This window comes from Hymenobacter telluris (assembly GCF_017313265.1).
In the GTDB taxonomy this organism is placed as follows: Bacteria; Bacteroidota; Bacteroidia; order Cytophagales; family Hymenobacteraceae; genus Hymenobacter; species Hymenobacter telluris.
The window spans coordinates 460109-515871 of the sequence record NZ_JAFLQZ010000002.1; the positions used below are offsets into that span (position 1 = coordinate 460109).

Genomic DNA, 55763 nt, shown 5'->3' on the forward strand with positions numbered 1-55763 from the left:
TCGGTAACTCCTCACCAGAAGTTCAAGGCTGAAGTGTACGTCCTCTCGAAAGAGGAAGGTGGCCGTCACACCCCGTTCTTCAACAACTACCGTCCGCAGTTCTATCTGCGTACCACCGACGTTACTGGCATCATCACCTTGGGTGAAGGTGTAGAAATGGTAATGCCTGGTGACAACGTTACTATCACTGTTGAATTGATCAACAAAGTGGCAATGGAAAAAGGCCTGCGTTTCGCTATCCGCGAGGGTGGTCGCACGGTAGGTGCTGGTCAGGTTACTGAAATCCTCGACTAGTTTTCCTTTAAAACAATACAATCCGCCTCCGATTTTTTCGGGGGCGGATTTGTTTTATCTAACTAGTTCAGTACATTTGCAGTCCCAATCCCACAGACGGTGGTACAGGGAGAAATACACGAGTGTAGTTCAAGGGTAGAATAGAGGTCTCCAAAACCTTTGATGGGAGTTCGAATCTCTCCACTCGTGCTCTAAACGAAGCAGGTCAAACCTAGCTTCACGTAATTAAAGCCAGCCCATAGGCGACGCATAATGAGCAAGCTAACTAAGTACTTCCGCGATACAACTGAAGAGATGCGTTACAAGGTAACGTGGCCTTCTTTTGAGGAGCTGCAGAAAAGCGCCGGTTTGGTGCTGATCGGTTCATTAGTTTTTGCTGCTGTTGTAGGCCTAATGGATGTAATTTTCAAAACCGGTCTGGAGGCGTTCTACAATTCCTTCCGTTAATCGGTCAGCAGATGGGAGAGTTGAAATGGTACGTAGTTCGCTCAGTGAGTGGACAGGAGAAAAAGGCCAAGACCTATCTCGAAACTGAAATAGGTCGTCATGGTCTTTCAGATCTAATGCCTCAAGTGCTGATTCCAGCGGAGAAGGTGTACGAGATGCGGAACGGCAAGAAGCGGGTGCGCGAGCGTAACTTCTTTCCAGGCTACATTTTGATTCATGCTGATCTTTCACACGGTGAGGTAGACCACATCATTACAAGTACTCCTGGTATCCTAGGGTTCTTGAGTGACAAAGAAGGTAAGTCAGCTAACACAAAGCCTGTGCCGTTGCGAATGGCTGAAGTGAATCGCATCCTTGGTATCGTAGACGAGACGGAAGAAGAAACTGCAACACTGGAAACTCCTTTCGTTGTTGGTGAACTTGTGAAGGTGGTAGATGGTGCTTTTAGTGGCTTCTCTGGTAACGTATCAGAAGTGTTTGAAGAGCGTAAGAAGCTCAACGTAATTGTAAAAATATTTGGCCGTAGCACTCCTATGGAGTTGAGCTATACTCAGGTCGAAAAAGAGTCATAAGCGAGATTGTAGAAGTGAGAGCTTAGAACTTAGAGCCTTAAATATCTAAGTTCTAAGCTCTCACTTCTACAATCCCAAAAGAAAACGTCGTCGGTTATCAACTCCGGACCGGCGGAGCTTCCACTCGGAGTTATTATAAAACTGCGGATGATGCGGGTTACGTCGCAGAGTCCAAAGCCTTACAAACCAAATGGCCAAGGAAATTAGAGGTTATCTGAAGCTTCAGATAAAGGGAGGTGCCGCAAACCCTGCGCCGCCGGTTGGACCTGCACTTGGTAGCAAAGGCCTTAACATCATGGAGTTTTGCAAGCAGTTCAATGCTCGCACCCAAGATAAGGCCGGCCAAGTTTGTCCTGTACTCATCACCATGTACACCGACAAGTCTTTTGACTTTGTTGTGAAGACTCCTCCGGTGCCAGTTCTCCTTATGGAGGCTGCTAAGCTCCAGAGTGGTTCGAAAGAGCCTAACCGTAATAAGGTTGGTTCTGTGTCGTGGGACCAGGTGCGCACCATCGCTGAAACGAAGATGCCAGACCTGAACGCTTTTAAAGTGGAGTCTGCAATGTTGCAAGTAGCTGGTACGGCTCGCAGCATGGGCATCACTGTGTCAGGCACTTCTCCTTTTGCTGAATAATTAACGACGGAGAAGACATGGCACAAGTAAGCAAAAAGCGCAAGGAAGCCCTTGCAAAGCACGATCTGACGCAGGTTCGTAATCTGGTAGAAGCAGCTAAAGTGGTAAAGGACATTACCTATACCAAATTTGATGCTTCAGTGGATATCGACGTTCGGTTGGGTGTTGATCCTCGGAAAGCTGATCAAATGGTACGTGGCGTTGCTACGCTGCCCCATGGTACGGGCAAAACCGTTCGTGTATTGGCACTCGTGACTCCCGATAAGGAGGCCGAAGCTACTGCCGCCGGTGCTGACTACGTTGGTCTGGACGACTATATCTCGAAAATCGAGAAAGGCTGGACGGACATTGACGTAATCATCACTATGCCGTCTGTGATGGCCAAGGTTGGTCGTTTGGGCCGGGTACTGGGTCCTCGTGGCCTGATGCCAAACCCGAAGTCGGGTACGGTAACTACGGATGTAGCCAAAGCGGTGCAGGAAGTGAAAGCTGGTAAAATCGACTTCAAAGTCGATAAAACTGGTATCATTCACTGCTCGGTAGGTAAGGTGTCGTTCGATGAGCAGAAACTCGCCGAAAACGCTATTGAAGTGATTCAAACACTCACCCGTTTGAAGCCTTCTTCATCTAAGGGCACGTACATCAAGAGCATCACGCTTTCGAGCACGATGAGCCCAGCCGTTCCGGTTGACACGCAAGTAACTTCCGCTTAAGTAAAACCAACACGACGATATGAACCGGGAAGAAAAACAAGCCCTAGTCGACGAGTTGAGCGAGAAGTTTCAATCGCACAACGCGTTCTACATTGCCGATGCTTCGGGAATGTCGGTGGCAAAAATCAACGAATTCCGTCGCCTGTGCTTCAACCGTGGGTTGGAGTACAAGGTGTACAAAAACACTTTTATCCGTAAGGCGCTCGACACTTTAGGTGGCGACACTACCGAGATGGATGCTGCACTAGCTGGCCAGTCAGGTGTTCTTTTCTCGAAAGAGTCGGGTTCGGCACCAGCCAAGCTGTTGAAGGATTTCTACAAGTCGCAGAACTACGGTAAAAACGTAGAACCGAAACCTGCCTTGAAAGGCGCTTACATTGATGCAAGCATCTATGTGGGAGCTAATCAGTTGGAAACTCTTAGCACGATTAAAGGCAAGCAAGAACTCATCGGTGACATCATCGGTCTGTTGCAGTCGCCTGCCAAGAATGTTATTTCCGCTCTGTCGAGCGGCGGCAGCAAATTGGCTGGTATCCTCAAAACGCTTTCCGAAAAAGAAGAGGTTGCAGGCTAACCGCTGCTCATCTTTTTCATGCATACAATTCAAAAGTTCAACAACCCCTTTTTTAACAATCTACAGAAATGGCAGATTTGAAAGCATTCGCCGAGCAGCTCGTTAGCCTGACGGTAAAAGAAGTAAACGAGTTGGCCACTATCCTGAAGGATGAGTACGGCATTGAGCCAGCTGCTGCTGCTCCCTTAATGGTAGCTGGTGGTGGCGCTGCCGCTGCTGACGCTCCTGAAGAAAAGACTTCATTTGACGTAGTTCTGAAGTCGGCTGGTAGTGCTAAACTGGCTGTTGTGAAGCTGGTGAAAGACTTGACCGGTCTTGGCTTGAAAGAAGCTAAAGAACTAGTTGACGGTGCTCCTAAGCCTTTGAAAGAAGGTGTAACCAAAGACGAAGCTGAGTCGCTGAAGAAGCAGCTGGAAGAAGCTGGTGCTGAAGTAGAGGTTAAGTAATTACCCTGCAACGCCGCTTTTAACCAACAAATAAGGGGAGGCCTGGCAACTAAGCCAGGTCTTTTCCTGTTTGTAGGCAACAAACTATACTGAAGTTCGTTTGCACGCCGCTTTGCGGCTTTTTGTGCCTACGGACCTTGATGCGTGAAGTTCTGCTTCACGTTTCTGTCTATCGGCCAAGATAGGCTTTTGCTCTGCTTGCCGATAATTTGTCACCAAGTAACTTGGTGAGTCAGTGCTTTCCCAGTGTCATTTCTTAACCCCACATACATTGGCTACACCGAACGCACAAACTGCATTGCAGAAGCTGCAGGCCGCTGACGAGCGGATCAACTTTGCCAAGATTAAAAAGGTTATTGAGTATCCGGATTTCCTAGACGTGCAGGTTCGCTCGTTCATGGACTTCTTCCAATTGGAGACGGCTGCTGAAAACCGTACTGATGAAGGGCTTTTCAAGGTATTCGCTGAGAACTTTCCGATTTCGGACTCTCGCGAGAACTTTGTTCTGACCTTTATCGACTATCACGTAGATCCTCCGAAATATTCGGTGGATGAATGTATCGACCGTGGCTTGACGTATTCAGTGCCTTTGAAAGCTAAGTTGCGCCTAGTCTGCAATGACACGGACAACGAGGACTTCGAGACGATTGAGCAGGAAGTGTTTTTGGGCAACATCCCATACATGACTGAGAAAGGCTCATTCGTTATCAACGGTGCTGAGCGTGTTATTGTATCGCAGCTGCACCGTTCGCCGGGCGTGTTCTTTGCTCAAAGCAAGCACACTAACGGCACGAAACTGTACTCAGCTCGTATCATCCCGTTCAAAGGCTCGTGGATTGAGTTTGCCACGGACGTGAACAACGTAATGTACGCTTACATTGACCGGAAGAAGAAGTTTCCGGTTACTACGCTGCTCCGCGCTATCGGTTATGGCACCGACAAGGACATTCTCGATTTGTTCGGGTTGTCGGAAGAGGTAAAGGCTGACCGCAAGAACCTGAAGCGTGCTGTAGGCCGCAAACTGGCTGCCCGGGTACTGCGCACTTGGACGGAAGACTTCGTGGACGAGGATACCGGCGAAGTGGTATCTATCGACCGGAACGAAGTATTGCTGGAGCGCGACTCGACTATCCAGGAAGACGACATCGAAACGATTCTCAATGCAGGCCCGAAATCGGTGATTCTGCACAAGGAGAACGTGAATATTGCGGACTTCGCTATCATATACAACACGCTTCAGAAGGATAACTCCAACTCGGAGAAAGAAGCCGTCGAGCAGATCTATCGTCAACTCCGGAATACGGAGGCTCCCGACGAAGAAACTGCCCGCGACATTATCCAGAAGCTGTTCTTTTCGGACAAGCGCTACGATCTTGGTGACGTAGGCCGCTACCGTATCAATAAAAAGCTTGGCATTGACATGAGCCAAGAGGCTCGGGTATTGACCAACCAGGACATTGTGCTGATTGTGAAATACCTGATTGGTCTGATCAACTCGAAGGCCATTGTCGATGACATTGACCACTTGAGCAACCGTCGGGTGCGCACGGTAGGGGAGCAGTTGTACGCTCAGTTTGGCGTAGGTCTGGCCCGCATGGCGCGTACCATCAAGGAGCGCATGAACGTGCGCGACAACGAGGACTTCAAGCCGGTTGACCTGATCAATGCCCGTACCCTGTCGAGCGTTATTAACTCTTTCTTCGGCACCAACCAGTTGTCGCAGTTCATGGACCAAACCAACCCGCTGGCCGAAGTGACGCACAAGCGTCGCGTATCGGCACTCGGGCCAGGAGGTCTGTCGCGCGAACGGGCTGGTTTCGAAGTACGTGACGTTCACTACACGCATTACGGCCGCCTGTGCACTATCGAAACGCCGGAAGGACCAAACATCGGTCTGATTTCGTCGCTCTGCGTGCATGCCCGGGTTAACTCAATGGGCTTCATCGAGACGCCTTACCGCAACGTAGAAGGCGGCAAGGTGGACGTTAGTTCGAACGTGAAGTACCTGACGGCTGAGGAAGAAGACACCCACCACATTGCGCAGGCTAACGCTCGCATCGATGAAGAAGGCAACTTCACCAACGAACTAGTAAAAGGTCGTTTCGAAGGTGACTTCCCAGTGGTAGGTCCGTCGGAATACAGCTACATGGACGTAGCTCCTAACCAGATTGTATCGGTTGCTGCTTCGCTGATTCCGTTCTTGGAGCACGATGACGCCAACCGTGCCCTGATGGGTTCGAACATGCAGCGCCAGGCAGTTCCGCTGTTGAAAGCCGAGGCTCCAATTGTGGGCACCGGCTTGGAAGGCCGCGTAGCCAGCGACTCTCGTACGCTGGTAGTAGCGGAAGGCGACGGTGTTATCGACTACGTTGATGCTAACCGCATCGTGGTGCGCTACGACCTGACGGAAGACGATATTTTGGTAAGCTTCGATGCTGAGAAGATTTCGTACGACCTCATCAAGTTCCGCCGTACCAACCAGGATACCTGCATCAACCTAACGCCGCTGGTGAAAACCGGTGAGCGGGTGGTAAAAGGCCAAGTGCTTTGCGAAGGCTACGGCACCAATAAAGGTGAGTTGGCCCTCGGCCGTAACATGCAGGTGGCGTTCATGCCATGGCAGGGTTACAACTTCGAGGATGCCATTGTCATCTCGGAGAAAGTAGTACGCGACGACATCTTCACTTCGATTCACATCGAAGAGTTTGAGTTGGAAGTGCGTGAAACCAAGCGTGGCGAAGAAGAGCTGACTTCGGAAATTCCGAACGTGAGCGAAGAAGCTGTTCGTAACCTCGACGACAACGGTATCATTCGGTTGGGTGCTGAAGTGAAGGAAGGCGACATTCTGATTGGAAAAATCACGCCGAAAGGCGAGACGGACCCGACGCCGGAGGAGAAGCTGCTCCGTGCCATCTTTGGTGACAAAGCCGGCGACGTGAAGGATGCTTCGCTTAAGGCGCCGCCATCCTTGAACGGTGTGGTTATTGGTACCAAGCTGTTCTCGCGCCCTAAAAAAGACAAAAACCTCCGGGCCAAGTCGAAGAAGGAAGTGGAAGAGCTGAAGGATGCTTACGCTAAGGAGTTGCGCGCAGTGAAGGCCGTTATGGTCGACAAGCTGGTGCAGTTGCTGGAAGGCAAAACTTCGCAAGGTGTGAAGCACAAGTTCGGCGACGAAATCCTGGCGAAGGGTGCCAAGTTTGGGAAGAAGAACATTGCTGATGCCTTGTTCCCCGAGAAGAACCCTTACAAGGACGAGAGCAACTACGCCGTGCCTGAGGAGGTCAACATGTTCAAGGACCTTGTCCTTGAAGGTTGGACTGCCGACGCCCGCGTAAACACGATGGTGACACAATTGGTGAAAAACTACGCCAAGCGTCGTAACACCATCACGGCCCGTTTCAAGCGCGACCGGTTTACGCTGGAAGTAGGCGACGAACTGCCCGCTGGCATCGTACAACTGGCCAAAGTGTACATCGCCAAGAAGCGTAAGCTGAAGGTGGGTGATAAAATGGCTGGTCGTCACGGTAACAAAGGGGTAGTAGCCCGCATCGTGCGCGATGAGGACATGCCTTTCTTGCCTGACGGTACGCCAATGGATATCGTGCTCAACCCGCTTGGTGTACCAAGCCGGATGAACATCGGTCAGATTTACGAGACGGTATTGGGCTGGGCTGGCCTTAAGCTAGGCCGCACCTATGCTACCCCAATTTTCGATGGTGCTACCGAAGAGGAAGTATCGAAGGAATTGACAGAAGCTGGTCTGCCGCACTTTGGTCGTGCTTACCTACATGACGGCCTAACTGGTCAGCGTTTCGACCAGCCGGTAACCGTGGGCGTGATTTACATGCTCAAACTCGGTCACTTGGTTGACGACAAGATGCACGCCCGTTCCATCGGGCCGTACTCGCTCATCACGCAGCAGCCGCTGGGTGGTAAGGCGCAGTTCGGTGGTCAGCGCTTCGGCGAGATGGAAGTATGGGCGCTGGAGGCCTTCGGTGCTTCCAACGTGCTCCAAGAAATCCTGACTGTGAAGTCGGATGACGTGGTAGGCCGTGCCAAAGCGTACGAAGCCATTGTAAAAGGTGACGTACTGCCCAAGCCGAATATCCCCGAGTCATTCAACGTACTCATCCACGAGTTGCGCGGTCTGGCCCTAGAAATCACGCTTGACTAAGGTTTGAAAATAGTGGCTGCTGGTGCTTCGGTATCGGCAGCCACTTTTCAAGTCTATTAATATAGAGTGCCTGCGGTTCGGGAAACCGATAACAACCGCTGCCGGCGTCGTTCCGAGATAAGGTCAGAACGGCATCAACCTCCGGCGGCAGTTGGCTGCAACCCGATTCAGTTTACTGAATCACCCGATTACCAGACCTGGCGAAAAACTACTGCGCGGCGTACCTATCCGACCCGCAGAGCACTTTTCGCAGAGTCGAACTGTTATGTTCTTTCCGACCACTCTTAAGACTGGCGGAACCAACGAACAGAAAACAAGCCACCAGCTAACAACAGCTACCCTACATGGCGTTTGCAAAAAACAAGAAACTGGTACAGGACTTCTCGAAAGTCACTATTTCGCTGGCCTCGCCCGAATCCATTCTGGAGCGGTCGAACGGGGAAGTAGTGAAGCCCGAGACGATCAACTACCGGACGTACAAGCCCGAAATGGGCGGCCTGTTTTGCGAGCGGATTTTCGGTCCGGTGAAGGACTGGGAATGCCACTGCGGCAAATACAAGCGGATTCGTTATAAAGGCATCATCTGCGACCGTTGCGGCGTAGAAGTGACCGAGAAGAAAGTACGCCGGGAGCGGATGGGCCACATCGAACTGGTGGTGCCCGTTGCGCACATTTGGTACTTCAAGTCCCTGCCCAACAAAATCGGTTACTTGCTAGGCTTGCCTACCAAGAAACTCGACCAAATCATTTATTACGAGCGGTATGTAGTAGTACAGCCGGGCGTATTGGCTGAAGAAGGCGTACAGCAACTCGACTTCCTGACGGAGGACGAGTACCTCGACATCATCGATAAGCTTCCTCGGGAGAATCAGATGTTGCCAAATGAGGACCCCAATAAATTTATTGCCCGGATGGGTGCCGACGCGCTGCAACTCTTGCTGGAGCGTATCAACCTCGACGAACTATCGTACTCGCTGCGTGACTCTGCTGCGCACGAAACGTCGCAGCAGCGTAAAGCAGAAGCGTTGAAGCGTCTGCGCGTAGTGGAAGCTTTCCGCGACGCCGCTACTCGCATCGAGAATAAGCCAGAGTGGATGGTAATCCGCATGGTGCCGGTAATTCCACCGGAACTGCGCCCACTCGTACCGTTGGATGGTGGCCGTTTCGCTACTTCCGACTTGAACGACCTGTACCGCCGTGTTATCATCCGTAACAACCGCCTCAAGCGCCTGATCGAAATTAAGGCTCCTGAAGTAATTCTGCGGAACGAGAAGCGCATGCTACAGGAAGCTGTGGACTCGCTGTTCGACAACTCACGTAAGGTGAATGCCGTGCGTGCGGAAGGCAACCGTGCCCTGAAGTCGCTGTCTGATATGCTGAAAGGCAAGCAGGGCCGTTTCCGTCAGAACCTGCTCGGTAAGCGTGTCGACTACTCAGGCCGTTCGGTAATCGTTGTGGGTCCGGAGTTGAAGCTGCACGAGTGCGGTCTGCCCAAGAACATGGCGGCCGAGCTGTTCAAGCCGTTCATTATCCGTAAGCTCATTGAGCGCGGCATTGTGAAGACGGTAAAGTCGGCAAAGAAAATTGTTGACCGTAAGGACGCCGTCGTGTGGGACATCTTGGAGAACGTGCTGAAAGGCCACCCAGTGCTCCTAAACCGGGCTCCCACTTTGCACCGCTTGGGTATCCAGGCGTTCCAGCCGCGCCTCATCGAGGGTAAAGCTATTCAGCTGCACCCCTTGGTATGTACCGCTTTCAACGCTGACTTTGACGGTGACCAGATGGCTGTGCACGTTCCCCTCGGACCGGCCGCTATTCTGGAAGCCTCCATGCTCATGCTGGCGTCGCACAATATCCTTAACCCTGCCAACGGCGCACCTATTGCGGTACCGTCGCAAGACATGGTTCTGGGTTTGTACTACGTAACCAAAGGCAAGCGCAGCACCGACGACGAGCAGATTCAAGGCGAAGGCCGCATGTTCTACTCGGATGAGGAAGTGGTTATTGCCCTCAACGAAGGTCAGCTGTCTAAGCACGCCTACATCAAGGTGCGTACGCTAGTGCGCGACGAGAACGATGATCTTGTTACTAAGATCATTGAGACCGTAGCCGGCCGTGTGCTGTTCAACCAGCTTGTACCAACCGAAGTAGGTTTCGTAGATGAGTTGCTGACCAAGAAAAAGCTTCAGCAAATCATTTCGATGGTGTTCAAGCGGACCGGTATGGCCCGCACCGCGCAGTTCCTCGACGACATCAAGACGCTGGGTTTCCAGTCGGCTTACAAAGGTGGTTTGTCGATGGGTCTGGGGGACATCAACATCCCGAAAGAAAAGGATGCCCTCGTAGCTCAAGCTCAGGCCGACGTAGCTGCCGTAACGCAGAACTACCAGATGGGTCTGATTACGGACAACGAGCGTTACAACCAGGTTATCGACATCTGGACGCGCATCAACAACCAAATCACTGAAACCCTCATGGGTCGCCTCGAAAAGGAGAACCAGGGCTTCAACTCGATTTACATGATGATGCACTCCGGTGCCCGTGGTTCGCGTGAGCAGATTCGTCAGCTCGGCGGTATGCGGGGTCTGATGGCTAAGCCGCAGAAGTCGTTGCAGGGTTCGGTAGGGGAGATTATCGAAAACCCGATTCTATCTAACTTCAAAGAAGGCCTAGATGTAATCGAGTACTTCATTTCCACCCACGGTGCTCGTAAAGGACTTGCCGATACAGCGCTGAAAACGGCTGACGCCGGCTACCTGACCCGTCGTTTGGTGGACGTGTCGCAGGACGTAATCGTAAACGAAACGGACTGTGGTACCCTACGTGGCATCGAAACCTTCGCGTTGAAAGACAACGAAGATGTAGTAGAGCCACTGTCGGAGCGTATCCTGGGTCGTGTAGCAGTACATGATGTTGTTGACCCGGTAACGGATGAGGTGATCCTGCCAGCTGGTGAGGAAATCACCGAAGATATTACCCGTCGTATCGACAATGCTGGTATCGAGTCGGTGGAAATTCGTTCGGTACTGACCTGCGAATCGAAGCGTGGTATCTGCGCCAAGTGCTACGGCCGTAACCTGTCGTCGGGCCGCATGGTTCAGAAAGGCGAAGCGGTTGGTGTAATTGCTGCTCAGTCTATCGGTGAACCAGGTACTCAGCTTACCCTGCGTACCTTCCACGTAGGTGGTACAGCTTCTAACATTGCAGTAGAAGCTAGCTTGCGTGCCAAATTCGCTGGGGTGGTTGAGTTCGAAGACATCCGCACCGTGGAAACTGCCAACCCTGACGGGGAGCCGGTGAAAGTGGTAATGGGTCGTTCGGGTGAAATCCGCATCGTGGAGAAAGGCACCGGCAAGGTGTTTATTTCCAACCACGTGCCTTACGGCTCGTTCTTGCTGGTCGAGGAAGGTCAGGAAGTGGAGAAAGGCCAAGAACTGAACAACTGGGACCCGTACAACGCCGTTATTTTGGCCGAGTTTGATGGTACCGTTCAGTACGACGCCATTACCGAAGGCATTACCTATCGTGAGGAGTCGGACGAACAGACTGGTCACCGCGAGAAAGTAATTATCGAATCAAAGGCCAAGGACCAGAACCCAGCCATCATTGTTCGTCCTGGCAAAAAGGGCGAAGAAGAAGGCCAGCGGAGCTACAGCATCCCGGTAGGTTCGCACTTGAACGTGGAGAACGGCCAGAAAATCAAGGCTGGTTACATCCTAGCCAAGATTCCGCGTGCCGTGGGCAAAACCCGCGACATTACCGGTGGTCTGCCCCGTGTTACAGAACTCTTCGAAGCCCGTAACCCGTCGAACCCGGCCGTTGTGTCGGAAATCGACGGTGTGGTAACCTACGGTACCGTGAAGCGTGGTAACCGTGAAATCTTCGTGGAGTCGAAAGACGGCGTCAAGAAGAAGTACATGGTGCCGCTGTCCAAGCACATTCTGGTACAGGACAACGACTTCATCCGGGCTGGTATGCCACTCTCCGACGGCGCCATCACACCATCCGACATCCTGAGCATCCAGGGTCCGGGTGCAGTGCAGGAATACCTCGTGAACGAGATTCAGGAAGTATACCGCTTGCAGGGTGTGAAGATCAACGATAAGCACATCGAGGTGGTAGTTCGCCAGATGATGCAGAAAGTTGTGATTCTGGATGCCGGTGATACGTCGTTCCTCGAAAACCAGGTAATCGACAAGATTATCTTCATGGAGGAAAACGACACCATCATCGACATGAAGGTGGTAACCAACGCTGGCGATTCGCCGAACCTGAAGCCCGGCCAGATTGTGAGTGCCCGTCGCCTGCGCGACGAAAACTCCAGCCTGCGCCGCCGCGACCTGCAACTGGTAGAAGTACGCGACGCACAGCCGTCGGTATCTCGCCCAACCTTGCAAGGTATCACGCAGGCTTCGCTGGGCACTCAGTCGTTCATCTCGGCCGCATCCTTCCAGGAAACGACCAAGGTGCTGTCGGAAGCTGCCATCCGTGGCAAGGCCGACGAACTGCTGGGCCTGAAGGAGAACGTAATCGTTGGTCACCTCATTCCGGCCGGTACCGGTCTGCGCGAGTACACTCGTCAGGTTGTCGGTTCGAAAGAGGAAATGGAAGCCCAGCAGTCGGCCAAAGCCGACGACGCAGTGGCTCCAACCAAACGTCCGGCTCGCGCTTCACGTCGCGAATCGGTGCAGGATTAGTACTGAGTTAAGAGAATAGGAGAAGCCGACCGGAGCAATTCGGTCGGCTTTTTCTTTATTAGCGGTTTCAATAAAAACGGCCACCGCACCCACGGCCCTACATCTACACCACATGAACCAACCCCAGCAACCCGACCCGAACGCTCCGCAAGATCCGAATGCCATCAACATTGAGCTTTCGGAAGAAATAGCAGAAGGCGAATACGCCAACCTAGCTATGATTGCCCACAGCAATAGTGAGTTTGTAGTTGATTTCATTCGCCTGATGCCCGGCTTGCCAAAAGCCAAGGTGAAGGCACGCATTGTCATCACACCAGAGCACGCCAAACGGCTACATGCAGCTCTTGGCGAAAATATCGAGAGGTACGAACAAGCATTCGGCACTATCAAGGCGCAACAGGACACCCCTAACTATCCAATGGGATTTGGAGGGAAGATAGGGGAGGCGTAAGCCCATCGAAATAGTTCTACTGTAGAAGCGCTTCTGTCTATATACAGAAGCGTTTTTTCGTTTACCAGACCGCTGAATTTCAGGAAAGAGAGGTCGTGCAAGCAGTCAACTAGCGGTGGCGGCTTTTCTCTAAAATTATCTATTTCAACCCGTTTGCTATTCTAACCCAACTTCTATACCTTTGCAAGCCTAATTTTTTGGGAGAGAACCCTCCTTGACAAAACACACAATAAATGCCTACCATCAATCAGTTAGTACGGAAAGGCCGCGAGAAGCTGACGACGAAGTCGAAGTCGCCGGCTCTTGATTCGTGCCCGCAGCGCCGTGGCGTTTGCACCCGCGTATACACCACCACGCCTAAGAAGCCGAACTCGGCTATGCGTAAAGTAGCTCGTGTGCGCCTCACCAACGGTAAGGAAGTCAACGCCTATATCCCAGGCGAAGGCCACAACCTGCAGGAGCACAGCATCGTGCTGATTCGTGGTGGCCGCGTGAAAGACTTGCCCGGTGTACGTTACCACATCATCCGTGGTGCCTTGGATACTGCCGGTGTAAACGGTCGTACCCAGCGTCGCTCGAAGTACGGCGCTAAGCGTCCGAAGCCAGGTCAACCAGCCGCAGCAGCAGGCAAAGGCGGCAAACCAGGAGCTAAGAAGAAGTAATCGAAACCGAGTGAGGTAGTGCGAAGTGCTGGATAGCACATGGTTCTTATCCCACTTCCCGCTGTCTCAACTCATTTCTATACCCATGAGAAAGTCAAAACCAAAGAAGCGCATCCTCCTGCCCGACCCTAAGTACAAGGAGACGCTAGTAACCCGTTTCGTCAACTACATGATGTACGACGGGAAGAAAAACCTGGCTTACACCATTTTCTATGATGCCTGCGACCTAGTGGAGCAGCGCACCAAAGAAAGCGGCGTTGAAATGTGGCGCAAGGCCCTGAACAACGTAATGCCAACCGTAGAAGTAAAGAGCCGCCGTGTAGGTGGTGCTACTTTCCAAGTTCCAATCGAAGTACGTCCTGATCGTCGTATTTCGGTAGGTGCCAAGTGGTTGATTCAATATGCTCGTCGTCGTGGTGAGAAAACCATGAAAGACAAGCTGGCTGGCGAAATTATTGCTGCCGCAAAAGGTGAAGGTGCTGCTGTTAAGAAGAAAGACGACACGCACCGGATGGCTGAGGCCAACAAAGCCTTCTCGCACTTCCGCTTCTAAAAAAATGAGTGATTGAGTGAATGAGTGATTGAGTTTTATGGTTAACACCGCAAACTCGACAATCACTTATTCACTCATTCTCTCATTCACTCATATAAAGAGACATGGCTGTTAACAAAGACCTGCAATACCTCCGCAACATTGGGATTATGGCGCACATCGACGCCGGTAAGACCACAACCTCGGAGCGCATTCTTTACTATACTGGTAAGACCCACAAAATCGGGGAAGTGCACGAAGGTGCCGCCACGATGGACTGGATGGAGCAGGAGCAGGAGCGTGGTATCACCATCACGTCGGCTGCTACTACTACGTTCTGGAACTATCCTACCAACGAGCAAGGTGACCCAACTGCGGACACCAAGCAATATAAAATCAACCTGATTGACACTCCTGGCCACGTTGACTTCACGGTAGAAGTTGAACGCTCGCTGCGGGTTCTTGACGGTGCTGTTGCTCTGTTCTGCGCCGTATCGGGTGTTGAGCCGCAGTCGGAAACCGTATGGCGTCAGGCTGACAAGTACAAAGTGCCCCGCATCTGCTTCGTTAACAAGATGGACCGTGCTGGTGCTGACTTCTTCAAAGCCGTTAATGAAATCAAGGAGAAGCTAGGTGCCAACCCAGTTCCTCTGCAGATTCCAATCGGCGCTGAAGATACCTTCAAAGGTGTTGTTGACCTGCTGACCGGTAAGGCTATCGTATGGGATGATGCCACGCAAGGCAAATCCTATCACGAGATTCCAGTTCCCGAGGATCTGGTTGACACCGTTGCTGAATGGCGTCAGAAGCTGGTAGAAAGCGTTGCTGAATACGACGAAGTTCTGCTGGAGAAATTCTTTGATGATCCAGACAGCATCACGCGTGAGGAAATGATGGTCGTTATCCGCAAAGCGGTTATCGACATGAAGTTCTCGCCCGTAATGTGCGGTTCGGCTTTCAAAAATAAAGGTGTTCAGTCGATGCTCGACGGTGTAATGGCTTACTTGCCTTCGCCTCTCGACATGCCTGCCATCGTGGGTACCAACCCAGAAAGCGGTGAGGAAATCGAGCGTCACCCCGACAACGACGAGCCTTTCACGGCCTTGGCGTTCAAAATTGCTACCGACCCCTTCGTAGGCCGTCTGTGCTTCTTCCGTTGCTACAGCGGCGTGTTGGATGCTGGTTCGTATGTGTTCAACAACCGTACAAATAAGAAGGAGCGTATCTCGCGTTTGATGCAGATGCACTCCAACAAGCAGAACCCAATTGATAAAATCCAAGCCGGTGACATTGCTGCTGGTGTGGGTTTCAAAGACATCAAGACTGGTGATACGCTGACCGACGAGAAGTCGCGCATCGTACTTGAGTCGATGTCGTTCCCTGAGCCTGTTATCGGTTACGCCATTGAGCCTAAAACTCAGGCTGACGTTGACAAGATGGGTATGGCCATTGCCAAGCTGGTAGAAGAAGATCCTACCCTAGTAGTACAGACTGACCCCGAGACGGGCCAGACCGTACTGAAAGGTATGGGTGAGCTCCACCTTGAAATCATTATCGACCGTATGCGTCGTGAATTCAAAGTGGAAATCAACCAAGGTGCTCCTCAGGTTGCATACAAAGAGGTACTGACCAAAACCGTTGAACACCGCGAAACTTACAAGAAGCAGACTGGTGGTCGTGGTAAGTTCGGTGACATCGTATTCGAACTCGGCCCGAAACTGGTTGATCCAGAGAAGCCAGGTTTGGAGTTCGTGAATGACATCACGGGTGGGGTAATTCCTCGTGAATTCATCGCGCCAGTTCAGAAAGGTTTCGAAGAAGCTATGAAGAACGGTCCATTGGCAGGCTTCCCTATCGAGGGCATGCGTGTTCGCCTGTTCTTCGGTTCGTACCACGATGTTGACTCGGATGCTCTGTCGTTCGAACTCGCAGCCCGTGGTGGTTTCCGTGAAGCCGGTAAAAAAGCTGGTCCGAAATTGCTCGAGCCTATTATGGCTGTAGAAGTAGTTTCGCCAGATGAGTACACCGGTCCAGTAACGGGTGACTTGAACCGTCGTCGCGGTATCATGAAAGGCATGGACACCAAAGGCGGTGCTCAGGTTATCAAGGCTGATGTTCCGTTGTCAGAACTGTTCGGCTATGTGACTTCACTACGTACGATTTCTTCGGGTCGTGCTTCGGCTTCCTTGACTTTCTCGCACTACGATCAGGTGCCGCAAAACTTGGCCGACGCCATCATTGCTAAGCAAAAGGGTAACGCTATTCGCTAATCCGCTTTCACACACAAGACATGAACCAGAAAATTCGCATCAAACTCAAATCCTACGACCACAACTTGGTGGACAAATCGTCGGAGAAGATCGTGAAGGCGGTGAAGGCTACGGGCGCTATCGTAAGCGGCCCTATCCCATTGCCGACCGACAAAGAGAAATTCACTGTTCTCCGTTCCCCCCACGTGAACAAAAAGTCGCGTGAGCAATTTCAGCTTTGCACTTACAAGCGTCTTGTTGACATCTATTCCACTTCATCTAAGACGGTTGATGCACTGATGAAGCTTGAGTTGCCAAGCGGTGTTGACGTTGAAATCAAAGTCTGAGGACTGAGTTTGTCGACTAATTAGGTAATACCCTACTGACTCTCGAGTTGGTAGGGTATTTTCTTTTACGACGCAAGGATGATTACTTCTTAGGATTGGTTGGAAAAACCCAATTAGTTGGCACTGGCTAGCTCACAACAAGTATAAGTTGAGAGCTAAAGTCGTGACAGTGAAAATATTTGAGAATGACGTTGTTAATTCTCGTAACAATTTCCTAGCTTTGCACTCCCATTACGAAAACGCCACTCGGGCGTTTTCTTCTGCGTCTTTTACTAAACAAAAACAGAATGCCTGGCATCATCGGTAAAAAGATCGGTATGACAAGCCTCTTCACTCCGGACGGGAAAAACATCCCTTGCACGCTCATCGAAGCGGGTCCGTGCGTAGTGACGCAGGTTAAGACTACTGAGAAGGACGGCTACACAGCTATCCAGCTCGGGTACGGCGAGAAAAAAGCAAAGAATACCACCAAAGCTTTGGCTGGTCACTTCGCAAAAGCCGGTACTACCCCCAAGAAAAAATTGGTTGAATTCCGCCTCGACGCAGAGTCTACGTACGCTGCTGGTGCTGAAATCAACGCTTCCCTCTTCGAGGAAGGCGAATTTGTTGACGTAGTAGGCACTTCGAAAGGCAAAGGCTTTCAAGGCGTTGTGAAGCGTTACAACTTCGCTGGTGTAGGCGGCCAGACCCACGGTCAGCACAACCGTCTACGTCACCCTGGTTCTATCGGTGCCTGCTCGTGGCCTTCGCGCGTATTCAAAGGAATGCGCATGGGTGGCCGCATGGGTAACGACCGGGTGAAAGTGCAGAACCTGAAGGTGATGCGCGTGGTAGCCGACAAGAACCTCATCCTGGTGAGCGGTTCGATTCCCGGTGCCAAGAACTCTTTCGTGGTCCTGGAAAAATAACCTTGAAGATGGAACTGTCAGTATATAACATCAAGGGTGAAGACACCGGCCGCAAGGTAACGCTGCCGGAAGCCGTATTTGGCTTGGAGCCCAACGAGCACGTGATGTATCTCGACGTGAAGCAGTACTTGGCCAATCAGCGCCAAGGCACGCACAAGTCGAAGCAGCGCAATGAAGTGCACGGTACTACCAAGAAGCTGAAAAAGCAAAAAGGCACCGGTGGTGCTCGTGCCGGTAGCATGAAGTCGCCAGTGTTCATCGGTGGCGGCCGTGTATTCGGTCCTGAGCCCCGCGACTACGGCTTCAAGCTCAACAAAAAAACCAAGCGTCTTGCTCGTCTGTCGGCTCTTTCGAGCTTGGCTAAAGACGGCAAAGTGGCCCTCGTAGAGAACATCACGCTGTCGGCTCCTAAGACCAAAGACTTCCTCAGCATCCTGAACGGCCTCAAGCTGAACAACGGCAAGAAGACGTTGCTGGTAACTGGCGAAGTAGACAAGAACGTAGTTCTATCGGCTCGTAACATTCAGCGCGTAACCGTAGCCACGCCCGTTGCCCTGAACACCCACGACCTGTTGAACACGGACACGCTGCTGCTGTCAGAGGACGGCCTGAAGTCGTTGGAACAACTTTATACCGTCGCTGAGTAATGAGCACACTGAAGAAACCAATCGTGACCGAGAAGGCCACGGGCCTGAATGAAAAAGGCCAGTACGTTTTCGAAGTAGAGCGTACCGCGAATAAGGTTCAGATCAAGAAGGACATCGAGCAGTTCTATGGCGTAACGGTTGTTGGCATCAGCACCATGCGTACGAACGGTAAGATCAAATCTAAGTTCACGAAGGGTGGGTCCATCTCGGGCCGTCGCGCCCATGGCAAAAAAGCCGTCGTGACCGTGAAAGAAGGCGACGTTATCGACTTCTACAACGGCATCTAGCCTCGCGCCCTTTCTGCAAAAGAGCATAATCTAAGCAAGAGTAATGGCACTCAAACAACTAAGACCAACATCACCGGGTCAGCGCTTCCGTATCGCCCCGACGTTCGACGAAATCACGACGTCGACGCCAGAGAAGTCGCTGTTGGCACCCATGAAAAACTCCGGTGGCCGCAACAACTCTGGTAAAATGTCTAACCGCTACATCGGCGGTGGACACAAAGCCAAGTATCGTATCGTAGACTTCAAGCGTGACAAGGCTAGCGTGCCTGCCACGGTGAAGACCATCGAGTACGATCCAAACCGCACGGCTCGTATCGCCTTGCTTCAGTACGCCGATGGCGAAAAGCGCTATATCATTGCGCCCGCTGGCGTTGAAGTAGGCCGCACGGTTGTATCGGGTTCTGGTGTTGCGCCGGAAGTAGGCAACGCATTGCCGCTCCGCGAAATCCCACTGGGTACTATTGTTCACAACATCGAGCTGATGCCCGGTGCCGGTGCAGCAATGGCCCGCTCGGCTGGCACGTACGCCCAGCTCGTAGCCCGTGAAGACAAATACGCCACTCTGAAACTGCCTTCCGGTGAGATGCGCATGGTTCTCGTAACCTGCATGGCAACCGTTGGTACCGTATCGAATGGTGACCACATGAACGTACGTCTCGGCAAAGCCGGTCGTAACCGTTGGTTGGGTCGTCGTCCGCGCGTTCGTGGTGTTGCAATGAACCCTGTTGACCACCCAATGGGTGGTGGTGAAGGTAAATCGTCGGGTGGTCACCCACGTAGCCGTAACGGCATCTTTGCTAAAGGTCAGAAGACCCGCAACAAGAACAAGTACTCAGAGCAGCTCATCGTTAATCGCAAAGGCAAGAAATAACCAATGGCACGTTCACTAAAAAAAGGGCCGTACATTGACTTCCGGCTCGAGAAAAAAGTAACGACGATGGAAGAATCGGGCAAAAAGGCAGTCATCAAGACTTGGTCGCGCCGCTCGATGATTTCTCCAGACTTCGTTAGCCACACCTTCGCGGTGCACAATGGCAATAAATTCATCCCGGTATACGTGACCGAAAACATGGTCGGTCATAAGCTCGGCGAGTTCGCACCAACGCGCAACTTCCGTGGCCACGTAGCCAAGAAAGATAAAGGCAAACGCTAAGATGGAAGCAAGAGCTAAACTAAGTAATGTTCCTACCTCGCCGCGCAAAATGCGCTTGGTAGCCGACATGGTACGTGGTCAGAAAGTGACCCGCGCCTTGGGCTTGCTGAAATTCGAAGCCAATTCAGGTGCAGAGCGTATCGAGAAACTGTTGCTTTCGGCTTTGGCTAACTGGCAGCAGAAAAACGAAGACGAGCGCATCGAGGATGCCAACCTCTATATCAAGGAGATTTTCGTGGACGAAGGACGTCAGTTGAAGCGTCTGCGTCCTGCTCCTCAGGGTCGTGGTCACCGCATCCGCAAGCGTAGCAACCACGTCACTCTGGTAATTGACGCAAAAGTTGAGCGCATCGGGAGCAAAGCAGCTATTGAAGCTGTTGCTGCTACAACTACTGAAGGCAAAGCCACGAAAACTCGTCGTAGCTCAGCCAAGAAATCCACTGAAACTACGGCTCAAGCCTCCGCATAAGCACTATGGGACAGAAAGTAAATCCGGTTGGCTTCCGTCTAGGCGTCATCAAAGGATGGGACTCGAACTGGTACGGCGGCAAGGACTTTGCCGACAAGCTGGTTGAGGACGAAAAAATCCGCAAATATATCCTCGCTCGTATCCCGAAAGGTGGCATTAGCCGCATCGTTATCGAGCGTACACTCAAGCGCATCACCATTACCATCAACACGGCTCGTCCGGGTGTAGTAATCGGCAAGGGTGGCGCTGAAGTTGACAAGATCAAGGACGAACTAAAGCAGATTACCAGCAAAGACGTTCAGATCAACATCTTCGAAATTAAGCGTCCGGAACTCGATGCCAAACTGGTAGGTGAGAGCATTGCTCAGCAGTTGCAGGCTCGTATCTCGTTCCGTCGTGCCATGAAGATGTCCATCCAAGCTGCAATGCGTGTTGGTGCCGAAGGCATCAAGATCCAGTGTGGTGGCCGTTTGGGTGGTGCTGAAATTGCCCGTTCCGAGCAGTACAAGGAAGGTCGTACGCCGCTGCACACGCTGCGCGCTGACATCGACTACGCTTTGTCGGAAGCTCAGACCGTATATGGCAAGATCGGCATCAAGGTATGGGTGATGCGTGGAGAAGTGTTCGGCAAGCCCGACCTCTCCCCAAATCAGGTTCCTGCCAACCAAGGCAACGAGACGCGCGGTGGCAACGACCGTGGCCCACGCGGTGAGCGTGGTGACCGTGGCGGCGACCGTGGCCCACGTCGTGACCGGGGTGGCGACCGTGGCGGTGATAACCGCGGCGGCGCTGGTGATAACCGCGGTGGCAATGCTGGCCCACGTCGTAACGGTCCTGCTGGTGGTGGCAACCGTGGTGGCGGTGCTCCACGTCGCTAGTCCTTTTCCTTCTTCTGAATTTCAATTTTAATAACTCATGTTACAACCGAAAAGGACCAAGTATCGCAAGATGCAAAAGGGTCGCGTGACAGGTCTCGCCTTCCGCGGCAGCTCCATAGACTTCGGTTCCTTCGCTATCAAATCGTTGGAAGTGGCTTGGATTACGGCTCGCCAGATTGAGGCTGCTCGTATCGCCATGACCCGCGCTATGAAACGTGAAGGGCAAGTATGGATCCGTATTTTCCCAGACAAGCCCATTACCAAGAAGCCTGCTGAAGTGCGGATGGGTAAGGGTAAAGGTTCGCCCGAATATTGGGTAGCCTGCGTGAAGCCTGGTACCATTATGTTTGAATCGGACGGCGTATCGCTGGAAGTGGCTCAGGAGTCGCTCCGTCTGGCTGCTCAGAAGTTGCCAGTTCGGACTCAGTTTGTTGTTCGTCGCGACTACGTAGAAAGCAAGTAAGATGAAGAACACTGAAATCCTGGCTCTCTCGGATGAGGCCCTGAACGAACAAATTAAGACCGAAAAAGCCAATGGCCAGTCGTTGCGTTTCGCGCACGCCATTTCTCCATTGGAAAACCCAGGTCGTTTGAAAACTAGCCGCAAGAACGTCGCCCGTTTGCTGACTGAGCAGACCCGTCGGAAGAACGAGCAGGCTAATAAAACTGCTAACTAACGATGGCAAGCAACGAAGAGCAGCAGGCAACATCCGCCGTTGAGCGGAATCTGCGCAAAGAAATCATCGGGCGCGTTACCTCCGCCAAGATGGATAAGTCCATCACCGTGATGGTGGAGAGCAAAATGAAACACCCGATCTACGGTAAGTTCGTTACCAAGTCGACCAAGTTCATGGCTCACGACGAAAATAACGAATGTGGCGAAGGCGACACAGTTCGCATTATGGGCACTCGCCCATTGAGCAAGAACAAGCGCTGGAGATTGGTTGAAATTGTAGAACGCGCCAAGTAAGATGATACAGCAAGAATCCCGTCTGACCGTCGCTGATAACAGCGGCGCCAAAGAAGTTCTCTGCATTCGTGTCCTCGGTGGCACGGGCAAGAAATACGCCAGCGTAGGCGACAAGATTGTAGTTGCAATCAAATCGGCTATTCCTTCTGGTAACGCTAAAAAAGGCACTGTATCAAAAGCAGTTGTAGTTCGCACGAAGAAAGAGATTCGTCGTAAAGACGGCTCTTACATTCGTTTCGACGACAACGCTGCGGTACTGCTCAACAACAACGATGAGCCCCGCGGTACCCGCATCTTCGGCCCAGTAGCCCGCGAACTGCGTGAAAAGCAGTTTATGAAGATTGTTTCGCTCGCTCCTGAAGTTCTCTAAGCAATGGCAACGAAGACCAAAGACAAAAAGCCTGCGAAACTGCACGTGAAAACTGGTGATACCGTTTTGGTTATTGCTGGTGATGAAAAAGGCAAAACCGGCGTTATCAAGTCGGTGAACCGCACCACGGAGCGTGTTATCGTAGAAGGCCTGAACCTAGTAACTAAGCACAACAAACCAAGTGCAAAGAATCCTCAGGGCGGCATCACCAAGATCGAAGCTGGTATTCACGTGAGCAACGTGAAGGCCGTGGAAGCTCCCAAAGCCTAATTCGGTACTACGACAATGGCACGACTCAAAGAGAAATATCAAAAGGAAGTAATACCGGCGCTCCAGGAGAAATTCCAGTTCAAGAGCATTATGCAGGTACCACGCATCACCAAGATCTGCATTAACCGCGGTATTGGTGCTGCTGTAGCTGACAAGAAGCTGGTGGATAACGGTGTAGAAGAGCTATCAACCATCACTGGTCAGAAAGCTGTTCCAACCATTGCAAAGCGTTCGGTTTCGAACTTCAAACTGCGCGAAGGAATGCCGATTGGTGCCCGCGTGACGTTGCGTGGTGAGCGGATGTATGAGTTCATGGACCGCCTGTTGACGGTTGCTCTGCCCCGTGTACGTGACTTCAAAGGCATCAACGACAAAGGCTTCGACGGTCGGGGTAACTATACCTTGGGCGTAAAAGAGCAAATCATCTTCCCTGAAATTTCGATTGACAAAATCAAATCGATTTCGGGTATGGATATTACCTTCGTAACGAGCGCCGAAAACGACGAGCAGAGCTATGAGCTTCTTAAAGCTTTCGGTATGCCTTTCGCTAACGCCAAGAAACAAAACGACTAATGGCTAAGGAATCAGCAAAAGCAAGAGCGCGCAAGCGCATCGCTCTGGTTGCCCGCTACGCCGAAAAGCGCAAGGCGCTGAAGGCCGCTGGTGACTACGAAGGTTTAGACAAGTTGCCCCGTGACTCTTCGCCTGTGCGTCTGCACAACCGCGACCTGATCGACGGCCGTCCTCGTGGTTACATGCGTAAGTTTGGCATTAGCCGTGTACGCTTCCGCGAAATGGCGCTGGCAGGTAAGATACCCGGTGTAACAAAGTCCAGCTGGTAATTTGTTACCTATTGCTTCTTAGCTTTTGCTAAAAGCAATTATACTTGGCAGGTTGCCGAGAGAAACCATTGGCCGTTCCCGCAAAGACGAGCCAAGAAGTCTTAAACGAAAATTTCACTGCCGTCTTTCGGCGGCAGTGAAATTTTCATATCTTTGCGGCTCCCTAAAAAAGGGCGCCTCTTTTTTTACCCCAAAATGAACACAGATCCAATTGCCGATTACCTGACCCGGGTGCGCAATGCCATCAAGGCAAATCACCGGGTAGTAGAGATTCCGGCCAGCAACATCAAGAAGGAAATTACGAAGGTGCTCTACAAAAAGGGCTACATTCAGAGCTACCGTTTTGATGATGCTGCAGTACAAGGCACGATCAAAATCGCGCTGAAGTACAACCCTGCTACAAAGCAGCCTGCCATTACGAAGTTGGAGCGTGTCAGTTCACCTGGTTTGCGTACTTATGCAGCCGTTGACAACATGCCCCGCGTACTGAGCGGTCTGGGTATTGCTATCCTCTCTACTTCGAAAGGGGTGATGACGGAAAAAGAAGCTAAAGCCGAGAACGTGGGCGGCGAAGTGCTGTGCTACGTTTACTAATCGACAAGAACTAGATATGTCACGCATTGGTAAACTGCCCATCAGCCTGCCCTCCGGTGTTCAGGTTGAAGTGAGCAAAGAAAACGAAGTAACTGTAAAGGGTCCTAAGGGTACTCTGTCGGTTCCGGTTGACCGCGACATTACGGTTACGCAAGCCGATGGTCAGTTGGTAGTTGAACGTCCTACCGAGCAGAAGCGCCACAAGGCGATGCACGGTCTCTATCGTTCGCTACTAAATAATTCCATTCAAGGAGTTAGCACTGGCTACGAGCACAAACTGGAATTAGTAGGTGTAGGTTACAAAGCTGCAATGGCTGGTACTACGCTCGAACTTTCTCTAGGTTACTCACACAACATCTTCTTGGCGTTGCCAAAGGAGGTCACTGCTACTGCAGTAACTGAGAAAGGTAAAAACCCCATCGTTACTTTGAGTAGCATCGATAAGCAACTGCTCGGCCAGGTGGCCGCTAAGATTCGTTCGTTGCGCAAAGTGGAGCCTTACAAAGGCAAAGGTGTGCGCTTCGTGGGTGAGCAGATTCGTCGTAAGGCTGGTAAAACGGCTTCGAAATAATAACACATCATGGCTTTCGATAAAGCAACTAGAAGAAAACGGATCCAGCGCATCATCCGCACTAAGGTGGCTGGCACGTCCGAGCGTCCACGCTTATCGGTGTTTCGTAGCAACACGGGCATTTATGCTCAGATTATCGACGACACTACCGGTCATACGTTGGCGTCTGCTTCCTCGAAGCACGTTTCGGTGGAAGGGGGCAACGGAGTCGCCCTCGCTGCCGCAGTCGGCAGAGAAATTGCCGCCCGTGCTACAGGAAAAGGAATTTCGAAAGTGGTATTTGACCGTTCCGGTTATCTCTACCACGGCCGCGTAAAATCATTGGCAGAAGGAGCCCGCGAAGGCGGCCTCAATTTCTAAATCATCATGGCAGAATTTAACAACGGCCCTCGTGGTGGCAACGCCGACAACCGTGGCGGTGGCAATGACCGTCGTGGTGGTGGCAATGACCGTCGCGGCAATGACCGTAACGCCGAACAGTCGCGTACTGGTGACTCGGATTTGAAAGAGAAAGTAGTTGCTATCAACCGCGTAGCTAAAGTAGTGAAAGGCGGTCGTCGCTTCAGCTTCTCGGCCATCGTAGTAGTAGGTGACGGTAACGGAACCGTAGGTTACGGCCTCGGTAAAGCAAACGAAGTAACCGACGCCATTGCTAAAGGCATTGACGACGCAAAGAAAAACCTCGTGCGCGTTCCTCTTTACAAGCACACTGTGCCTCACGTAATGGAAGGCAAATATTCTGGTGGCTTCGTGCTGGTACAGCCAGCAGCTGCTGGTACTGGAGTAATTGCGGGTGGTGCTATGCGTGCAGTATTTGAAAGCGCTGGTATCAAGGATGTACTGGCAAAGTCTAAAGGATCTTCAAACCCACATAACGTGGTTAAGGCTACTTTTGATGCTTTGCTGAAAATGCGGGACCCAATGCAAATTGCTCAGGCTCGCGGCATCACTCTCGCCCAAGTTTTTAACGGTTAATAAGCAATGGCGCAGATTCAAATTAAACTCGTCAAAAGCGTTATTGACCGCCCAGAGCGTCAGAAGCGCACAGTTAAGGCCTTAGGTCTTGGCAAAATTGGCAGCACCAAAGAGGTAGAATACACTCCTCAGGTAGCTGGAATGATAGCTGCAGTGCAGCACTTGTTGGAAGTAACCGCACTTTAGGATATCCCGACCATGAATCTCAGCAATCTCCAACCTGCCGAAGGCTCAACGCGCAACAACAAGCGCCTTGGCCGCGGAACGGGTTCCGGCCGTGGCGGCACTTCGACGCGCGGTCACAAAGGCCAAAAGTCCCGTTCGGGCTATTCTAAAAAGTCAGGCTTCGAAGGTGGCCAGATGCCGTTGCAGCGCCGTGTGCCTAAATTCGGTTTCAAAAATATTAACCGGATCGAATACAAGGCAGTTAACTTAGACGTGTTGGCTGGGTTAACTGAAAACGGTACTGTTACCACGCTTGACAGCGCTTTCTTTGTGTCAGCAGGACTAGCTTCGAAGAGTGCCAAGATCAAAGTACTAGGCCGCGGTGAAATCACCAAAGCTTTGGAAGTTCACGCTCATGCTTTCTCAAAATCTGCTGTTGAAGCTATTGAGAAAGCAGGGGGTAAAGCTGTGACGCTGTAAAGCAAGATTGGCAATGAACAAGTTCATCACTACGATTAAGAACATTTTTGCGATTGAAGATCTGCGTATGCGGATCTTCAATACGCTTTTCTTCATTGCCATATACCGGTTAGGTTCTTTCGTGGTACTACCGGGCGTTGATGCAACTCGTCTGAAGACGGGTGGTGCGTCAGGGGTGTTTGGTATCCTGGATACTCTGCTTGGCGGTGCATTCAGCAATGCTTCCATCTTTGCCTTGGGTATTATGCCTTACATCTCGGCTTCTATTGTATTGCAACTGCTTACGATAGCTGTGCCATATTTCCAGAAGCTTCAAAAAGAGGGAGAGTCAGGCAGAAAGAAGATCAATCAGTATACACGTATTCTCACCATCCCTATTGTGATGGCGCAGTCGGTAGGATTCATTGCTACCATTAATGCTGACGCTATCATCAGCCCCGGCACATTTTTCACCATCACTACGATGTTGATTATCAGTGCTGGTACGCTGTTTTGTATGTGGTTAGGTGAAAAGATTACTGATAAAGGCATTGGCAACGGCATTTCTATGATCATAATGATCGGAATTGTATCCCGTCTGCCAGGTGCCATTATTGGTGAAGCGGCTGCTAAAGGCATGCGCGGTTCATTAATTTTCTTAATTGAACTAGTTGTCTTGTTTTTAGTAGTAATGGCAGTTATTGTGCTGACGCAAGCTGTACGCCGAATTCCAGTACAGTATGCAAAGCAAGTAGGGAGTACTGCTCAGCTAAACGCACAGCGTCAGTTTATCCCGATGAAGGTTAATGCTGCTGGTGTAATGCCAATTATCTTCGCTCAGTCGTTGATGTTTGTACCAGCTATTTTAGCTTCTGTTTGGCAAAATGATAGCGAGACTGCAAGCTATATTGGTGTGAAGTTTTCGGACTACACTTCGTGGCAGTACAACTTGGTTTTTGCCACACTTATCATTGTCTTCACGTACTTCTATACGGCTATCAGTGTCAATCCTAACCAGATTGCTGATGACTTGAAGCGGAGCGGTGGTTTTGTTCCCGGTGTTAAGCCAGGACGTGACACTTCAGAATATATTGATGAAGTGCTTACTCATATTACTCTGCCTGGTGCTGTTGCCCTAGCTTTGATAGCTATTTTCCCCTCGCTTGCTCTATTAGCTGGCGTGACTCGTCCTTTCTCAGCCTTCTATGGTGGTACTTCGCTCATCATAATGGTGGGTGTGGTATTGGATACTCTCAATCAAGTAGAAAGCTATTTGTTGATGCGCCATTATGATGGTATGATGAAAACGGGCAAGTTGCGTGGCCGTTCGCAGAACATAGCAATGGCTTCCTAATCAGTCATGATTGTTTACAAGACTGAAGAAGAGATAGAACTTATCCGGGCTAGTGCGAAAGTATTAGCTCAAGCTCACGGGGAAGTCGCGGGCATGATCAGAGAAGGAATTACAACGCGAGAGCTAGATCAGCGCGCTGAAGAATTCATTCGGGATCATGGCGGTCAACCTTCTTTCAAAGGCTACAACGATTTTCCGTATAGTCTCTGTATCTCACCTAACGCTGTTGTGGTTCATGGATTTCCAGGCGACCATACACTTAAAAACGGTGATATTATTTCGGTTGACTGCGGCGTGCTTTTAAACGGGTATCATTCAGACAGTGCTTACACTTACCCAGTCGGGGAAGTGTCACCAGAAGTGCTTCAGCTTCTAGATGAAACTAAAAAGTCGCTATATCTCGGTATCGAACAGGCAGTGGCTGGTAACCGAATGGGTGATGTTAGCTATGCCATCCAAAATCATGTTGAAAAACAAGGTTATGGAGTAGTTAGGGAACTTGTCGGCCACGGGATTGGTAAGAAACTGCATGAGCGGCCTGAAGTGCCGAATTACGGTAAACGTGGTTCGGGGCTAAAACTGCAAACCGGGTTAGTTCTTGCCATTGAGCCGATGGTGAATTTAGGAAAAAAGGATGTAGTACAGGAAAAGGATGGCTGGACCATTCGGACCAAAGACTACAAACCATCAGCGCACTTTGAGCATACCGTAGTCATACGAAAAGACAAAGCGGAGATTCTTACCTCTTTCGAATACATAGAAAAAGCCTTACAGTAGCCTTATGGCAAAACAAACTTCCATTGAGCAAGACGGAGTCATCCTGGAAGCCCTTTCCAACGCCATGTTTCGAGTGGAACTGGAAAATGGTCACCAACTGATTGCCCATATCTCGGGTAAGATGCGGATGCACTACATTAAGATTTTGCCGGGAGATAAGGTAAAACTGGAAATGTCACCCTACGATCTGTCGAAGGGACGAATTGTGTACCGTTACAAATAAACCGACGACATGAAAGTCAAAACGTCCGTCAAGAAGCGTAGCGTTGATTGTAAAATCATCCGCCGCAAAGGCAAACTCTACGTCATCAACAAAAAGAACCCGCGCTATAAGCAGCGTCAAGGGTAGTAGCACCAGACTTTTTAATAAAGCACATGGCTCGTATTGCAGGGGTAGATATCCCAGATAACAAGCGCGGTGAAATCGCGCTGACCTACATTTTCGGCATCGGCCGTCCTTCTGCCCAGCAGATCCTTACCAAAGCAGGTGTTGACCTGAACAAGAAGGTGAAAGATTGGACTGAAGCAGAGGCTGGTGAAATCCGCGGCGTAATTGCTGCTGAGTTTAAGACCGAAGGTGTACTGCGCTCAGAAGTGCAGTTAAACATTAAGCGCCTGATGGACATCGGTTGCTACCGCGGTCTGCGTCACCGCAAAGGTCTGCCTGTTCGTGGTCAGCGTACCAAGAACAACTCGCGTACCCGTAAGGGCAAGCGCAAGACCGTTGCTGGCAAGAAAAAAGCTACTAAATAAACTGTAGCGGAAATCGACTTCTGCATTGACATAGTTAAGGTAGGGGTCAACACCTTCCGCGTATTTTCGCGATAACCAAATGGCACAAAAGAGAAAAGACAAAGCCAAGAAGCGCGTTGTCGTTGTTGAGCCAGTAGGCCAAGTACACATCAAGGCTTCGTTCAACAACATCATCATTTCCATTACCAACAATAATGGCCAAGTTATTTCTTGGGCTTCTGCTGGTAAAATGGGCTTCCGTGGCTCTAAGAAGAACACGCCTTACGCTGCTCAGATGGCTGCTACCGATTGTGGTAAAGTAGCTCACGACTTGGGCATGCGCAAAGCCGAAGTGTTTGTTAAAGGTCCGGGTGCTGGCCGTGAGTCGGCTATCCGTACGCTGGGTAACGTGGGTATTGAGGTAACGACCATCAAGGACGTGACGCCGCTGCCCCACAATGGCTGCCGTCCTCCCAAACGTCGTCGCGTATAATTATCTGAACTGGTAAGCCCAGTGCTTACCTCCGGTGTCGGGTTTCTGGTGCGCCCTTTCTCTATAGTAAGGCGTATCTGAGAAGCCCGACACGCGCAGTTCAACCCCCTCAAAACTCAACAACCCCGAAATGGCACGTTATACCGGTCCAAAAACCAAGATTGCCCGTCGCTTTGGTGAGCCAATCTTTGGCCCAAGCAAGGCACTCACCAAAAAAGCGTATCCTCCTGGCCAGCATGGCCGTGGTCGTCGCAAAAAGCAAAGCGAGTATGCTGTCCAGCTGATGGAGAAGCAGAAAGTTAAATATATGTACGGTGTGCTTGAGAAGCAGTTCGAGAACCTGTTCCATAAAGCAGCCACGATGCCCGGTATCACCGGTGACAACCTGTTGGCTTTGTTGGAGTCTCGCCTTGATAACACCGTATACCGTTTGGGCATTGCTACGACGCGTCGGGCTGCCCGTCAGCTAGTGTTGCACAAACACGTTACTGTTAACGGCGAAATCGTAAATATTGCTTCTTACAAGCTCCGTGCTGGTGATGTTGTAGCAGTACGTGAAAAGTCAAAATCACTGGAGGCAATTACTACTAGCCTAAGTGCTCGTAACGCTCGTGCTTTCTCGTGGTTGGAATGGGACGGCAAGGAAATGGCTGGTAAGTTCATCAGCGCTCCTTCGCGTGAGTTGATTCCGGAGAAAATCACGGAGCAGCTTATCGTCGAGTTGTACTCGAAGTAATCAAAAGCTGGCCTGTTCACGCAGGTCAGTTTCTTGCTTCGACTTTCTTTAAATGGATTCAAGTATTGGGTAGTGGGTACTGAGGCACTTCTATAGGCTTCTATACTCAATACCCATTACTCAATACTAAAACCGCCCCAACTTATGTCAATCTTAGCTTTTCAAATGCCGGAGAAGGTAGTAATGGAGAAATCCGACGACTTCTACGGAACGTTTGAATTTAAACCGCTGGAGAAAGGCTACGGCGTCACGATCGGCAACGCATTACGCCGTATCCTGTTGTCGTCGCTGGAGGGCTACGCCATCACGTCGGTTCGCACCAGCAGCGTTCTGCACGAGTTCATGACCATTGAGGGGGTGATTGAGGACATGTCCGAAATCATCCTCAACCTGAAGCAAGTGCGCTTCAAGAAGGTTAGTGATGCAATAGAGGATAAAATCACTGTTCGCATCAAAGGCCAAGAGACATTCACTGCTGGTGATATCAACAAATTTACCAATGGATTTGAGGTCCTAAACACGGACCTCATTATCTGCCATGTTGATCCTTCGGTAGAATTAGAATTTGAATTCTCGATTCAGAAAGGTCGTGGTTACGTGCCTGCTGAAGAAAACAAGCCAGCCGACCAAGTATTTGGTCAGATTGCAATTGACGCCATCTTCACGCCAATTAAAAACGTGAAGTACAGCATCGAAAACACTCGGGTAGAACAAAAAACCGACTATGAGAAGCTCCTCATCGAGATTCACACGGACGGCTCCATTCACCCAGAGGAAGCACTGAAAGGTGCTGCCAACATCCTTATTCAACACTTCATGCTGTTCTCGGACAGCACCATGACCTTCGAAACGGCTAAGGCTGAAGAAGAAGAGACTGTGGATGAAGAAACCCTGCACATGCGTAAGGTTCTGAAGACGCCATTGGCAGATATGGACCTCAGCGTGCGCGCTTACAACTGTCTCAAAGCCGCTGATATCAAAACTCTCGGTGATTTGGTGCAGTTGGATATGTCAGACATGATGAAGTTCCGCAACTTCGGTAAGAAGTCGCTGACTGAGCTGGAAAACCTCGTGGAGGAAAAAGGCCTGAACTTCGGCATGGATTTGAGCAAATACAAGCTCGACGAAGAATAGAAATATTTAAGGTGCTCTTCCTAGCAAGGCTTTCGCCTATGGGATGAGCACCTTTTTTTGCCCATTCATTTTTTTCATTAGTGAGCCCAAGGGGCGGCGGTTCTAATGAGAAGGCAGCTTAACCCAGCCTGCTTTCCGCCGTGGTCGTCGTTCGCAAGCCCACGCTTTTTTCCTTTTTATGCGTCACGGTAAAACTATCAACCACCTCGGCCGCACGGCCTCGCACCGCAATGCTATGTTGGCTAACATGGCTTCGTCTTTGATCATGCATAAGCGTGTAACTACGACGGTTGCTAAAGCTAAAGCCCTACGTCAGTTTGTAGAACCTCTGCTCACCAAGTCGAAGAATGATACGACTCACTCACGTCGTACGGTGTTCTCGGTACTGGAAAACAAAGAGACTCTGAAAGAACTGTTCGGCGACGTAGCAGCTAAAATTGCTAATCGTCCTGGTGGATACACCCGTATTATCAAGCTAAGCCAGAGCCGCCTCGGTGACAACGCCGACATGTGCATTATTGAATTGGTTGACTACAACGAAACGTTGCTGGAAGCCAAAACAGCTGGTGAAGCCAAAACCACAACCACTCGTCGTTCGCGTGGCAAGAAGAAATCTATTACTGCTACGGCTGGTGAAGGCGAATCTTCAGCTGAAGTTGTAGCTGACGCTCCAGTTGCAGCTGCACCTACCACAGAGGTATCGGCTCCGGAAGATACCCCAACGGACACGTTGAAAGAAGGTGAAACGCGCGACGAGAAGAAAGACGAGGAGTCTGCTTCGTAGTCTTAGCGAAAAAATAGAAAGATGAAAAGGGACGTGCCGATTGGTACGTCCCTTTTTGTTTGGTTCTTGAATGGCATATTACAGGATTAAGGTAAAGGCTGCGAAACAGAGTAGGCTATTTTCTGAAATTCTTACCTTGTTGCCACAAACGACGTGTCTTTGTCGAGCCTTCTGAACGACTCGATGTGCGAGTACCAACTTTTCCAACCTCACTTTCTTCTATCATGAGCATCATCACTGCCATTCATGCCCGTCAGATTTTTGATTCACGCGGCAATCCAACCGTTGAAGTGGACGTAACCACTGACAGCGGTACCGTGGGCCGGGCGGCTGTGCCTTCGGGTGCCAGCACCGGCAAGCACGAGGCCGTAGAACTGCGCGACGACGATAAAAGCATGTACATGGGCAAAGGCGTGCTCAAAGCCGTTGAGAACGTGAACAGCCAGATTGCCGAGGAGCTAATCGGCTTTTCTGTATTCGAGCAAGGCCTGCTCGATAAGATTATGCTGGAGCTAGATGGCACTCCGAACAAGGCGAAACTAGGCGCCAATGCCATATTAGGTGCTTCGTTGGCTATTGCCCGGGCAGCAGCGCAAGAAGCCGGTATGCCGCTTTACCGCTACGTAGGTGGGGTAGGGGCTACTACGTTGCCCGTACCAATGATGAATATCCTAAACGGTGGTTCGCACGCCGACAATTCCATCGACTTCCAGGAGTTCATGATTATGCCGGTTGGTGCCTCTTCGTTTTCGGAAGCACTGCGTTGGGGTACTGAGATTTTTCACCACCTCAAGAACGTGCTCAAAAAGCAAGGTTTCAGCACCAACGTAGGCGACGAAGGTGGCTTTGCGCCTAACATTAAATCCAATGAAGACGCCATCAAGATTGTATTGCAAGCCATTGAAGTGGCTGGCTACAAACCCGGCGACGACGTGATGATTGCCATGGATGCGGCGGTATCTGAATTTTACGAAGATGGGCACTACCACTTCAAGAAAAGCACCGGCGACAAACTGACTTCTTCGGAGATGGTATCGTACTGGACCGACTGGACCAAGAAGTACCCGATTATCAGCATTGAGGACGGTATGGACGAGGACGACTGGACCGGCTGGAAAGCGCTGACCGAAAGCATCGGCTCTACTACACAGTTGGTAGGTGACGATTTGTTTGTAACCAACGTGAACCGCTTGCAGCGGGGTATAGATGAGAAGATTGCCAATGCTATTCTCATCAAGGTAAACCAGATTGGTACGCTCACCGAAACCATCGATGCCGTGAACCTGGGCCGCCGCAACGGCTATAAGAGCATCATGAGCCACCGCTCGGGCGAAACCGAGGACAATACCATTGCCGACTTGGCAGTAGCGCTGAACACTGGCCAGATTAAGACGGGTTCGGCTTCGCGCTCCGACCGGATGGCTAAGTACAACCAACTGCTCCGCATTGAGGAGGAACTAGGTGAAGTGGCTTATTTTCCTGGCCGCAAGATGTAATACGAAGCCTCAGCGTAAGCTCGGGTTTTAGTTGGAGAAGGCTCTGTTGCTGAATGAGGCAATAGAGCCTTTTTTGTTTGTAACAGAGGACCAGGTCGGCTCCGTTTGATCCGAGAAAGGATACTTCCTTTGTAGCTTTGTAGTAAATGCTTTTATATTTGAATGATGTCTTTCACCGCTATTCCAACAAGTATTCCCGCTTTCCTGCGCAGCTTCTACTTTTATGTGGGGGTCGGGTTTCTGGTGTGGATGCTAGTGTTCGACGCCAATGATTTTGTGAAGCAATATGATATGTATGCCAAGCTGCACGAATTGCAAGCTGAGCGGAAGTATTATTTGGATAATATTGAAACAGTAAAGAAGGAGCGTAGCGAGTTATTAAGCAGCCCAGAACTGCTGGAAAAATTTGCTCGCGAAAAATATATTATGAAACGCCCCGGTGAAGACGTATTTATTCTGGTGCCTAACCAGGAAAGCAATTAATACTTCGCGTTCTAGAACCAACGAACTACACATAGCCTAAGCCAGCCCTTACGCTCCGAATGGAAACGCAGGGACTGGCTTTTCTACTGGTAATGCATTGAGTATTAATGGTGTGTTGTTTGGTAGCACACTGGGTGGTAGTATGCCGGGCAACAACTATAGCTCCCGTTTCGGCGGTATTTCGGTGTACTCGGGCACTCACTGTGCAAAGCACCCGCGAAGAGTAACCAGCGGGTTTTATGCTGAGCGTATATCCTAACCCAGCGGTAATTGGAAAGCTTCTCACGGGGCCGCTAACGGGCGTGGGTAACTACAAAAAAGCCGATCTGAACCTATATGATGGCTTGGGCCGGCAAGTAGCGCGTGAGCAAGTAAGCCTCACGGGCTGAATAGCTCCCGTTACGTTCGATACCAAGGCGTTGAGTTCCGGCGTGCACATGCTGCGCCTAACCGGCGCTGGCCTGAATGCCACGCGGCGTATCATTATCGAATGGCGGAGTCTGGAACTGAGCATCAACTGGCTGTTCGGCTAGGTATCGGCGGTAGGTGGCTGGGTATTATGGAACCGGCTGTTTACTGCCGATTTGCGTTCAAGGAACCGAGGGCCAGTTGCTTAAGTTACACAGTGTCTACTCGCCCTGCTCATGAGGATAATACGCTGTTTAGTTGGTTTACGCGCAGCTACTGTGTGCCAGGTGCTTGTGGTGGTACTGGCCTTGAGCTTGCCGTTGGGAGCCACTACGCCGGCCGCCGTACCACCACCCACCCAGATTCAGGTGGCGCGGCGGTTTCTGTTGGCGGTGCTGCACGGTGAGTTTCAGGCGGCGCATGGTATGTTGGCACCCGAGGTAGGCAGGGCCCTTGCGCCAACCCAGTTTCGGGCAGCGGCTATGCCACTGTACCAGCAAGGCCAGCATTTCGGGCCAACTATTGATTTGTATAAGCTGGGGTTCCGGCTCCGCGACCAGCAGGCAACCCAGTCGTTTGTAGCCTTTACGTTTAAGGCTGATACGCTGGCGGCCCGACCCGAGGTACAACTGGATGTTACGTTCCGGGATTCTACGGCCCGGCAGATACTGAGCTTTGCACTAATACCCCTGCGTGTAGCAGGCCCGCCAACTAAATAAGCTTCGGTAGAAAAGTCCCGCCTTGTTTTCAGGATGGGACTTTTAGTATTGGTGGAGCAGCAACGGTTTACCCTGGCAACGAAATCTTACCCATCGTAACGGCTGGTACCCGCTGGCGACCTGCCCCAATGGATAGCGGCTCGCCAGCTACGGCCTCATTAGCCAGCACGGCAAACAAAACGGCTTCTTTGGCATCGGGCAGAATGCCGAGCTGCTCGGTGGTGGAAAGGCGGCAGTAGGGAAGATACCGTTGCAACGCGGCCTGTAGGCTGGGGTTGTGGGCCCCACCGCCACTGGCGTACACCGTTAAGCTGGGGTGGCGGCCGAATGCCTGCGTTACAGCTTGGGCAACGCTAGCGGCGCTTAACTCGGTAAGGGTAGCCAACAAATCTTGCAGCCCAAGCTGCTCTGTGCCGCTCTGCATTTGAGCTTGCCGCAAATACTCTGCATGGAAGAGTTCGGGGCCGGTGGTTTTGGGTGGTGCAGCCGTGAAGAACGGATGGGCGAGCAAAGCCTGCAGCAATCCGGTATGTACTTGGCCGGCCGCTGCCAGCTTCCCGTCTTCGTCGTACGCCAGGCTGGGGCGGTGCGCGCGCACGGTGGCATCGAGTAGGGTATTACCGGGGCCGGTATCGGTGCTGAAGGCGGTGCTGGTATCTTGCCCGATGCGTGGAAGGTAGGTGAAGTTGGCAATGCCGCCCAGGTTCAGGAGCAGGCGCTCTTCCTTGGGGCTGCTGAGCAGCAAATAGTCGCCGTAGGCAGCTAGGGGGGCCCCTTCGCCGCCGGCGGCAATGTGCTTTTGGCGAAAGTCGCTCAGCGTGATGATGCCGGTGCGTACGGCTACATGGTCACCGTCGCCGAGTTGCAGGGTGGCGTTGAGGGGAAAATCGGGGCGTTGGTGCTGATGTTGGGGGGCGTGGTACACGGTTTGGCCGTGGCTCGCCAGCAAGTCTACCTCAGTGGCGGGTATCTGCCACTCACGCAGGCACGCCAGCACCATATCGGCGTGCAGCAACCCCAGCCACGGATTCAGCAGCGTGAGGTACTCCAAATCCACTTGCCCGTTGGGGCCGCCCGCAAACACCTCCCGAATCCGGTGGCGCACGTCATCGGTGTACGGCACGGTGGCAAAGTGCTCCAGCGTGAGCTTGGTCGCCAGCCCGTGGCCTTCCAGCTTACACAGCGCCACATCCAGCCCATCGAGCGAAGTGCCCGACATCAAACCTATGATGCGCCGGCTGGGCTGCTGAGCGAGGAAGTGTAGGCGAGCCAGATGCTTGTTCATTGGTTTTGTGCCGTTTACTACTGATGCAGGCAAGCCGAAAGACAGTGAAACAAATTATGTACTCTTTATTGCTGTAAGATGGCCCTACGCTGCTTCCAGGCCGCATTACGGAATGCATAGATAGCAAAACGCCCAGCTAACCGCTTAGCCGGGCGTTTTCAAGAGCAGAAATTATTTCGTGTGAAACAGCCTGGTAGCTGCTTTACTCAATCTTCTTGCCGGCCATAGCCTGCTTGATGGAAATGTTCATCACCCGCTCGGCGTAGGGGCTGGTGAGGGCTTCCAGCTCATCCACGGCTTTCAGGATGGTATCCTTGTCTTTGGTTTCGAGGGCTTCGCGCAGGTTTTGGGTGGCAGCGGCTGTTAGCGTGATTTCATCCTCCGTGAGGTGCTGGTGGTTTTTTTCCACGAACCGTTCCACTTGGTAGAGCATCTGCTCGGCTACGGTACGGGCCTCAATCACCATGCGGGCGGCCACGTCCTCGCGGGCAAACGTGAGCGAGTCCATCAGCATCTTCTCCACCTGGTCGTCGGTGAGGCCGTACTGCGGCTTGATTTCCACGGCTTGGCTGGTACCGGAGCGCAGCTCAATGGCTTCCACTTTCAGGATGCCGTCGGCGTTCAGAATAAAGTTCACATCTACCTTGGGTAAGCCGGCGGGCATGGCCGGAATACCGCGCAAATCGAATTCGGCCAGCTTGCGGTTCTCGCTCACCAAATCCCGCTCGCCTTGGTACACCGATATTTTCAGGTTCACTTGCCCATCTACGCTGGTGGTGTACTGGCGGCCGGCTTTGGTTGGAATCTTGGAGTTGCGGGCAATAATGGGGTCCATGAGGCCACCCAGCGTTTCGATACCCAGCGTGAGCGGCGTCACGTCGAGCAGCAGCACGTCGCGGCGGTTGCCCCCCAATATGTCGGCCTGAATGGCAGCGCCTAGGGCCACTACTTCGTCGGGGTTGAGCGAGCTGTTGGCGGGCTGCTGGAAAAATGCGGATACCGAATCATACACCAGCGGTACGCGGGTGGAGCCACCTACCAGCAACACAGCATCCAGATCATCTGGCGTGAGCTTGGCATCGGCTAAGGCTTGGCGGCAGCTTACAATGGTGCGCTCTACCAGCGGGCCAACCAGCTCGTTGAACTTCGCTTTGCTGAGGGGGAGCAGCGTGCCGTGGAAATCAAATTCCAGCGCATCCTGTTGGCTGAGCTGCTTCTTGGCTTCCTCGGCCAGCAAGCGCAACTCTTGCTGCCTCGATGGATTCTGATAGAGAACGGCCGACAGCTGATACTCGCCCGCCCAGTAGTCGTAGATGGCGCGGTCCAGGTCGTCGCCACCCAGGTAGGTGTCGCCGTTGGTGCTGAGTACCTCGAAAATGCCCTGCTGAATGCGCAGAATGCTTACATCAAAGGTGCCACCGCCCAGGTCATACACGGCTACGGTTTTTTCCTCGTCGGGGCTCAACCCAATGCCGTAGGCCAGGGCCGCCGCCGTGGGTTCGTTCACAATACGCAGCACTTCCAGTCCCGCCAAGCGGCCGGCGTCGCGGGTGGCTTGGCGCTGGGAGTCGTTGAAGTAGGCGGGCACCGTAATAACGGCTTTGTTGACGGGCGTTTTGAGGGCGTGCTCGGCGCGGGCGCGCAACTCCTTTAGTATCTCGGCCGACAGCTCGATAGGGGAGTAGAACTTCTCGCCGACCCGGATTTTCACCAGGCCCTCCGAGTTATCATCAATCACCTTGTAGCCCAGGTCGGAAGCATGGTTGCCGAGGTCTTTGTAGCTTTTGCCCAGAAGACGCTTCACCGAGTAAATCGTGTTCTGCGGGTCCGTGAGCAAATACGCCTTGGCATCGGTACCCACGATGGGCGTCTCGCCGCCCTGCGGAAAATGCACCACCGATGGCACGATGGTGCCCCGGTCGAGGTCGTTGATGGCGTGCGGCTGCCGGGTGTCCGGATGAATGTAGGCTACCAACGAATTGGTCGTGCCCAAATCGATACCCACGATGATTTCTTCCTGCTGAATACTCCCGGTGGAGAGGTTGATTGCGACTTTAGCCATGCGTAGTTGAGCGGAGCGCCGGAGCGTGCAAAATGGGCGCTGTAAAAACCCTACGGGGATGTGACCGGTAAGGTGCAGCGCAAACGCAAAAATAACGAAGAATTGCCGGTAGAGGCCTTTGCGCCAATCTCTATAGCACCTATCCAATATGCTTCTGAAATATCGTTCATAATTCGGGGAAAGCACACCCTGAAAAGTCCGGATCCGGTTGTGTTTGCGTAGCTTGATATAGAATCGTGATAATATAATTTAAATACAACCATACGCTGTGTTCCTGGCTGGCGAAAAATGACCCGTGCCCGGCCACTTTATTGCTGATTAAACGTCCCGGATTCCCCTGTTGCAGCTTTCTGACTCGCTTCCACTACTTGCCGATTTTCGGTGAGCTGGCTGTTTATTTTCCATTTTTTACCACCATCTTCATCATGAAAAAAAGTCTTACGCGTCCCATTATTCCGGTGGCCGTGGCCGCCGCTGCCGTTGCCGGGTTTCTGGCCTGGAGCAACCCTGGCACGCCGCTGGAAGCCAGTAGCCACCGGGAGGCTCCCCTCATTGCCGACGACCCGTTGGCCGACAACACCGACCTTTACGCCTTCCGCGACCCGGTAAACTCGGAGATGATTAACATCATTGCCAATTACATTCCGCTGGAGCTGCCCCAGGGCGGCCCGAACTACAATACGTTCGGCGAAAACGTGCGCTACGAGATTCACATCAAGAATTCGACCACAGTAAACCCCACCGGCGACAACATCACCTACCGCTTCACCTTCACGCGCACCAACCAGGACCCCACCACGTTTTTCAACATCCGGCTGGGGCAGCAGAATCTGAAAACCACCTACATCTGCGAGAAGAGCGTGAACGGTGGCGCTTTCAGCACTATTGTTACCAATGGCGTAGTGCCGCCACCCAACATTGGGCCGCGCTCCATTGAAAGCGGCGCCGGCCTGAACACCACCTATAACGCCCTGATGACGGGTGCCATACAGACGGCTGGGGCGGCCAAAATCTTCTGCGGCCCCGTAGATGACCCGTTCTTCGTGGACTTGGGCGGCATCTTCGACTTGGGCGGCGTCCGTACCGCCAGTGCCCGCGACGGAGTGGCCCGCAAGAACACCCACGCCATTGCCTTGCAAATCCCGATTTCCGAGTTGCAGAAAGACGGCAAAACCGGTGCCATGGCCGCCAACATCCTCGACCCCGACTTCGTGATTGGGGTGTGGGCTTCGGCGAGCCGGCCAGCTATGCGCACCCTGAACGTTGATGGTACCCAGACCCACACGGGCAGCTGGGTGCAGGTGTCGCGCCTGGGTATGCCGCTCACCAACGAGGTAATTATCCCGGTTGGCAGCAAAGACGGCTGGAATGCCCGCGTACCCGGTGCCGAGCGCGCCTCCGACGACGACTACTTCACCAACCCTGAGCTGGGCCTGTACATGGCCGACAACGTGCCGGTGGCCCCGGCCGGTCCTAAGCCAGCCGGCCAGACCTATTACGGCGAGGCGGTGCCCGGCTTGGCTGCATTACGTATTCAGTCACGCTCTTTGCAGAGCTTTGACTTCCGGAATGGTGCTAACGGTGTGTCGGGCCTGACGGCCGCGCAACGCGTCGGTACCGTTTTTGCCGATGCCACGTTTGGCCCGTATTTGCTGCGGGCCGGCAAGCCACGTTCAGTTGACATTCTGCCCATCTTCCACACAGGTGTTCCAAACCTGCCGCCGTATCAATTGGCTAATGGCAAAAATGGCAATCCGCTAGCAGTTGGTAAGCCCTTTATCAACAACTTTCTGCCGGTTATCGGCGACATGCTGCGCCTGAACATGGCCGTGCCGACGACGCCCCGCAACTCGCCGGCTTTCAGCTCGGAAGGGTTGCTAGCAGCTGCGGTTGCTGGTCTTACGGTAGCGCCTTACAATACCAACGCCAACCTGGAATTCATTCCGAACATGGACGGCTTCCCGAATGGTCGGCGCTTGGAAGACGACGTAACCCGCATCGAACTACAAGCCGTAGGTGGTGCCGTACTGGCCGCCATTGGCCTGTGGTACGACGACTATACCGCCGGTGGAGCCAACCCGGTGACAGCGCAGCTGGGCGGGGTACTCAGCTTCCGCACTGGTGTAGAAGCCAACGATACCACGTTCAAGGCTGCTTTCCCGTATCTGCAAACGCCGTGGAGCGGCACCAAAGCCCAGCGCGTTGCCTTGTCGCAACGCTCGCCTTCGGGCGGCTTGGGCTTACAGGGCGGCGCTATTGCCTCGTTGCAGGCTTTCCCAAATCCGGTGGTTGACCAGACAACGTTCCGCTACGAGGTAGGCGTGAAGAGCACCCTGTCGCTGGTAGTTTCCGATATGATGGGCCGTAAGGTAAGCACGCTCATCAAGGCGAAAGAATACAAGCCGGGTGTCTACGAGTACAAGTGGCAATTACCCGAATCGATGGCTGCCGGTACGTATGTGGCCACGTTTTACAGCGGTGCCACAGTGGTGCAATCCGTGAAGCTGATCCATCAGCCCCGCTAGGTAACGCAGCAAGTAAGTAGGTGGAGAGCCAGAGGAGCTGTCGGCGCACGTTGCGTTGGCAGCTTTTCTGGCTCTCTTTTTTGCGTTTTGGCAGGTGCTATTCAGGGAGTGAAGGGGTGGTGTGGAGATGGAAAGAGTCGATTCAAGACAACGTAAGTCGGGAACCTATAGTGGCACCATAATGCTGCTGGATTTACTGATGAGGATAGCATGATTTAAAGGGTGATTGTATTTATAACGAAAATAATAAATAGTTGTATATAATTATGTTCAAACTAAATCCACATATAGTAGTGCTTGCGTATTAATAAGCAGCAAGGCACCTGGCTCACAAGCGCCTACATACGCTGGCAATTCCTTTCGATAGTACGCTGCTTCCCGGCCGCCTTGCGGTGGCTGTTCGTTACGCTTTTTCACCTTTTTCTCTTCTCGACCCACTCCCAGAACCTACCGATTTTCGGTGGGGTGGCTATTTATTTCCCACCATTTAACCCCCTTCTCAGTATGATGAAGACCCTTACCCGTCCCATTCTCCAACTGTCAGTGGTAGCCGCTTCGGTGGCTGGCCTGATGGTGTGGAGCGGACAAAAAGCCCCACTAGAGGCCTCCAGCCACCGCGAGGCCCCGCTCATCGCCGACGACCCGGTAGCCGACAACACCGACGTTTACGCGTTCCGCAGCCCTGATGATCCTACCAAGGTCACCATCATTGCCAACTACATCCCGTTTCAGCTGCCGCAGGGTGGCCCGAACTACTACCACTTCGGGGAGAATGTTCGGTACGAGATTCACATCAAGAACAAAACCACAACAGCAGGTGACGACATCACCTACCGGTTTACGTTCACGCGCACCAACGAAGACCCCACCACGCACTTCAACATCCGGCTGGGCAAAGAGAACCTGAAAACCACCTACCGCGCCGAAATGAGTTTGGCCGGTGGGCCATTCACGACCATTGTAGCCAACGGTGTAGTGCCGGCCTACAATGTAGGGCCGCGTGCTATTTCCAGCCCGGTAGGGTTGAACGTGGCCGACTACAACACGCTTATTCAGAACTCCATCCAGACGCTGGGTAACGGCACCAAGGTATTCTGCGGCCCGGTAGATGATCCGTTTTTCGTGGACATTGGAGGTATCGAGGACCTGGGCGGCGTACGGCGCAACAGTGCCCGCGACGGCCTGTTCCACAAGAACGTGAACACCATTGCCCTCCAGATTCCAATCAACCTGCTGCAAAAAGATGGCAAGCCGGTTTCGCAGGCCGCCAACATCCTCGACTCCGATTATATTATTGGGGTATGGGCGTCGGCTAGCCGGCCAGCATTGCGCACCTTGGGCAACTTCGGGATTCCAAGCACTTCGGGTGATTATGTGCAGGTTTCGCGCCTGGGCATGCCACTCACCAACGAAGTGGTGAACCCCGTGGGCAGCAAAGACGAGTGGAACGGCCGCACGCCGTACAACGAAAACCGCGCCTTCGACAACTACTTCAACAACCCCGAGCTGGCGCTGTACATGGACGACAGCAAGTTCGGCTCGGCAGTGCCCGGCATCAACGACCTGCGCATCCAAACCCGCTCGCTCGGGCAGTTCGACTTCCGCAACGGGGCTAATGGCCTGTCGGGGCTGCTTGGCAACCCAGCCACGGCCGGCACGGCTTTCGCACCGCAGGCGCAGGGTGGTTTCGGTGAGTATCTGCTACGGGCCGGCCAACCGCGCTCCGTCGACTTGCTGCCGATTTTCCACACCGGTGTTCCTAACCTGCGGCCGTACCAGTTGGCTACGGGTAAAGGGGGCAACCCGCTGGCGGCGGGCAAGCCGTTCATCAACAACTTCTTGCCCGTTGTCAACGGCAATGGTATTGGGGGCGACATGCTGCGCCTGAACATGGCCGTGCCGACGACGCCGCGCAACTCGCCCGACTTCAGCCCGCTCGGGCTGGTATTCGCGGCAGTAGTTGGCAACACCGACCCGCGCTATAACAGCTCCACAGCCCTGCAATTCATTCCGAACATGGACGGCTTCCCGAACGGCCGCCGCTTAGAGGATGACGTGGTACGCATTGAGCTGCAAGCCGTGAGCGGCTTGGTACTGGCCGCCATTGGCCTGCCCTACGACGACAACCCAACCGGGATGCCGAGCCCCTACTCGCAGAAAATGCAGGAGGTTATCAGCTTCACCACGGGTGTAGGCCGCAACGATACCACGCTGAAGATGATGTTCCCCTTCCAGCAGACGCCTTGGGCGGGTACCAACCCGCAGCTGGGCGGCCCGCGCTACAGCGACGGAGTAGCACAGGCAAACCGCGGCGCTGGCTCGGCGCTGGGTTTGCAGCCCGCTAAAGTGGCTACTGCTGAGAACTATCCGAACCCGTTCACGGACCAAACCACCTTCCGCTACGACGTAACCGCCAACGCCCCCATCACTATCACCGTTTCGGATATGATGGGCCGTAAAGTGGCTACCGTTGTGAAGAACAAAATGCACGCCCCTGGTTCATACGAAGTGAACTGGCGGACCGGTAACCTGAAAAAGGGCGACTACATTGCCACGATTTCAACCGGCTCAACGGTGCTGCAAACGGTACGTTTGGTACACGATAGCAAGTAAAAATTGGATCCTTACCTACTGGTTGAGCTACCAGTAATCCAGTGTCAGATTTACCTCGTAGATTGACGTAGGAACTAGATAGCCGGCTCCGTTTGGGGTCGGCTATTTTTCCTCTCGGCAACCTCTCTTCGCTCTCCTTTTCCCACCAATTCATGCGTAAATACTTTTACCCGATTCTGCTGGTAGGTTTTGCGGCGGCCGTGGCAGCCTTGTTTTTCTTCCGCAAGCCTGAGGCCGTACCGCAGCTCAAGATGCGCCACGGCGACCTGGCCGCGGGCGGCGAATGGCTGAACACCCAACAGGCCGTGGCCGGCCTGCAAGCCAAGCTGCGCACCAACCCCGACGATACCAAGGCGCAGCTGCTGCTGGCCCAGGCCTACATGCAGGAAGCCCGCGTAACCGGCGACCATGCCTATTACGACATGGCGGCCATGGAGCTGCTCAACAACATAACCCGCCGGGAGCCCGAAAACTTCGAGGCGCTGTGCTGCAAAGCTTCCCTCAACCTCACCCAGCACCACTTTTCCGAAGGCCTGGCCCTGGCCGAACAAGCCGTGCAGCTTAACCCCGAAAACGCCTTTGTGTACGGCTTGCTCTGCGACGCTAACGTGGAACTGGGCCGCTACCCCGAGGCCGTGCGCATGGCCGACAAAATGAACACCATCCGCCCCGATTTGCGTGCCTACGCCCGCGTTTCCTACCTGCGGGAAATCTACGGTGACCTGCCGGGCGCTATTGAAGCCATGACGATGGCCGCTAAAGCCGGCTACCCCGGCCTGGAGCAAACCGAATGGTCCCGGATTCAGCTGGGCCACCTCTACGAAAACACCGGCGACCTACAAAACGCCGAAAAGCAATACCAGGAAGCTCTGAACGAGCGGCCCGGTTACTCGTATGCCTTTGCCGGCCTGGGCCGCGTGGAAAAGGCGCGCCGCAACTACAAAGAGGCCATTGCCTACTTTCAGAAAGCCCGCGCCACCGTGAAGGACTACGCCTTTGCCGACGAGCTAACCGACCTCTACCGCCTGAACAACGAGCCCGCCAAAGCCGACGAAATGGCCAAAGAAGCCATTGCCATGCTGGCCAGTGACGCCAAAGAAGCCGACGACAACGAGCTGATGGGCCACTACGCCGACCGGGAGCTGGCTTACGCCTACCTGAAAACCAAAGAGCTGGACAAAGCCCTCGAACACGCCAAAATCGAATACGCCCGCCGCCCCGACAACATCGACGTGGAAGAAACCCTGGCTTGGGTGCACTACAAGCGCGGCGAGTTTGCCGAAGCCGACAAGCAGATGAAGCGCGCCCTGCGCATGAAAACCAAGACCCCCACGCTCCTCTGCCGGGCCGGCCTGATTGCCACCAAAACCGGCCGCCTCGCCGAAGGACAGGCCCTGATTCGGGAAGCGCTGGCCCTCAACCCATACCTCAGCCTGGATTTGGCTGACGAAGGCAAGCAACTGCTGGCCGCCCGCTAATCCCGTTGCCTGCCGCCATAGCTCTGCGCCTTCTGCGTACCCTTCCGCGCCCTCTGCGGGAACCCACCCAACAACGAATGTCCTCTCGCCGACCGTCTGCCCGCTACCTGTTGCCGCTGCTGGTGCTGCTGCCCGCCGTGGCCAATGCGCACGTGCTGGACGTGGATTTGAGCAAGCTTTCCCGCACCGATATTTTCTGGACCTACCTTCAACTAGGCTTCACCCACATCCTGCCCCTCGGCCTCGACCATATTCTGTTTGTGCTGAGCATCTTTTTTCTGGAGCCACGCCTGAAACCGGTGCTCTGGCAGGCCACGGCTTTCACGGTGGCGCACTCCATCACGCTGGGGTTGGCCATGTACGGCCTTATTGCGCCGCCCACGGCCGTTGTCGAACCCATTATTGCGCTTTCCATCCTGTTTGTGGCCATTGAAAACATATTTGCCAACCGGCTGAATCCGTGGCGGGTGGCTATTGTGTTTGGGTTCGGGCTGATTCACGGGCTGGGCTTTGCCAGTGCTCTTACCGGTCTGGGACTGCCCCGAAATATGTTTTTCGAGTCGTTGATTTCCTTTAACGTGGGCGTGGAGCTGGGCCAGGTAACCGTAATTCTACTGGCGTGGCTGCTGGTGGGCCGCTGGTTCAGCAACAAAGCCTGGTACAAGCAGCGCGTCGTTATTCCCGCTTCCGTAGTAATTGGCCTGGTGGCCGCCTACTGGACCGTAGAGCGAGTTTTCTTCACCTGATTATAGCATTGCCAGTTATAACCCACCTTTGCCACACCCTTAGTTAGCGCCAGCAGTCCGTCAAACTCACCACCTCACAAGTTCACCATCTCACCAATGCTCCGCACCTACCTCGTCTTGCTGCTGCTTGTGCACTACCTGCTGGTAGTGGGGGCGGGGCTTGTGGGGCGGCCGGAGCCCGTGCGGCAGCACGCCGCCGACTACGTGCACAGCGCCGACTGCCAGCGCCAGCACTATCTCCAACTCGACTGCTTCGACCATTGCAACGGCGAGCAGTACGTTACCACCAAACCCGGCCAGCATCAGTCGTGGCCGCAGCTGCTGAGTAGCCTGAAGGGGCTGGATGTGCATTGCCACCTGAGCGCGCCTGTTGTGCTGGTAGCGGTTGATTTTCTGAGTGAGCCGCAATACGCCGCCGAAACGGTAGCCCCGTTTCCGGTTGGGTTTCTGCGCGCTTTATACGCCCCTCCCCGTCGGGGATAAGTCGATCCGGGTCGATTGTGACCATACCGAAGCGAGTTTCGCTCCGGGCTTTATCGTCTTATCCTTCACGTTGCGGCCGTTTTGCGGCTGCACACCCTTGGCGTATGAACTTCCTGTCTACTGCTTTTCAATTGCCCGTGGCACCCGCTGCCGGTACTTCCCTTGCTGCCCATCTAACGGGCGCAGTTTCCGTTATTCAGCCCCCCGTGGCGGCGCCACCTGCGCAACACGAGTACAAAGTCCGCCAAATGGCCAGCCACGCCACGCACCGGGCACAGGTACTGGCGCAGCGCCGCACCACCATTCCGTCGTCTGCTAAGCGCTGGTAAGCATGAAAAACCTCTATCCGGGCTCCGTATCGGCAATTCTTTGCGCTTTGCGCCAGCTACTGCTTCCATATTCATCATCCGTCCCAGCTTCTCGGCACCGGTGGCCGTTGCGGTTGGCCGTAGCATTGGTGCTGGCCGTTACCAGTACGCCACTGCTGGCCCAAAACACGGGCGTTATCCGGGGTTTCGTGGCGGATTCCGTTTCCGGCCAACGCGTGCCGGGTTTGAGCGTGCGGCTGCAAAATCCAGTTGGCGCAGCCTTCGCCGGCACGGCTACCGATGCCCTGGGTAATTTCCGGCTGGGTGGGCTGGCGGCGGGTACCTACACGGTGCAGGCCGCCGGCCTTGGTTACGGAGCCCGGATGCAGACGGTGACGCTGGCTGCCGGCGAAACCAAAGCCATCAGCTTTAGCTTGCCTACCATTTCGTTGAACCTGAGCGAGGTGACGGTGGCCCAGCCGCGCGACGTAAACCAGTCGTTGGCGGCCATTTCCCACATCGACCAGGTCCTGCGGCTCGTCAATTCGGCGCAGGACCTGCTGCGGCTGGTGCCGGGCTTGTTTATTGCCCAGCACGCGGGCGGCGGCAAGGCCGAGCAGATTTTTCTGCGCGGCTTCGACGCCGACCACGGTACCGATTTCGCGGTTAGCATTGATGGACTGCCGGTGAATATGGTGAGCCACGCCCACGGCCAGGGCTACGCCGATTTTCACTTTGTGATACCCGAAACAGTGGACCAGCTGCGGGTGTACAAAGGGCCCTACACGGCCCGGTTCGGTGATTTTGCCACGGCCGGGGCCGGCGAGTTTACCACCAAAACCAGCCTCGACCGTAGCCAGGTGAAGCTGGAACTCGGGCAGTTTGATACGCGCCGGGCCCTGGTGATGCTGGATTTGCTGGGCCACAACCAGCACCACCTATTCAGCAAGAAGCCGGAAAGCGCCTACGTGGCCGCCGAGTACAACTTCACCAATTCCTACTTCGACCAGAAGCAGCATTTCAAGCGCTTCAACGGCCTGGCCAAGTACACCGGCCAGCTCACCGACCGGACCTCACTCACGCTGCTTGGCTCGCACTTCACGTCGAGCTGGGACGCCAGCGGCCAGATTCCGGAACGTGGCGTGCGGGAGGGTCTGATTTCGCGCTACGGCAGCATCGACCCCACCGAGGGCGGCAGCACCGACCGCACCAACGCCTCGGTGGTACTCACAACCGGCCTGCCGCACGATGCGGTGCTGCGCCAGCAGGCCTACTACTCGAAGTACGATTTCAGCTTGTATTCCAACTTCACCTTCTTCCTGCAAGACCCGGTGAACGGCGACGGAATCCAGCAGCTCGACGACCGGCACCTGTTCGGCTACACCGCCACCTACGACCGGGATACGCAGCTCGGCAGCCGCAACCTGCATTCCACCCTGGGCGTGGGCACCCGCAACGACTTTTCCAACCTGGCTTTACGCCATACCGTGCGCCGCAACGTGCTCGACACCGTTACGGTGGGCAAGCTGTATGAGCGCAACATCAACGCCTACCTCGACGAGACGCTCAACCTCACCGAAGACCTGACCGTGAATGCCTCGGTGCGGGCCGATGTGTTTACGTTCGACTTCCGCGGCCAGCTTTATGACACTGCCGCTGCGCAACTGACGCCGTTGCGAGGCCGCACCACCAAGGCGCGGGTGTCGCCGAAGCTGAATCTGTACTACCAGCTCACGCCCAACACGCAGCTGTTTGCGCGCTCCGGTTTCGGGTTTCACTCCAATGATGCGCGCGGCGTAATCCGGGGTACTTCCGGCGACAATGTACTGCCCCGCGCCATCGGCTACGAGGTAGGCAGCACCTTCAAGCCGTTGCCGAGCCTGGTAGTGAATACGGCCCTGTGGGCGCTGCATTTGCAGGATGAGCTGGTGTACATCGGCGACGCGGGCGAGGTGGAAAGCACCGGCCCCACCCGGCGGTACGGCGTGGATGTGTCGGCGCGCTACCAGCTCACGAAAGTGCTGTTTGCCGACCTCGACCTGAACTACAACCGCGGCCGGCAGGTGGAGGCTCCCGCTGATGCCAACTACATTCCGCTGGCCCCCAGCTTCACCAGCACCGGCGGCCTGACGTACAAGCAGCCCAGCGGCTTCAATGCCAGCCTGCGCTACCGCTACATCGACGACCGGCCCGCCAACGACGATGGCAGCATTACGGCCCGCGGCTACTTTCTGCTCGACGCCGTAGTACGCTATACCCGCGCCCGGTTCGAGGTAGGTGCCACCGCCGAAAACCTGCTGAACGTGCAGTGGAACCAGGCGCAATTCGCCACCGAAACCCGCCTGCCCAACGAGCCGCTCGGCACCTCCGTAGATGAGCTGCATTTCACGCCTGGCACCCCGTTCTACCTGAAGCTGAACGCCAGCGTGTTCTTCTAGGAGTGCCGAGACACCATAACCTGGCACCTTGGCGTTGAACGGCTGGAGCGGTGCAATTTCAGCAATAAGCAAGACCCTTATGCTGAGCTTGCCGAAGGATGACGGCACCGAACAACATCAGCAACGACGAGACGCCAGGTATGGCGTCTTTACAACCGCTCAAATAGCTTGTTTCCGGGGGCTTGAATGCTGATTTTTGAGCGGCCGAAACGTGCTGCTTGCTTATGACTGTCTTGAACTGCTGCCTGCGAACCTTCCTCCCCGCGGCCTGGCTGCTGGCCGGGGCTCTAACGGCCTGCCAGTCAACGGTAGGCGAACCGGCTGCGGGGCCACTGGCCGCCGCCACGCCGAGCGTAGCCTTAGTTGCTGCCGACTCCATAAAAACCGCCTCTACGCTACCCGATTCGTTGCAACTGACGCCGGTGCTGCCGCTGCCCAACCTACCCGATTCGGTGCGGCAGGCGGTGCGGGCGTTGCAGACGAAACTGGGGCCAGAAGCCGCCGACTTGCGTGCTGCCGTGCTGGAACAGGCCTGCGTGGGGTATCTGACACTGCGGCACGCCGGCCGCATTCAGCACGGCGGTGTGCTGGCCGTGGCGGATATGGATTTGCCATCCTCGGAAAAGCGGCTGTGGGTCTTGGACCTAGAGGCGGGGCGGGTGCTGCACCACAGCCACGTGGCGCACGGCCGCGGCTCGGGGCATTTGCGGGCCCACCGGTTTTCCAACGTCATGAAATCGGCGTGTACGGCGCTGGGGTTCTACCGCACCCAGGACACGTACGGTGGCAAACATGGCCTCTCGCGCCGCCTGCACGGCCTCGATGCGGGGCAAAATTCCAACGCCGAGTCGCGGTACGTGGTGCTGCACGCCGCCGACTACGTAAGTGCCAGCTATGTGCAGCAGCATGGCCAGGCCGGGTACAGCCGCGGCTGCCCCGCCCTGCCTCCCGACCAATACAAAGCCATTATCAAAAGCCTGCCGGAAGGCTCGTGCCTGTTTCTGAGCGGGCCGGGCGTGGAGTCGAAATGGCTGAACACGGAGGCTGCGGCTCAGCAGCTAGCGGCGCGAGGCTGGCGCTGAGTTACAGGGTGGATATTAGGAAGATAGTATATTTTACTTGGTAAATGCTCTGATAATCAGGCGGCCAGCCTGGACAGGAGACGCGGAAGGAATTACTTTGGCCGGAAGGGTGTTTAAGTAATTCCAGACCAAAAAACATTCGTGGCGGACACCATTCGTCCCGATATATACGTATACACTTCTTCAACGAGGAGTTTCGTTCTAAAAGCAGGGGCAACCCTTTGTGCAGATGGAAAAAACAAGCGTAGTATATCGTCAGCGTTTCAAGCGCCGCGCCCGTCGGGTGGCGCGCCGGGTGCTGCCCTTTATGGCGTCGTTGTTCATGGCTACGCCCCTGGCTAGCCCCGTACTCAACTCCAAAGTGAAGGCCGCCAGCGTAGAAACAAAGCTGCCCTCCAACCAGGAGCTGCAAACGGCTTTCTACAACCAGCGTACGCACAAGCTGTACGAGGAAATGGCGCTGGAAAGCCAGGGCTTGCGCTTCGAGGTATTCGAGAAGGCCCTAACTGGTTACCTGAACCTGCAAACCGAAGGCCGGCTTTCCAATGAGAAGCAGCTACTTACGGTGGTGGATTTCGAGTTGCCGAGCACCGAAAAGCGTCTGTGGGTGCTGGACTTAGCGGCCAAGCAAGTGAAGTTCCACACGCTGGTAGCGCACGGCCACAATTCCGGCGAAGACGTAGCCACTACGTTCTCCAATCAGAACGAGTCGAACATGAGCAGCTTAGGCTTCTATGTGACGCAGGATGAGTACATCGGCAAGCACGGCCGTTCCCTCAAGCTCGACGGCATGGACGAAGGCTTTAACACCAACGCCCTGGAACGCTCCGTTGTAATGCACGGTGCCGATTACGTGAGTGAAGATTTCATCAAGCAAAACGGCCGCCTCGGTCGTAGCCTCGGCTGCCCCGCGCTGCCAATGGATCAGAAGGATGAGATAATTGAAGCCGTCAACGGTGGCACTTGCCTGTTCCTGAGTGGTGCTGATCAGTCGTACTCCTCGAAGTACCTCAACCAGGACGTAGCCATAAATGCGCTGCTGTCCAGCAACAGCTAAGCGAACTATATTGAAAACGAAAAGGCCATCCTTACAATAAGGATGGCCTTTTTTTGTAGTGCGGATTTCCTGTGGCTTCCGCGTTACAGCTTTACGCCGAATTTTGCGCCCACGGTTTCCAGGTCGCGCACTACGGGGTCCAGCAGGTCGATGCCTTCGAGTAAGCGTTTGGCGGACGTTTCGCGCTCCGGGTCGCCGGGGATGAGCACGTGCTGGCCTTCGGTGGCGCGGGCGTTGCGGAAAGTGGTAATCCAGTTGTCCATGTGGGCCTTGAACTCGTCGGCGGGGCGGAAGGCATCCACGCGCATGGCCCCGAAGAAGTGGCCGATGCCCTGGCCCACCGGGTCGGCGGGTGGTTGCAGAAACGCCACAAACGGCGGCACCCACGGTCCGTAATTAGCACCCGAAAGCACCGCCGAAAAGATGTCAACCACTGCGCCCAGGCCGTAGCCTTTGTGCGAACCGGTAGCTCCGCCGAGCGGCAGCAGTGCCCCGCCGTTCTTCACGGCGTTGGGGTCGGTAGAGCCAACCCCAGCGGCATCCTGCGCCCAGCCTTCGGGAATCGGAATGTTCTTGCGCTGCGCAATTTCCAGCTTGCCGTTGGCTGCGGTGGTGGTAGCCATATCCAGCACGAAATCGGGCTGCTCGCCGGCGGGTACGGCTACGGCAATGGGGTTGGTGCCCAGCAGGCGGTCCAGCGAGTAAGTGGGGGCCACCAGCGGCGAGGCGTTGGTCATGGCCATGCCTATCATGTTGTGGGCCAAGGCCTTCATGGCGTGGTAGCCGGCAATGCCAAAGTGGTTGGAGTTGCGCACCGACACCCAGCCCGTGCCAACCTGCCGGGCCTTCTCAATAGCTACCTGCATGGCCTTCGGGCCTACCACCAGCCCCAGGCCCCCGTCGCCGTCTACTACGGCCGTGCTGGGCGTTTCGTAGGTCACGCCCACGCGAGGGGCGGGGTTGATGCGGCCAGCTTCCCACAGCCGAACGTACCCCACTAAGCGGGCCACCCCATGCGAATCGACTCCGCGCAAATCGGCGGAAAGCAGCGTTTCGGTGGCTAGCGTGGCATCATCATCGGGGCAGCCGATGCTTTTGAAAACGGCCTCGGTGAAGGTAAAGAGGTGGTTATAGGAGAAGGTGGTCATGAGCACAATATCGGATTCGGGTGCAAAGGAACAGGATGCTGGGTTAGAACCAGAAAAATTACAGCTGGTTCCCCTCCCCGAAATGAAAATGGGTAGGGTGCGGGACTTGCCCCCGCCCGTGGTTGCCCTCGGCGTGGTTGCCCCCGGCGTGGTGTCCGCGGCAACGGTGGGCGGGGGCAAGCCCCGCACCCTACTGCTGCTGTTGTTGTTGCTGCTCCCAACTCACGTATTTACGGTAGGAGTTGACGGGCACAATAGGCTGCTCTACTTCCCGCACGTACACCGGCTCTTCGGGCAGCGGAGCGAGTTCCAGCGGCTCACCATTGTCGATGTGGACCAGCACGGTGAGCGTGTGCGCGCCGGTGCCTTTGTAGGTGCCTTTGATGGGCGTGCAGTCCGAGAAGTTGCGCCCGATGGCCATGCGCACGTGCCCGTCATTCACGATGCAGTTGTTGGTGGGGTCGAGGCCCAGCCAGCCGTAGAACGGAATGTAGGCTTCCACCCAGGCGTGGGTGGCACCGGCGCCGCGCACCCCTTCCTGCTTGGGGCACACGTAGCCGCTCACGTAGCGCGCCGGAATGCCCACCTGCCGAAGCATGAACAGCAGCATGTGCGCAAAATCCTGACACACCCCGGCCCGCAGCCGCCAGATTTCGTCGGTGGGCGTTTCCACGTTCGTTACGCCCTGTTGGTAGTCGAAATGGTCGTACACGTATTCTGACAGTACCAGCGCGTTTTTCAGCGGTTTGTCGGCGGGGTTGGTGACCTCACGCACTGCGTCGTTGATTTCCTGTTGCAGCTCCGAGGCTTCCGGCGTCAGGAAGTCCATGTAGGCTACGTCGTGGCGCAACTCGGTTAGGTGTTGCCACTGCGCTTCGGCCGGCTCCTCGTCCATCGGAAACAGAATCGGGTGGGTCACTACCTCCACCTGGGATTCGATAACCAGCTCAGTGTGTGGCTGAATGAGGGTGAATACGCCCACTTTGTTGCCGAAATAATCGGTGAAAAAGGCGGTTTCCGGGTTCAGCGAGACACTTACCTCGTGGCGCTGCACCGTCAGCCGCTCGTCTTCCAGCGGGTAAATCATCAGCTGGTTGGCGCAGTCGATAACCGGCGCGGCGTAGCTGTAGCGAGTCAGGTGCTTGATTTTGTAGAACGGCATTTTATAGTAGTGCTTAGTGCTTCGTACCTGGTGCATAGTGGGGTTGGATTGTCGTTTCGGCTGAGCTGCCTAAGCACGAAGCACCAAGCACTATGCACTATACATTAGCTGTTGCCGAAGTAGTGCTTGTTGAGGGCGTTGGCTATTTCCAGCAGCTCATTGCGGAGTTGCAGCAGAAACTGGCTGAGTTGCGCGGCATCGTCTACGCTGATGGTGCTGTACGTGACGCTGTTCTTGACCTTGCCAATCAGGAAATGCACCTGCTCGTAGTTGTCGGGCAGGCTCTTGTCTTTCAGCCGCTCACAGTGGCGCATCAGCTGGCGCAAACTGTACGACAACGAATGCGGGAAATCGGTGTCGTGGATAATCATGTTGAGCACGGTTTGCGCATCCAGAATACCGCGGTGCGTTTTCGAGTACAGCTCGTGCCCATACAGCGCATACAGCACGTAGCGCAGCTCCGGCGCGCCCATTGGGTGCTGCCGGTCGGGCAGGAACGCCAGCTTGTTGAGGCGCAGAATATCAACGGTTTGCAGCGCGCGCTCCAGAAACTTACCCAGATTCAAGAATGCGTAGCCCTCGTCGCGCGGCATGGTGTACTGCACGGTGCCCGCAAACAGCAGGCCCTGCCGCAGCAGCAAGTCCAGGCCCGAAACCGGGTCTTCGAGCATGGTTTGGCGGGCCAAATCTTCTTGCCGAATGGTGTGGTAATACTCGTTGAGGCTTTGCCACACTTCCTTGGTAATGTGGTCCTGCACGGCCCGCGCATTTTCGCGGCCCCGCACAATGTTGTTGTACACCGACACGGCATTCGACTTGTCGAACACCAGATGGCCGATGATGTCGGCCGTGTTGCGCACCGCTTCCCGGATTTCCTCCGGCGACAGGTCGCCGTAATTATCAAGCAGCGGCTGCCAGCCCGCGTAGCGGTGCTCGTCCTGCGAGGTAATGTAGCTGATGCGAATCACCTGCAACATGGATTGGGTGCGTTCCATGTAGCGGGCCAGCCAGTAAATAGTATCAGCAACGCGGCTTAGCATGCGGTGAGAAGGTGAAATTGTGAAATGGTGAGTTTGTGGAGTGCCAGGATAGAAAGGCTGTCATTCCGAGCTTGCCGAGGAATCTCGCGTGCTGAAGTCAGGCTACTTGTTGCAACATCAGCACGCGAGATTCCTCGGCAAGCTCGGAATGACGTTCGATAAATGACGGTCGATGATTACTCGTTTCACCCCAACTCCGGCCCCAGCACCCAGGTGTCTTTGCTGCCGCCGCCCTGGGAGGAGTTTACTACCAATGAGCCTTCGCGCAGGGCTACGCGGGTGAGGCCGCCGGGCACAATATCAATGCCCGAGGGGCCGTACAGCGCAAACGGCCGCAGGTCGACGCGGCGGGGCTGGAGCACGCCATCAATGTAGCAGGGCGTAGACGAGAGGCTGATGATGGGCTGGGCAATAAAGCTGCGCGGGTCGGCGGTAATGGCGGTTTTAAAATCATTGATTTCCTGCTCGGTAGCGCTGCTGCCAATCAGCATGCCGTACCCGCCCGACTCGTTGGTGCGCTTAATCACCATGCGCTCCATGTTGTCGAACACGTGCTGGCGCTTGTCGGCCTCGGCCAGTTGGTAGGTGGGCACGTTTTTGAGAATCGGCTCCTCGTTCAGGTAGTACCGAATCATGTCGGGCACGTAGCAGTACACCGCTTTGTCGTCGGCCACGCCGTTGCCCATGGCATTCACAATGGCCACGTTGCCCTTGCGGTAAGCCCAGTACAGCCCCGACACGCCCAGCGCGCTATCGGGCCGGAACACCAGCGGGTCGATGTACTCATCATCCACGCGGCGGTAAATAACGTCCACGCGGGTCAGGCCCTTGGTGGTTTTCATGTACACGAAGTGGTTGTGCACAATCAGG

Annotated in this window: 62 protein-coding genes and 1 tRNA gene (2 of these 63 running past the window's edge); 57 read left to right on the plus strand and 6 right to left on the minus strand. The window is 54.0% G+C overall.

Annotated features, from left to right (window positions below; all coding sequences use genetic code 11):
- From tuf to J0X19_RS04440, 48 genes are all read left to right on the plus strand, one after another.
- Positions 1-294 carry the final stretch of an elongation factor Tu gene (gene tuf / locus J0X19_RS04205; RefSeq protein ID WP_206981568.1) on the plus strand. 897 nt of this gene lie to the left of the window's left edge, so only the last 294 of its 1191 coding nucleotides appear in the window; the start codon falls outside the window, past its left edge; its stop codon occupies positions 292-294.
- Between the two features lie 118 nt (positions 295-412).
- A tRNA-Trp gene (locus J0X19_RS04210) sits at positions 413-483 on the plus strand.
- A gap of 63 nt (positions 484-546) precedes the next feature.
- Positions 547-741 (plus strand): preprotein translocase subunit SecE, encoded by a 195-nt coding sequence (gene secE / locus J0X19_RS04215; protein WP_022822111.1) that lies wholly within the window; start codon positions 547-549, stop codon positions 739-741.
- 11 nt (positions 742-752) lie between these two features.
- The gene (gene nusG / locus J0X19_RS04220; protein WP_206981585.1) at positions 753-1313 is read left to right on the plus strand and encodes a transcription termination/antitermination protein NusG; all 561 of its coding nucleotides are present in this window, start codon (positions 753-755) and stop codon (positions 1311-1313) included.
- Positions 1314-1503: 190 nt separating this feature from the next.
- The gene (gene rplK / locus J0X19_RS04225) at positions 1504-1947 is read left to right on the plus strand and encodes a 50S ribosomal protein L11 (RefSeq protein ID WP_022822113.1); all 444 of its coding nucleotides are present in this window, start codon (positions 1504-1506) and stop codon (positions 1945-1947) included.
- A 17-nt stretch (positions 1948-1964) separates the two neighbouring features.
- The gene (gene rplA / locus J0X19_RS04230) at positions 1965-2660 is read left to right on the plus strand and encodes a 50S ribosomal protein L1 (RefSeq protein WP_022822114.1); all 696 of its coding nucleotides are present in this window, start codon (positions 1965-1967) and stop codon (positions 2658-2660) included.
- 19 nt (positions 2661-2679) lie between these two features.
- Complete coding sequence (gene rplJ / locus J0X19_RS04235; protein ID WP_206981588.1) at positions 2680-3234, plus strand: 50S ribosomal protein L10; 555 nt, start codon at positions 2680-2682, stop codon at positions 3232-3234.
- Positions 3235-3302: 68 nt separating this feature from the next.
- Complete coding sequence (gene rplL / locus J0X19_RS04240) at positions 3303-3680, plus strand: 50S ribosomal protein L7/L12 (protein ID WP_206981590.1); 378 nt, start codon at positions 3303-3305, stop codon at positions 3678-3680.
- A gap of 271 nt (positions 3681-3951) precedes the next feature.
- Positions 3952-7854, plus strand: a complete 3903-nt coding sequence (gene rpoB / locus J0X19_RS04245) for a DNA-directed RNA polymerase subunit beta (RefSeq protein WP_394369096.1) — start codon at positions 3952-3954, stop codon at positions 7852-7854.
- 344 nt (positions 7855-8198) lie between these two features.
- Entirely contained in the window at positions 8199-12551 is a 4353-nt protein-coding gene (rpoC, locus tag J0X19_RS04250; RefSeq protein ID WP_206981593.1) for a DNA-directed RNA polymerase subunit beta', read from the plus strand.
- A 112-nt stretch (positions 12552-12663) separates the two neighbouring features.
- On the plus strand, positions 12664-13002 hold the full coding sequence (locus tag J0X19_RS04255) for a DUF3467 domain-containing protein (RefSeq protein WP_206981595.1): 339 nt from the start codon (positions 12664-12666) through the stop codon (positions 13000-13002).
- Between the two features lie 233 nt (positions 13003-13235).
- Entirely contained in the window at positions 13236-13664 is a 429-nt protein-coding gene (rpsL, locus tag J0X19_RS04260; RefSeq protein WP_022822120.1) for a 30S ribosomal protein S12, read from the plus strand.
- Between the two features lie 85 nt (positions 13665-13749).
- Complete coding sequence (rpsG, locus tag J0X19_RS04265; protein ID WP_206981605.1) at positions 13750-14217, plus strand: 30S ribosomal protein S7; 468 nt, start codon at positions 13750-13752, stop codon at positions 14215-14217.
- Positions 14218-14321: 104 nt separating this feature from the next.
- Positions 14322-16466, plus strand: coding sequence for an elongation factor G (fusA, locus tag J0X19_RS04270; protein WP_206981606.1), 2145 nt, complete (start codon positions 14322-14324; stop codon positions 16464-16466).
- 20 nt (positions 16467-16486) lie between these two features.
- Entirely contained in the window at positions 16487-16792 is a 306-nt protein-coding gene (gene rpsJ, locus J0X19_RS04275) for a 30S ribosomal protein S10 (protein ID WP_022822123.1), read from the plus strand.
- A 287-nt stretch (positions 16793-17079) separates the two neighbouring features.
- Entirely contained in the window at positions 17080-17700 is a 621-nt protein-coding gene (gene rplC, locus J0X19_RS04280; protein WP_022822124.1) for a 50S ribosomal protein L3, read from the plus strand.
- 8 nt (positions 17701-17708) lie between these two features.
- Positions 17709-18347 (plus strand): 50S ribosomal protein L4, encoded by a 639-nt coding sequence (gene rplD / locus J0X19_RS04285; protein ID WP_022822125.1) that lies wholly within the window; start codon positions 17709-17711, stop codon positions 18345-18347.
- A complete protein-coding gene (gene rplW / locus J0X19_RS04290; RefSeq protein ID WP_022822126.1) occupies positions 18347-18634 on the plus strand; it encodes a 50S ribosomal protein L23 in 288 nt (95 codons plus the stop codon). Before rplD ends, rplW begins: the two co-directional genes overlap by 1 nt.
- Positions 18635-18677: 43 nt before the next feature.
- Entirely contained in the window at positions 18678-19505 is an 828-nt protein-coding gene (rplB, locus tag J0X19_RS04295) for a 50S ribosomal protein L2 (RefSeq protein WP_022822127.1), read from the plus strand.
- Positions 19506-19508: 3 nt separating this feature from the next.
- A complete protein-coding gene (gene rpsS / locus J0X19_RS04300) occupies positions 19509-19787 on the plus strand; it encodes a 30S ribosomal protein S19 (protein WP_022822128.1) in 279 nt (92 codons plus the stop codon).
- Position 19788: 1 nt separating this feature from the next.
- The gene (gene rplV / locus J0X19_RS04305; protein ID WP_022822129.1) at positions 19789-20256 is read left to right on the plus strand and encodes a 50S ribosomal protein L22; all 468 of its coding nucleotides are present in this window, start codon (positions 19789-19791) and stop codon (positions 20254-20256) included.
- A 5-nt stretch (positions 20257-20261) separates the two neighbouring features.
- Complete coding sequence (gene rpsC / locus J0X19_RS04310) at positions 20262-21134, plus strand: 30S ribosomal protein S3 (RefSeq protein ID WP_206981608.1); 873 nt, start codon at positions 20262-20264, stop codon at positions 21132-21134.
- 37 nt (positions 21135-21171) lie between these two features.
- Positions 21172-21597 (plus strand): 50S ribosomal protein L16, encoded by a 426-nt coding sequence (gene rplP / locus J0X19_RS04315; RefSeq protein WP_022822131.1) that lies wholly within the window; start codon positions 21172-21174, stop codon positions 21595-21597.
- Between the two features lies 1 nt (position 21598).
- Positions 21599-21811, plus strand: coding sequence for a 50S ribosomal protein L29 (gene rpmC / locus J0X19_RS04320; protein ID WP_206981609.1), 213 nt, complete (start codon positions 21599-21601; stop codon positions 21809-21811).
- Positions 21812-21813: 2 nt separating this feature from the next.
- On the plus strand, positions 21814-22104 hold the full coding sequence (gene rpsQ / locus J0X19_RS04325) for a 30S ribosomal protein S17 (protein ID WP_206981617.1): 291 nt from the start codon (positions 21814-21816) through the stop codon (positions 22102-22104).
- A gap of 1 nt (position 22105) precedes the next feature.
- On the plus strand, positions 22106-22474 hold the full coding sequence (rplN, locus tag J0X19_RS04330; RefSeq protein ID WP_022822134.1) for a 50S ribosomal protein L14: 369 nt from the start codon (positions 22106-22108) through the stop codon (positions 22472-22474).
- A 3-nt stretch (positions 22475-22477) separates the two neighbouring features.
- Positions 22478-22744, plus strand: coding sequence for a 50S ribosomal protein L24 (gene rplX / locus J0X19_RS04335; protein ID WP_022822135.1), 267 nt, complete (start codon positions 22478-22480; stop codon positions 22742-22744).
- 15 nt (positions 22745-22759) lie between these two features.
- The gene (gene rplE / locus J0X19_RS04340; protein ID WP_206981619.1) at positions 22760-23317 is read left to right on the plus strand and encodes a 50S ribosomal protein L5; all 558 of its coding nucleotides are present in this window, start codon (positions 22760-22762) and stop codon (positions 23315-23317) included.
- Positions 23317-23586: a 30S ribosomal protein S14 gene (gene rpsN / locus J0X19_RS04345; protein WP_022822137.1), complete on the plus strand. Its 270-nt coding sequence runs from the start codon at positions 23317-23319 to the stop codon at positions 23584-23586. The genes rplE and rpsN overlap by 1 nt, the downstream gene beginning before the upstream one ends.
- Positions 23587-23781: 195 nt before the next feature.
- The gene (rpsH, locus tag J0X19_RS04350; RefSeq protein ID WP_206981980.1) at positions 23782-24180 is read left to right on the plus strand and encodes a 30S ribosomal protein S8; all 399 of its coding nucleotides are present in this window, start codon (positions 23782-23784) and stop codon (positions 24178-24180) included.
- Positions 24181-24196: 16 nt separating this feature from the next.
- Positions 24197-24751 carry a 50S ribosomal protein L6 gene (gene rplF / locus J0X19_RS04355; RefSeq protein ID WP_206981622.1) on the plus strand — a complete coding sequence of 185 codons (555 nt, stop codon included), beginning with the start codon at positions 24197-24199 and terminating at the stop codon, positions 24749-24751.
- 9 nt (positions 24752-24760) lie between these two features.
- Complete coding sequence (gene rplR / locus J0X19_RS04360; protein ID WP_022822140.1) at positions 24761-25111, plus strand: 50S ribosomal protein L18; 351 nt, start codon at positions 24761-24763, stop codon at positions 25109-25111.
- Between the two features lie 6 nt (positions 25112-25117).
- Positions 25118-25726, plus strand: a complete 609-nt coding sequence (rpsE, locus tag J0X19_RS04365) for a 30S ribosomal protein S5 (protein WP_022822141.1) — start codon at positions 25118-25120, stop codon at positions 25724-25726.
- Positions 25727-25732: 6 nt separating this feature from the next.
- Positions 25733-25912, plus strand: a complete 180-nt coding sequence (rpmD, locus tag J0X19_RS04370; RefSeq protein WP_206981630.1) for a 50S ribosomal protein L30 — start codon at positions 25733-25735, stop codon at positions 25910-25912.
- A 12-nt stretch (positions 25913-25924) separates the two neighbouring features.
- Positions 25925-26371, plus strand: a complete 447-nt coding sequence (gene rplO / locus J0X19_RS04375; RefSeq protein WP_206981632.1) for a 50S ribosomal protein L15 — start codon at positions 25925-25927, stop codon at positions 26369-26371.
- Positions 26372-26384: 13 nt separating this feature from the next.
- Entirely contained in the window at positions 26385-27704 is a 1320-nt protein-coding gene (gene secY / locus J0X19_RS04380; protein ID WP_206981634.1) for a preprotein translocase subunit SecY, read from the plus strand.
- Between the two features lie 6 nt (positions 27705-27710).
- Complete coding sequence (gene map / locus J0X19_RS04385) at positions 27711-28481, plus strand: type I methionyl aminopeptidase (protein ID WP_206981636.1); 771 nt, start codon at positions 27711-27713, stop codon at positions 28479-28481.
- A 4-nt stretch (positions 28482-28485) separates the two neighbouring features.
- Positions 28486-28704, plus strand: coding sequence for a translation initiation factor IF-1 (gene infA, locus J0X19_RS04390; protein ID WP_022822146.1), 219 nt, complete (start codon positions 28486-28488; stop codon positions 28702-28704).
- A gap of 9 nt (positions 28705-28713) precedes the next feature.
- Positions 28714-28830 carry a 50S ribosomal protein L36 gene (gene rpmJ, locus J0X19_RS04395; protein WP_044003233.1) on the plus strand — a complete coding sequence of 39 codons (117 nt, stop codon included), beginning with the start codon at positions 28714-28716 and terminating at the stop codon, positions 28828-28830.
- A gap of 26 nt (positions 28831-28856) precedes the next feature.
- Positions 28857-29234, plus strand: a complete 378-nt coding sequence (gene rpsM, locus J0X19_RS04400; protein ID WP_022822148.1) for a 30S ribosomal protein S13 — start codon at positions 28857-28859, stop codon at positions 29232-29234.
- A 79-nt stretch (positions 29235-29313) separates the two neighbouring features.
- Positions 29314-29706, plus strand: coding sequence for a 30S ribosomal protein S11 (gene rpsK / locus J0X19_RS04405; protein WP_022822149.1), 393 nt, complete (start codon positions 29314-29316; stop codon positions 29704-29706).
- Between the two features lie 130 nt (positions 29707-29836).
- Positions 29837-30442, plus strand: a complete 606-nt coding sequence (rpsD, locus tag J0X19_RS04410; protein WP_206981644.1) for a 30S ribosomal protein S4 — start codon at positions 29837-29839, stop codon at positions 30440-30442.
- 144 nt (positions 30443-30586) lie between these two features.
- Positions 30587-31576: a DNA-directed RNA polymerase subunit alpha gene (locus J0X19_RS04415; protein ID WP_026879784.1), complete on the plus strand. Its 990-nt coding sequence runs from the start codon at positions 30587-30589 to the stop codon at positions 31574-31576.
- A gap of 178 nt (positions 31577-31754) precedes the next feature.
- Positions 31755-32360 (plus strand): 50S ribosomal protein L17, encoded by a 606-nt coding sequence (gene rplQ / locus J0X19_RS04420; RefSeq protein WP_206981646.1) that lies wholly within the window; start codon positions 31755-31757, stop codon positions 32358-32360.
- A gap of 224 nt (positions 32361-32584) precedes the next feature.
- Positions 32585-33856, plus strand: coding sequence for a phosphopyruvate hydratase (eno, locus tag J0X19_RS04425; RefSeq protein WP_206981649.1), 1272 nt, complete (start codon positions 32585-32587; stop codon positions 33854-33856).
- 162 nt (positions 33857-34018) lie between these two features.
- Entirely contained in the window at positions 34019-34339 is a 321-nt protein-coding gene (locus tag J0X19_RS04430) for an FtsB family cell division protein (protein ID WP_242581967.1), read from the plus strand.
- 239 nt (positions 34340-34578) lie between these two features.
- The gene (locus J0X19_RS04435) at positions 34579-34728 is read left to right on the plus strand and encodes a hypothetical protein (RefSeq protein WP_206981650.1); all 150 of its coding nucleotides are present in this window, start codon (positions 34579-34581) and stop codon (positions 34726-34728) included.
- A gap of 297 nt (positions 34729-35025) precedes the next feature.
- Positions 35026-35466 carry a hypothetical protein gene (locus J0X19_RS04440; RefSeq protein ID WP_206981652.1) on the plus strand — a complete coding sequence of 147 codons (441 nt, stop codon included), beginning with the start codon at positions 35026-35028 and terminating at the stop codon, positions 35464-35466.
- A gap of 67 nt (positions 35467-35533) precedes the next feature.
- On the opposite strand, the gene J0X19_RS04445 is transcribed toward J0X19_RS04440, so the two are convergent.
- Together J0X19_RS04445 and hscA are read right to left on the minus strand one after the other, a co-directional pair.
- On the minus strand, positions 35534-36751 hold the full coding sequence (locus J0X19_RS04445) for an anhydro-N-acetylmuramic acid kinase (RefSeq protein WP_206981654.1): 1218 nt from the start codon (positions 36749-36751) through the stop codon (positions 35534-35536).
- A 202-nt stretch (positions 36752-36953) separates the two neighbouring features.
- Positions 36954-38813: a Fe-S protein assembly chaperone HscA gene (hscA, locus tag J0X19_RS04450; protein WP_206981656.1), complete on the minus strand. Its 1860-nt coding sequence runs from the start codon at positions 38811-38813 to the stop codon at positions 36954-36956.
- A gap of 425 nt (positions 38814-39238) precedes the next feature.
- Between hscA and J0X19_RS04455 the strand changes: the two genes are divergently transcribed.
- From J0X19_RS04455 to J0X19_RS04495, 9 genes are all read left to right on the plus strand, one after another.
- Positions 39239-41338 carry a DUF4331 family protein gene (locus J0X19_RS04455; RefSeq protein ID WP_206981658.1) on the plus strand — a complete coding sequence of 700 codons (2100 nt, stop codon included), beginning with the start codon at positions 39239-39241 and terminating at the stop codon, positions 41336-41338.
- 504 nt (positions 41339-41842) lie between these two features.
- Positions 41843-43951 carry a DUF4331 family protein gene (locus J0X19_RS04460; protein WP_206981660.1) on the plus strand — a complete coding sequence of 703 codons (2109 nt, stop codon included), beginning with the start codon at positions 41843-41845 and terminating at the stop codon, positions 43949-43951.
- A 152-nt stretch (positions 43952-44103) separates the two neighbouring features.
- Positions 44104-45429 (plus strand): tetratricopeptide repeat protein, encoded by a 1326-nt coding sequence (locus J0X19_RS04465; protein ID WP_206981662.1) that lies wholly within the window; start codon positions 44104-44106, stop codon positions 45427-45429.
- Positions 45430-45506: 77 nt separating this feature from the next.
- Complete coding sequence (locus tag J0X19_RS04470) at positions 45507-46175, plus strand: HupE/UreJ family protein (RefSeq protein ID WP_242581969.1); 669 nt, start codon at positions 45507-45509, stop codon at positions 46173-46175.
- A 96-nt stretch (positions 46176-46271) separates the two neighbouring features.
- The gene (locus tag J0X19_RS04475; protein ID WP_206981663.1) at positions 46272-46658 is read left to right on the plus strand and encodes a hypothetical protein; all 387 of its coding nucleotides are present in this window, start codon (positions 46272-46274) and stop codon (positions 46656-46658) included.
- Between the two features lie 104 nt (positions 46659-46762).
- Positions 46763-46987: a hypothetical protein gene (locus tag J0X19_RS04480; protein ID WP_206981665.1), complete on the plus strand. Its 225-nt coding sequence runs from the start codon at positions 46763-46765 to the stop codon at positions 46985-46987.
- A gap of 2 nt (positions 46988-46989) precedes the next feature.
- The gene (locus tag J0X19_RS04485; protein WP_206981666.1) at positions 46990-49404 is read left to right on the plus strand and encodes a TonB-dependent receptor; all 2415 of its coding nucleotides are present in this window, start codon (positions 46990-46992) and stop codon (positions 49402-49404) included.
- 224 nt (positions 49405-49628) lie between these two features.
- Positions 49629-50486 carry a murein L,D-transpeptidase catalytic domain family protein gene (locus tag J0X19_RS04490; protein ID WP_206981668.1) on the plus strand — a complete coding sequence of 286 codons (858 nt, stop codon included), beginning with the start codon at positions 49629-49631 and terminating at the stop codon, positions 50484-50486.
- A 229-nt stretch (positions 50487-50715) separates the two neighbouring features.
- Positions 50716-51543 (plus strand): murein L,D-transpeptidase catalytic domain family protein, encoded by an 828-nt coding sequence (locus tag J0X19_RS04495; protein ID WP_206981670.1) that lies wholly within the window; start codon positions 50716-50718, stop codon positions 51541-51543.
- A gap of 83 nt (positions 51544-51626) precedes the next feature.
- Here the strand turns inward: J0X19_RS04495 and J0X19_RS04500 are convergent, their stop codons facing one another.
- The 4 genes from J0X19_RS04500 to J0X19_RS04515 form a co-directional block, all read right to left on the minus strand.
- Positions 51627-52691, minus strand: a complete 1065-nt coding sequence (locus J0X19_RS04500; protein ID WP_206981672.1) for an Ldh family oxidoreductase — start codon at positions 52689-52691, stop codon at positions 51627-51629.
- Between the two features lie 190 nt (positions 52692-52881).
- Positions 52882-53889: a transglutaminase family protein gene (locus J0X19_RS04505; protein WP_206981674.1), complete on the minus strand. Its 1008-nt coding sequence runs from the start codon at positions 53887-53889 to the stop codon at positions 52882-52884.
- Positions 53890-53957: 68 nt separating this feature from the next.
- Positions 53958-54893 carry an alpha-E domain-containing protein gene (locus J0X19_RS04510; protein ID WP_206981676.1) on the minus strand — a complete coding sequence of 312 codons (936 nt, stop codon included), beginning with the start codon at positions 54891-54893 and terminating at the stop codon, positions 53958-53960.
- A gap of 185 nt (positions 54894-55078) precedes the next feature.
- Positions 55079-55763, minus strand: the end of a protein-coding gene (locus J0X19_RS04515; RefSeq protein WP_206981678.1) for a circularly permuted type 2 ATP-grasp protein. 773 nt of this gene lie beyond the right edge of the window; the window shows 685 of its 1458 coding nt (coding positions 774-1458); the start codon falls outside the window, past its right edge; it ends in the stop codon at positions 55079-55081.

Excerpts from the sequence above, each read along its gene's own strand:
- secE (WP_022822111.1), top strand. The coding sequence starts at position 547 with ATGAGCAAGCTAACTAAGTACTTCCGCGATACAACTGAAGAGATGCGT.
- nusG (WP_206981585.1), top strand. The coding sequence starts at position 753 with ATGGGAGAGTTGAAATGGTACGTAGTTCGCTCAGTGAGTGGACAGGAG.
- rplK (WP_022822113.1), top strand. The coding sequence starts at position 1,504 with ATGGCCAAGGAAATTAGAGGTTATCTGAAGCTTCAGATAAAGGGAGGT.
- rplA (WP_022822114.1), top strand. The coding sequence starts at position 1,965 with ATGGCACAAGTAAGCAAAAAGCGCAAGGAAGCCCTTGCAAAGCACGAT.
- rplJ (WP_206981588.1), top strand. The coding sequence starts at position 2,680 with ATGAACCGGGAAGAAAAACAAGCCCTAGTCGACGAGTTGAGCGAGAAG.
- rplL (WP_206981590.1), top strand. The coding sequence starts at position 3,303 with ATGGCAGATTTGAAAGCATTCGCCGAGCAGCTCGTTAGCCTGACGGTA.
- rpoC (WP_206981593.1), top strand. The coding sequence starts at position 8,199 with ATGGCGTTTGCAAAAAACAAGAAACTGGTACAGGACTTCTCGAAAGTC.
- J0X19_RS04255 (WP_206981595.1), top strand. The coding sequence starts at position 12,664 with ATGAACCAACCCCAGCAACCCGACCCGAACGCTCCGCAAGATCCGAAT.
- rpsL (WP_022822120.1), top strand. The coding sequence starts at position 13,236 with ATGCCTACCATCAATCAGTTAGTACGGAAAGGCCGCGAGAAGCTGACG.
- rpsG (WP_206981605.1), top strand. The coding sequence starts at position 13,750 with ATGAGAAAGTCAAAACCAAAGAAGCGCATCCTCCTGCCCGACCCTAAG.
- fusA (WP_206981606.1), top strand. The coding sequence starts at position 14,322 with ATGGCTGTTAACAAAGACCTGCAATACCTCCGCAACATTGGGATTATG.
- rpsJ (WP_022822123.1), top strand. The coding sequence starts at position 16,487 with ATGAACCAGAAAATTCGCATCAAACTCAAATCCTACGACCACAACTTG.
- rplC (WP_022822124.1), top strand. The coding sequence starts at position 17,080 with ATGCCTGGCATCATCGGTAAAAAGATCGGTATGACAAGCCTCTTCACT.
- rplD (WP_022822125.1), top strand. The coding sequence starts at position 17,709 with ATGGAACTGTCAGTATATAACATCAAGGGTGAAGACACCGGCCGCAAG.
- rplW (WP_022822126.1), top strand. The coding sequence starts at position 18,347 with ATGAGCACACTGAAGAAACCAATCGTGACCGAGAAGGCCACGGGCCTG.
- rplB (WP_022822127.1), top strand. The coding sequence starts at position 18,678 with ATGGCACTCAAACAACTAAGACCAACATCACCGGGTCAGCGCTTCCGT.
- rpsS (WP_022822128.1), top strand. The coding sequence starts at position 19,509 with ATGGCACGTTCACTAAAAAAAGGGCCGTACATTGACTTCCGGCTCGAG.
- rplV (WP_022822129.1), top strand. The coding sequence starts at position 19,789 with ATGGAAGCAAGAGCTAAACTAAGTAATGTTCCTACCTCGCCGCGCAAA.
- rpsC (WP_206981608.1), top strand. The coding sequence starts at position 20,262 with ATGGGACAGAAAGTAAATCCGGTTGGCTTCCGTCTAGGCGTCATCAAA.
- rplP (WP_022822131.1), top strand. The coding sequence starts at position 21,172 with ATGTTACAACCGAAAAGGACCAAGTATCGCAAGATGCAAAAGGGTCGC.
- rpmC (WP_206981609.1), top strand. The coding sequence starts at position 21,599 with ATGAAGAACACTGAAATCCTGGCTCTCTCGGATGAGGCCCTGAACGAA.
- rpsQ (WP_206981617.1), top strand. The coding sequence starts at position 21,814 with ATGGCAAGCAACGAAGAGCAGCAGGCAACATCCGCCGTTGAGCGGAAT.
- rplN (WP_022822134.1), top strand. The coding sequence starts at position 22,106 with ATGATACAGCAAGAATCCCGTCTGACCGTCGCTGATAACAGCGGCGCC.
- rplX (WP_022822135.1), top strand. The coding sequence starts at position 22,478 with ATGGCAACGAAGACCAAAGACAAAAAGCCTGCGAAACTGCACGTGAAA.
- rplE (WP_206981619.1), top strand. The coding sequence starts at position 22,760 with ATGGCACGACTCAAAGAGAAATATCAAAAGGAAGTAATACCGGCGCTC.
- rpsN (WP_022822137.1), top strand. The coding sequence starts at position 23,317 with ATGGCTAAGGAATCAGCAAAAGCAAGAGCGCGCAAGCGCATCGCTCTG.
- rpsH (WP_206981980.1), top strand. The coding sequence starts at position 23,782 with ATGAACACAGATCCAATTGCCGATTACCTGACCCGGGTGCGCAATGCC.
- rplF (WP_206981622.1), top strand. The coding sequence starts at position 24,197 with ATGTCACGCATTGGTAAACTGCCCATCAGCCTGCCCTCCGGTGTTCAG.
- rplR (WP_022822140.1), top strand. The coding sequence starts at position 24,761 with ATGGCTTTCGATAAAGCAACTAGAAGAAAACGGATCCAGCGCATCATC.
- rpsE (WP_022822141.1), top strand. The coding sequence starts at position 25,118 with ATGGCAGAATTTAACAACGGCCCTCGTGGTGGCAACGCCGACAACCGT.
- rpmD (WP_206981630.1), top strand. The coding sequence starts at position 25,733 with ATGGCGCAGATTCAAATTAAACTCGTCAAAAGCGTTATTGACCGCCCA.
- rplO (WP_206981632.1), top strand. The coding sequence starts at position 25,925 with ATGAATCTCAGCAATCTCCAACCTGCCGAAGGCTCAACGCGCAACAAC.
- secY (WP_206981634.1), top strand. The coding sequence starts at position 26,385 with ATGAACAAGTTCATCACTACGATTAAGAACATTTTTGCGATTGAAGAT.
- map (WP_206981636.1), top strand. The coding sequence starts at position 27,711 with ATGATTGTTTACAAGACTGAAGAAGAGATAGAACTTATCCGGGCTAGT.
- infA (WP_022822146.1), top strand. The coding sequence starts at position 28,486 with ATGGCAAAACAAACTTCCATTGAGCAAGACGGAGTCATCCTGGAAGCC.
- rpmJ (WP_044003233.1), top strand. The coding sequence starts at position 28,714 with ATGAAAGTCAAAACGTCCGTCAAGAAGCGTAGCGTTGATTGTAAAATC.
- rpsM (WP_022822148.1), top strand. The coding sequence starts at position 28,857 with ATGGCTCGTATTGCAGGGGTAGATATCCCAGATAACAAGCGCGGTGAA.
- rpsK (WP_022822149.1), top strand. The coding sequence starts at position 29,314 with ATGGCACAAAAGAGAAAAGACAAAGCCAAGAAGCGCGTTGTCGTTGTT.
- rpsD (WP_206981644.1), top strand. The coding sequence starts at position 29,837 with ATGGCACGTTATACCGGTCCAAAAACCAAGATTGCCCGTCGCTTTGGT.
- J0X19_RS04415 (WP_026879784.1), top strand. The coding sequence starts at position 30,587 with ATGTCAATCTTAGCTTTTCAAATGCCGGAGAAGGTAGTAATGGAGAAA.
- rplQ (WP_206981646.1), top strand. The coding sequence starts at position 31,755 with ATGCGTCACGGTAAAACTATCAACCACCTCGGCCGCACGGCCTCGCAC.
- eno (WP_206981649.1), top strand. The coding sequence starts at position 32,585 with ATGAGCATCATCACTGCCATTCATGCCCGTCAGATTTTTGATTCACGC.
- J0X19_RS04430 (WP_242581967.1), top strand. The coding sequence starts at position 34,019 with ATGATGTCTTTCACCGCTATTCCAACAAGTATTCCCGCTTTCCTGCGC.
- J0X19_RS04435 (WP_206981650.1), top strand. The coding sequence starts at position 34,579 with ATGCTGAGCGTATATCCTAACCCAGCGGTAATTGGAAAGCTTCTCACG.
- J0X19_RS04445 (WP_206981654.1), bottom strand. The coding sequence starts at position 36,751 with ATGAACAAGCATCTGGCTCGCCTACACTTCCTCGCTCAGCAGCCCAGC.
- hscA (WP_206981656.1), bottom strand. The coding sequence starts at position 38,813 with ATGGCTAAAGTCGCAATCAACCTCTCCACCGGGAGTATTCAGCAGGAA.
- J0X19_RS04455 (WP_206981658.1), top strand. The coding sequence starts at position 39,239 with ATGAAAAAAAGTCTTACGCGTCCCATTATTCCGGTGGCCGTGGCCGCC.
- J0X19_RS04460 (WP_206981660.1), top strand. The coding sequence starts at position 41,843 with ATGATGAAGACCCTTACCCGTCCCATTCTCCAACTGTCAGTGGTAGCC.
- J0X19_RS04465 (WP_206981662.1), top strand. The coding sequence starts at position 44,104 with ATGCGTAAATACTTTTACCCGATTCTGCTGGTAGGTTTTGCGGCGGCC.
- J0X19_RS04470 (WP_242581969.1), top strand. The coding sequence starts at position 45,507 with ATGTCCTCTCGCCGACCGTCTGCCCGCTACCTGTTGCCGCTGCTGGTG.
- J0X19_RS04475 (WP_206981663.1), top strand. The coding sequence starts at position 46,272 with ATGCTCCGCACCTACCTCGTCTTGCTGCTGCTTGTGCACTACCTGCTG.
- J0X19_RS04480 (WP_206981665.1), top strand. The coding sequence starts at position 46,763 with ATGAACTTCCTGTCTACTGCTTTTCAATTGCCCGTGGCACCCGCTGCC.
- J0X19_RS04485 (WP_206981666.1), top strand. The coding sequence starts at position 46,990 with ATGAAAAACCTCTATCCGGGCTCCGTATCGGCAATTCTTTGCGCTTTG.
- J0X19_RS04490 (WP_206981668.1), top strand. The coding sequence starts at position 49,629 with ATGACTGTCTTGAACTGCTGCCTGCGAACCTTCCTCCCCGCGGCCTGG.
- J0X19_RS04495 (WP_206981670.1), top strand. The coding sequence starts at position 50,716 with ATGGAAAAAACAAGCGTAGTATATCGTCAGCGTTTCAAGCGCCGCGCC.
- J0X19_RS04500 (WP_206981672.1), bottom strand. The coding sequence starts at position 52,691 with ATGACCACCTTCTCCTATAACCACCTCTTTACCTTCACCGAGGCCGTT.
- J0X19_RS04505 (WP_206981674.1), bottom strand. The coding sequence starts at position 53,889 with ATGCACCAGGTACGAAGCACTAAGCACTACTATAAAATGCCGTTCTAC.
- J0X19_RS04510 (WP_206981676.1), bottom strand. The coding sequence starts at position 54,893 with ATGCTAAGCCGCGTTGCTGATACTATTTACTGGCTGGCCCGCTACATG.